The 57,671-nt window shown below is 65.1% G+C and carries 44 protein-coding genes and 1 pseudogene (2 of these 45 only partly in view); 17 read left to right on the top strand and 28 right to left on the bottom strand.

From position 1 onward, the window contains the following. From ACQ4WO_RS06740 to ACQ4WO_RS06720, 5 genes are all read right to left on the bottom strand, one after another. Positions 1-581, bottom strand: partial view of an alpha-E domain-containing protein gene (locus ACQ4WO_RS06740; protein WP_436480734.1) — the 5' portion only. It extends 364 nt beyond the left edge of the window; only the first 581 of its 945 coding nucleotides appear in the window; its start codon is at positions 579-581; its stop codon lies beyond the left edge, outside the window. Beyond that, positions 575-2,029, bottom strand: a complete 1,455-nt coding sequence (locus tag ACQ4WO_RS06735; protein ID WP_331776644.1) for a circularly permuted type 2 ATP-grasp protein — start codon at positions 2,027-2,029, stop codon at positions 575-577. Before ACQ4WO_RS06735 ends, ACQ4WO_RS06740 begins: the two co-directional genes overlap by 7 nt. A gap of 173 nt (positions 2,030-2,202) precedes the next feature. Then, complete coding sequence (locus tag ACQ4WO_RS06730) at positions 2,203-3,330, bottom strand: sensor histidine kinase (RefSeq protein WP_436480733.1); 1,128 nt, start codon at positions 3,328-3,330, stop codon at positions 2,203-2,205. Between the two features lie 84 nt (positions 3,331-3,414). Beyond that, complete coding sequence (locus ACQ4WO_RS06725; protein ID WP_436480732.1) at positions 3,415-4,290, bottom strand: hypothetical protein; 876 nt, start codon at positions 4,288-4,290, stop codon at positions 3,415-3,417. A gap of 99 nt (positions 4,291-4,389) precedes the next feature. Beyond that, entirely contained in the window at positions 4,390-6,597 is a 2,208-nt protein-coding gene (locus ACQ4WO_RS06720; protein ID WP_436480731.1) for a TonB-dependent receptor, read from the bottom strand. Between the two features lie 232 nt (positions 6,598-6,829). Here ACQ4WO_RS06720 and ACQ4WO_RS06715 point away from each other — a divergent pair, with 232 nt between their 5' ends. Next, positions 6,830-7,513, top strand: coding sequence for a hypothetical protein (locus ACQ4WO_RS06715; protein ID WP_436480730.1), 684 nt, complete (start codon positions 6,830-6,832; stop codon positions 7,511-7,513). A 399-nt stretch (positions 7,514-7,912) separates the two neighbouring features. After that, on the top strand, positions 7,913-8,863 hold the full coding sequence (locus ACQ4WO_RS06710; RefSeq protein ID WP_436480729.1) for a 2-hydroxyacid dehydrogenase: 951 nt from the start codon (positions 7,913-7,915) through the stop codon (positions 8,861-8,863). 15 nt (positions 8,864-8,878) lie between these two features. Here ACQ4WO_RS06710 and ACQ4WO_RS06705 read toward each other — a convergent pair whose 3' ends face one another. The 4 genes from ACQ4WO_RS06705 to ACQ4WO_RS06690 form a co-directional block, all read right to left on the bottom strand. After that, positions 8,879-19,399 carry a LysM peptidoglycan-binding domain-containing protein gene (locus ACQ4WO_RS06705; protein WP_436480728.1) on the bottom strand — a complete coding sequence of 3,507 codons (10,521 nt, stop codon included), beginning with the start codon at positions 19,397-19,399 and terminating at the stop codon, positions 8,879-8,881. A gap of 67 nt (positions 19,400-19,466) precedes the next feature. After that, complete coding sequence (locus ACQ4WO_RS06700) at positions 19,467-20,966, bottom strand: endonuclease/exonuclease/phosphatase family protein (protein ID WP_436480727.1); 1,500 nt, start codon at positions 20,964-20,966, stop codon at positions 19,467-19,469. Then, entirely contained in the window at positions 20,963-24,631 is a 3,669-nt protein-coding gene (locus tag ACQ4WO_RS06695) for a hypothetical protein (RefSeq protein WP_436480726.1), read from the bottom strand. Before ACQ4WO_RS06695 ends, ACQ4WO_RS06700 begins: the two co-directional genes overlap by 4 nt. A 181-nt stretch (positions 24,632-24,812) precedes the next feature. Beyond that, a complete protein-coding gene (locus ACQ4WO_RS06690; RefSeq protein WP_436480725.1) occupies positions 24,813-25,190 on the bottom strand; it encodes a hypothetical protein in 378 nt (125 codons plus the stop codon). An 82-nt stretch (positions 25,191-25,272) separates the two neighbouring features. On the opposite strand from ACQ4WO_RS06690, the gene ACQ4WO_RS06685 reads away from it, so the two are divergent. After that, positions 25,273-25,602, top strand: coding sequence for a hypothetical protein (locus ACQ4WO_RS06685; protein WP_436480724.1), 330 nt, complete (start codon positions 25,273-25,275; stop codon positions 25,600-25,602). Positions 25,603-25,648: 46 nt separating this feature from the next. Here ACQ4WO_RS06685 and ACQ4WO_RS06680 read toward each other — a convergent pair whose 3' ends face one another. After that, on the bottom strand, positions 25,649-26,107 hold the full coding sequence (locus ACQ4WO_RS06680) for a hypothetical protein (RefSeq protein WP_436480723.1): 459 nt from the start codon (positions 26,105-26,107) through the stop codon (positions 25,649-25,651). 168 nt (positions 26,108-26,275) lie between these two features. Between ACQ4WO_RS06680 and ACQ4WO_RS06675 the strand changes: the two genes are divergently transcribed. Next, entirely contained in the window at positions 26,276-27,466 is a 1,191-nt protein-coding gene (locus ACQ4WO_RS06675; RefSeq protein ID WP_436480722.1) for a low temperature requirement protein A, read from the top strand. 13 nt (positions 27,467-27,479) lie between these two features. Here the strand turns inward: ACQ4WO_RS06675 and ACQ4WO_RS06670 are convergent, their stop codons facing one another. Next, complete coding sequence (locus ACQ4WO_RS06670; protein WP_436480721.1) at positions 27,480-28,010, bottom strand: GNAT family N-acetyltransferase; 531 nt, start codon at positions 28,008-28,010, stop codon at positions 27,480-27,482. Positions 28,011-28,090: 80 nt separating this feature from the next. On the opposite strand from ACQ4WO_RS06670, the gene ACQ4WO_RS06665 reads away from it, so the two are divergent. Then, entirely contained in the window at positions 28,091-28,660 is a 570-nt protein-coding gene (locus ACQ4WO_RS06665) for a helix-turn-helix domain-containing protein (protein ID WP_436480720.1), read from the top strand. A 13-nt stretch (positions 28,661-28,673) separates the two neighbouring features. Here the strand turns inward: ACQ4WO_RS06665 and ACQ4WO_RS06660 are convergent, their stop codons facing one another. Next, positions 28,674-29,567, bottom strand: coding sequence for a LysR family transcriptional regulator (locus ACQ4WO_RS06660; RefSeq protein WP_436480719.1), 894 nt, complete (start codon positions 29,565-29,567; stop codon positions 28,674-28,676). Between the two features lie 60 nt (positions 29,568-29,627). On the opposite strand from ACQ4WO_RS06660, the pseudogene ACQ4WO_RS06655 reads away from it, so the two are divergent. The 3 genes and pseudogenes from ACQ4WO_RS06655 to ACQ4WO_RS06645 form a co-directional block, all read left to right on the top strand. Next, positions 29,628-31,127: pseudogene (locus ACQ4WO_RS06655) on the top strand (MFS transporter); the annotation flags it as partial. Positions 31,128-31,345: 218 nt separating this feature from the next. After that, the gene (locus tag ACQ4WO_RS06650; RefSeq protein ID WP_436480718.1) at positions 31,346-32,914 is read left to right on the top strand and encodes an EAL domain-containing protein; all 1,569 of its coding nucleotides are present in this window, start codon (positions 31,346-31,348) and stop codon (positions 32,912-32,914) included. Beyond that, positions 32,911-33,264, top strand: coding sequence for a hypothetical protein (locus tag ACQ4WO_RS06645; RefSeq protein WP_436480717.1), 354 nt, complete (start codon positions 32,911-32,913; stop codon positions 33,262-33,264). Before ACQ4WO_RS06650 ends, ACQ4WO_RS06645 begins: the two co-directional genes overlap by 4 nt. Positions 33,265-33,267: 3 nt before the next feature. On the opposite strand, the gene ACQ4WO_RS06640 is transcribed toward ACQ4WO_RS06645, so the two are convergent. Together ACQ4WO_RS06640 and ACQ4WO_RS06635 are read right to left on the bottom strand one after the other, a co-directional pair. Beyond that, the gene (locus ACQ4WO_RS06640; protein ID WP_436480716.1) at positions 33,268-34,620 is read right to left on the bottom strand and encodes a serine hydrolase; all 1,353 of its coding nucleotides are present in this window, start codon (positions 34,618-34,620) and stop codon (positions 33,268-33,270) included. Between the two features lie 102 nt (positions 34,621-34,722). Next, a complete protein-coding gene (locus tag ACQ4WO_RS06635) occupies positions 34,723-35,670 on the bottom strand; it encodes a VirK/YbjX family protein (RefSeq protein ID WP_436480715.1) in 948 nt (315 codons plus the stop codon). A 208-nt stretch (positions 35,671-35,878) separates the two neighbouring features. On the opposite strand from ACQ4WO_RS06635, the gene ACQ4WO_RS06630 reads away from it, so the two are divergent. Further along, positions 35,879-36,430 (top strand): hypothetical protein, encoded by a 552-nt coding sequence (locus ACQ4WO_RS06630; RefSeq protein WP_436480714.1) that lies wholly within the window; start codon positions 35,879-35,881, stop codon positions 36,428-36,430. Positions 36,431-36,433: 3 nt separating this feature from the next. Further along, positions 36,434-36,880 (top strand): GNAT family N-acetyltransferase, encoded by a 447-nt coding sequence (locus tag ACQ4WO_RS06625; RefSeq protein ID WP_436480713.1) that lies wholly within the window; start codon positions 36,434-36,436, stop codon positions 36,878-36,880. Positions 36,881-36,925: 45 nt separating this feature from the next. Here ACQ4WO_RS06625 and ACQ4WO_RS06620 read toward each other — a convergent pair whose 3' ends face one another. Continuing rightward, a complete protein-coding gene (locus ACQ4WO_RS06620; protein ID WP_436480712.1) occupies positions 36,926-37,948 on the bottom strand; it encodes a DNA-binding protein in 1,023 nt (340 codons plus the stop codon). Positions 37,949-38,169: 221 nt separating this feature from the next. On the opposite strand from ACQ4WO_RS06620, the gene ACQ4WO_RS06615 reads away from it, so the two are divergent. Next, a complete protein-coding gene (locus ACQ4WO_RS06615) occupies positions 38,170-39,189 on the top strand; it encodes a tyrosine-type recombinase/integrase (protein ID WP_436480711.1) in 1,020 nt (339 codons plus the stop codon). 610 nt (positions 39,190-39,799) lie between these two features. On the opposite strand, the gene ACQ4WO_RS06610 is transcribed toward ACQ4WO_RS06615, so the two are convergent. Genes ACQ4WO_RS06610 through ACQ4WO_RS06600 form a run of 3 tightly spaced genes read right to left on the bottom strand, consistent with a single transcriptional unit; the run spans position 39,800 to position 41,997 of the window. Further along, positions 39,800-40,252 (bottom strand): PaaI family thioesterase, encoded by a 453-nt coding sequence (locus ACQ4WO_RS06610; RefSeq protein ID WP_034748275.1) that lies wholly within the window; start codon positions 40,250-40,252, stop codon positions 39,800-39,802. 32 nt (positions 40,253-40,284) lie between these two features. Continuing rightward, positions 40,285-40,776: a MarR family winged helix-turn-helix transcriptional regulator gene (locus ACQ4WO_RS06605; protein ID WP_436480710.1), complete on the bottom strand. Its 492-nt coding sequence runs from the start codon at positions 40,774-40,776 to the stop codon at positions 40,285-40,287. 45 nt (positions 40,777-40,821) lie between these two features. After that, positions 40,822-41,997 (bottom strand): citrate synthase family protein, encoded by a 1,176-nt coding sequence (locus tag ACQ4WO_RS06600; protein WP_436480709.1) that lies wholly within the window; start codon positions 41,995-41,997, stop codon positions 40,822-40,824. 91 nt (positions 41,998-42,088) lie between these two features. Between ACQ4WO_RS06600 and ACQ4WO_RS06595 the strand changes: the two genes are divergently transcribed. Further along, entirely contained in the window at positions 42,089-42,631 is a 543-nt protein-coding gene (locus ACQ4WO_RS06595) for a GNAT family N-acetyltransferase (RefSeq protein ID WP_436480708.1), read from the top strand. Between the two features lie 22 nt (positions 42,632-42,653). Continuing rightward, the gene (locus ACQ4WO_RS06590) at positions 42,654-43,709 is read left to right on the top strand and encodes an NAD(P)/FAD-dependent oxidoreductase (RefSeq protein WP_436480707.1); all 1,056 of its coding nucleotides are present in this window, start codon (positions 42,654-42,656) and stop codon (positions 43,707-43,709) included. Here the strand turns inward: ACQ4WO_RS06590 and ACQ4WO_RS06585 are convergent. From ACQ4WO_RS06585 to ACQ4WO_RS06575, 3 genes are all read right to left on the bottom strand, one after another. Continuing rightward, positions 43,665-44,171: a hypothetical protein gene (locus ACQ4WO_RS06585; RefSeq protein WP_436480706.1), complete on the bottom strand. Its 507-nt coding sequence runs from the start codon at positions 44,169-44,171 to the stop codon at positions 43,665-43,667. The two genes, ACQ4WO_RS06590 and ACQ4WO_RS06585, sit on opposite strands and share 45 nt — an antisense overlap. A gap of 4 nt (positions 44,172-44,175) precedes the next feature. Next, on the bottom strand, positions 44,176-44,793 hold the full coding sequence (locus ACQ4WO_RS06580) for a hypothetical protein (RefSeq protein WP_436480705.1): 618 nt from the start codon (positions 44,791-44,793) through the stop codon (positions 44,176-44,178). Positions 44,794-44,964: 171 nt separating this feature from the next. Next, positions 44,965-45,846 (bottom strand): LysR family transcriptional regulator, encoded by an 882-nt coding sequence (locus ACQ4WO_RS06575; protein WP_034748268.1) that lies wholly within the window; start codon positions 45,844-45,846, stop codon positions 44,965-44,967. Between the two features lie 97 nt (positions 45,847-45,943). On the opposite strand from ACQ4WO_RS06575, the gene ACQ4WO_RS06570 reads away from it, so the two are divergent. Beyond that, complete coding sequence (locus ACQ4WO_RS06570; RefSeq protein ID WP_436480704.1) at positions 45,944-46,540, top strand: GNAT family N-acetyltransferase; 597 nt, start codon at positions 45,944-45,946, stop codon at positions 46,538-46,540. Positions 46,541-46,668: 128 nt separating this feature from the next. Beyond that, positions 46,669-48,159, top strand: a complete 1,491-nt coding sequence (locus ACQ4WO_RS06565; RefSeq protein ID WP_436481175.1) for an MFS transporter — start codon at positions 46,669-46,671, stop codon at positions 48,157-48,159. 4 nt (positions 48,160-48,163) lie between these two features. Here ACQ4WO_RS06565 and ACQ4WO_RS06560 read toward each other — a convergent pair whose 3' ends face one another. The 3 genes from ACQ4WO_RS06560 to ACQ4WO_RS06550 all read right to left on the bottom strand — a co-directional run bounded on the left by ACQ4WO_RS06560 (position 48,164) and on the right by ACQ4WO_RS06550 (position 53,079). Then, entirely contained in the window at positions 48,164-49,216 is a 1,053-nt protein-coding gene (locus ACQ4WO_RS06560; protein WP_436480703.1) for an alpha/beta fold hydrolase, read from the bottom strand. A gap of 28 nt (positions 49,217-49,244) precedes the next feature. Then, positions 49,245-50,684 carry an alpha/beta fold hydrolase gene (locus ACQ4WO_RS06555; protein ID WP_436480702.1) on the bottom strand — a complete coding sequence of 480 codons (1,440 nt, stop codon included), beginning with the start codon at positions 50,682-50,684 and terminating at the stop codon, positions 49,245-49,247. Positions 50,685-50,769: 85 nt separating this feature from the next. Further along, a complete protein-coding gene (locus tag ACQ4WO_RS06550; RefSeq protein WP_436480701.1) occupies positions 50,770-53,079 on the bottom strand; it encodes a heavy metal translocating P-type ATPase in 2,310 nt (769 codons plus the stop codon). Between the two features lie 97 nt (positions 53,080-53,176). Here ACQ4WO_RS06550 and cadR point away from each other — a divergent pair, with 97 nt between their 5' ends. Next, complete coding sequence (gene cadR, locus ACQ4WO_RS06545) at positions 53,177-53,608, top strand: Cd(II)/Pb(II)-responsive transcriptional regulator (RefSeq protein WP_034748257.1); 432 nt, start codon at positions 53,177-53,179, stop codon at positions 53,606-53,608. A 12-nt stretch (positions 53,609-53,620) separates the two neighbouring features. Next, complete coding sequence (locus ACQ4WO_RS06540) at positions 53,621-54,703, top strand: hypothetical protein (RefSeq protein ID WP_436480700.1); 1,083 nt, start codon at positions 53,621-53,623, stop codon at positions 54,701-54,703. Here ACQ4WO_RS06540 and ACQ4WO_RS06535 read toward each other — a convergent pair. From ACQ4WO_RS06535 to ACQ4WO_RS06520, 4 genes are all read right to left on the bottom strand, one after another. Further along, positions 54,697-56,250 (bottom strand): methyl-accepting chemotaxis protein, encoded by a 1,554-nt coding sequence (locus ACQ4WO_RS06535; RefSeq protein WP_436480699.1) that lies wholly within the window; start codon positions 56,248-56,250, stop codon positions 54,697-54,699. The genes ACQ4WO_RS06540 and ACQ4WO_RS06535 overlap by 7 nt on opposite strands. Before the next feature lie 96 nt (positions 56,251-56,346). After that, positions 56,347-56,814: a cache domain-containing protein gene (locus ACQ4WO_RS06530; protein WP_128141489.1), complete on the bottom strand. Its 468-nt coding sequence runs from the start codon at positions 56,812-56,814 to the stop codon at positions 56,347-56,349. 239 nt (positions 56,815-57,053) lie between these two features. Continuing rightward, positions 57,054-57,491, bottom strand: a complete 438-nt coding sequence (locus ACQ4WO_RS06525) for a hypothetical protein (RefSeq protein ID WP_436480698.1) — start codon at positions 57,489-57,491, stop codon at positions 57,054-57,056. Positions 57,492-57,498: 7 nt separating this feature from the next. Beyond that, on the bottom strand, positions 57,499-57,671 hold the end of the coding sequence (locus ACQ4WO_RS06520) for a hypothetical protein (RefSeq protein ID WP_139088993.1). It continues 214 nt past the right edge of the window; 173 of the gene's 387 nt are visible here — the last part of the coding sequence; the start codon falls outside the window, past its right edge; its stop codon occupies positions 57,499-57,501.

Here is a 57,671-nt window from a genome sequence, read left to right as displayed (position 1 = left end):
TGGGTGATGTCTTTCGATGTGTCGCGCGCGCCGTGGAACTTCACGTCGAGGATGCGCGCCGTGTTGTCGGCCCGTTCCAGGAAGGTGCCCAGGCGGATGAAATGGATGGCCTCGTCCTTGAGCATGGTGCCCAGGGTCACGCCGCGCGACAGGTGCGATCGGTACTTGACCCATTCGAAGAACTGGCTGGGGTCCGTTTCCAGGAGATTGCTTTTCAATCGCTTCTGCATGTCGAGCCAGGTGGCGTTCTGGATTTCCCACACTTCCGTCGTCAGGGTACCGCGCACGGCGCGGGCGTTTTCGCGTGCACCCGTCAGGCAGGCCAGGATGGACGATGGGTTGTTCGGGTCGCGCACCATGAAGTCGAGCACGTCGCGTGTATGAAAACGGCCATATTTATGGTCGTAGGCGCTTTGCAGCTCGGAAATCCCCAGGGTGGCGCGCCAGCCTTGCTCCGCGTCCTGTTCGGACTGGGGCAGCATCGAGGTCTGCATGTTGACGTCGAGCATGCGCGCCGTGTTTTCCGCCCGCTCCGTGTAGCGGGCCATCCAGAACAAATGATCGGCGGTGCGGCTCAGCATGTTTTCTCTCCTGCAAAAGCGGATGTGGCTTCCAGTACCCAGGTATCCTTGGTGCCGCCCCCTTGCGAAGAGTTGACCACGAGCGAACCTTCACCGAGCGCGACGCGGGTCAGGCCGCCGGGCACCATGGAAATCGTCTTGCCGGACAGCACGAACGGGCGCAAATCGATGTGGCGCGGCGCGATGCCGGCCTCGACATACGTGGGGCAGGCGGACAGGGCCAGGGTCGGCTGGGCGATGTAGCCGCCCGGATTGGCCAGCAGGCGCTGGCGGAAGTCCTCGATCTGCGCGGCGCTGGACGCCGGCCCCACCAGCATGCCGTAGCCGCCCGCGCCATGCACTTCCTTGACGACGAGTTTCGCCAGGTTCGCCAGCACGTAGGACAAGTCGGCGCTCTTGCGGCACTGGTACGTGGGCACGTTGTTGAGTATCGGTTCTTGCGACAGGTAAAACTTGATCATGTCGGGTACGAACGGGTAGATCGACTTGTCGTCGGCCACGCCCGTGCCGATGGCGTTGGCCAGGGTCACCCGGCCTGCGCGGTAGACGGACAGCAGGCCCGGCACGCCCAGCGAGGAATCGGAGCGGAAAGCCAGCGGGTCGAGGAAATCGTCGTCCACGCGGCGGTAGATCACGTCGACTCTCTTGGGGCCGCGCGTCGTGCGCATGTAAACAGAGTTGTCGTTGACAAACAAATCCTTGCCTTCGACCAGTTCGACGCCCATCTGCTGGGCCAGGAACGCGTGTTCGAAATAAGCGGAGTTGTACATGCCTGGCGTCATGACGACGACCGTGGGGTCATCGACGCCCATGGGCGCGACCGAGCGCAAGTTGTCGAGCAGCATGTCCGGGTAATGGTCAACGGGGGCGATGCGGTTGCGCGCGAACAGTTCCGGGAACAGCCGCATCATCATCTTGCGGTCTTCCAGCATGTAAGACACGCCGGAGGGCACGCGCAGGTTGTCTTCCAGCACATAGAATTCGCCCTGTCCGGCCCGTACGATGTCGACGCCGGCGATGTGGGCGTAAATGTCGGAGGCGACGGAAATGCCCTGCATTTCCGGGCGGTACTGGGCATTCTTGTAGATTTGCTCGGCAGGAATGATGCCCGCCTTGATGATGTTTTGCTCATGATAAATATCATGGATGAACATGTTCAATGCTTGCACGCGCTGCACCAGGCCCGTTTGCATCTGCGCCCATTCGGCAGCGGGGATGATGCGCGGGATGGTGTCGAACGGAATCAGGCGTTCCGTGCCGGCATCGTCGCCATAGACGGCGAACGTGATGCCGACCCGGCGGAACGTCAGGTCGGCTTCGGCCCGCTTGCGGGCGATGGTCTCGGGGGATTGCTGCTCCAGCCAGTTGCTGAATTCACGATAGTGTTCACGTACCTTGCTGTCCGTACCCACTTCATTTGCAGTCATTTCATTGAAAAAATTTGCCATGTTGTGATTTCCCTTGAGCCGTGTCTGACTATAGCTCAGCAGAAATCGTGCCAGTGCCGCGCACCTGAAAGTATGTAAAAAATGACCATTTTTGTAGCGTAAAACCGTCATCCGCACCGTATTGGTGCGTTACTGCGCGGAAAATGCCGGTGTTGGGGCAGGTGGCGGCGAGGTCAAGCGTCCGGCGTGACGAAGGGCCGGCAGTCGATGGGAAGGTCGATGGTAAACGTGGTGCCCGTTTCCGGCGCGCTGTCGACCAGCGCGCTGCCGCCATGGCTTTCCGCCACGTTTTGCACGAAGGGCAGGCCGATGCCCCAGCCGGGCGCGCTGCCCTGGTGTTCGCGGCGCAGGTATTCGAAGATGCGCTCGGTCTGCTCCGGGGCGATAGTGCTGCCCGTGTTGTGCACGGTAAGTATCATGAGTTCGCGCAGGGTGTTGATGTGGATGTTGATGGGGCCGTCGTCGCCATACTTGAGGGCGTTGCCGACCAGGTTTTCCAGGGCGCGGCGCAGCGAATTCTCGCACCACCAGCCGGTGACGGACGCGCCCGTGACCTGGCACTTGCCCGGATGGCCCGTGTTCACGCTGTCGGCCACCTGCTGCGCCAGCGGCAGGATATCGAAGCGATGCAAGACCAGCGGCAGCTTTTGCCCCCGGTGGTAGCTGAGCGTGTCGAGCAATTCCTGGATCATGTCGTCGAGGCGCTTGCCGTGTTCGATGATTTTCGACGCCAGGACCGGCACGTCGAGCTGCTGCGCTCGCCGCTGCAGCAGCTGGGCGCTGTTGAGCATGACGGAGAGGGGATTGCGCATGTCGTGCGACAGGCCGGCGGCGATGCGCCGCTGGAAGCTTTCATGCATGGCCGTAAATTCCAGGATGGCTTCGCGGATGCCCGTATCGATCGAGGCATTGAACACCTTCCAGTCGCGGCGCCGCAACGGCACGCCCGCGTCGAGGGCCGCATCGGCGAAACAGTCGCGGAAGATCTGGTATTCCTGGATCACTTGTTCCGGGCCATAACTGGTCATGCGCGCCCGCTCGTTGCCGTGCACGGCAGGGGCATTGGTATTGCTGGTGGCATTGTCGCGCGGATAGCCTGGCGTCAGCGCTTCGGCCAGGTTGTCGAAGAAAGCGGGCAAGGTATTGATCAAGATGGGTGTCAGCAAGGCGTCGGCGCCGCGCACCTTGGCGCGCACCTCGTGTTCCCATTGCGTCAGCACGGCATCGCGCATGCTGAAGATGCGCCGCGTGCGTGCGGGCATGTCCAGTACATGCATTTTCTGGTCAGAGGCATAGGTCATCGCAGCTCCCCATCGACAGCTCGGCATCCGCGCCGTGCAACGGCGGGAGCTAAAGTATCCTCCAAATCGGCGTGCAGGTGGTGTTCAATTTGGCGCGTCGGCGCCTGTCATGACGGCGCTCAAATGACCGAGGGCTGTATCCCATTGCTCCAGCGAAAAGTTCTGCGGATCGTCATGACCATTCGCATAGCCCGTATCGAGCACGGCGTGGAAGGCGGGGATCAGCCACGTGCCCTTGCGCACGCTGGCGGCAATGTACAGCAGGGCAAGGCGCTCGTATTGCGCAGGCGTAAAACCGGGATCGGGCGCCAGCCCGTCGTTGCCCTTGCCGCCGCCGGGCACGGAGTTGCGCGGCTGCACCAGTTCCACGTGCAGGAACAGGCCCGTCAGCGACGGCTTGTCCTTCTCCAGTTTGCTGGCGTAACTGGCCGTGCCGAAGTCGCGCACTTGCAGGGAGCGGCCCAGGCGGTTCACGTACACATGGCCTTTCGGACCGCCGCCCAGCGCCGGATTGCGCAAGGTAAAGTCGTTGAAATCCCAGCTGGCGTCGTTGATGTGGCCGGGAATGGGCTCCAGCAGGAAATTCGGGTAGCTGGTGTCGTGGATGACGAAATAGCGGGCCATGGGCGCGGCCAGCCGGCCCACTGCGCGCGACAGCGGTGCATCGACGGCGCCGCCCACATCCACTTCGGCGATGCCTTGCTCGGCAAGCCAGGTGCGCAGCCTGGTCGGCGCGATGCCCGTGCGCTGGCCGATGCGGACGGCAAGAAACTCGGGCAGCGGCGCGCTCTCGCCCAGGCGCGCATACAGTTTCACAGGACGCAGCAAACACGTGGCTTGCGCCCGCGCATCGCCCTTGAAGCCGCTTTTCCAGGCGGCATACGGGCAGGCCGCCTGCTTTTGGGCAGCGGCAGGCAGGGACAGGCAGAGCAAGAGCAGCAGGGCAGGGAGTCGTTTCATGCGGGCATTGTCGCCGAAGCGGGGCTTGCGGCACAGGCGTACACGCGAAAAAAAAGCTGCCCGAAGGCAGCTTTCGTGACGGCATGGGCTGCCAGCTATTTAAAACGCCACGCTGCCCGACACGACGAAGGTGCGCGGCGCGGCCAGCACCAGGCTGCCGGCGTCGAACGAGGAGACGGCCGAGGCCCAGTAGCTGCGGTCGGCCACGTTGTCGATGCGCGCGCGCAAGGTCACGTCATGACCGGCTACCTGCGTCAGGTAGCGTGCACCGATGTCGACGCGGGTCCACGATGGCAGTTGCTTGCTGTTGGCCAGGTCAGCATATTGCGTCGACGTGTAGACAGTGCGGGCATTCAGGCTCAAGCCGGGCGCACCGGGCAGGTCCCATTCGCCGCCCACGCTGAGCTGTGTTTTTGGCGCGCCGATGGCATGCTTTCCATTGTTGGCCGGCTTGTCCGTCTTGCGCTGTTCCGTATCAAGCCAGGTCAGGCCTCCCAACAGGCGCACGCCCGCCATCGGCGTGCCGAAGACGGAGAGTTCCAGGCCCTGGTTGCGCTGTTCGCCCGACAGGGTGGCGCGCGAGTCGACCACGGCAGGCAAAGGCTTGGCCGTGGAAAACAGGGCGGCGCTCATGCCCAGTTTGCCGCCGTCGTACTTGACGCCGATTTCCTTCTGCTTCGACTTGTATGGCGAGAAGACTTCACCCTTGTTGCTAAGCGGCACGTCGTTCTGGCCATCAAAATAGGTGCCGCTGGCAACGGGACCTTTGACCAGCGCCTCGATGTAGTTGGCGTACAGCGACACGTTCTTGCTGGCCTTGTAGACAATGCCGGCCACGGGCGTCGTGGCGCTCTTGTCATAGCTGGAATACTGGACGGCCGTGCCGTAGGCATATGCCGCGTCGCGGATCTGCTGGCGGCGCAGCCCCACGGTCAACAGCAGCCGGTCGTCGAGGAAGGCCATGGTATCGGCCACGGCGTAGCTGCTGAGGATGGTTTTTTGCGTCAGGCGCGGGTCGCTCATCACGCCGCCCGAGTTGTCGGGCAGGGTGGGCGGCATGGCCACGTCCAGCGGACGGTAGATATTCGTCGGCAAGCCCGCATAGTCGCTGATCGCATACGCATTCTTCGCCTCGTTCCAGTGCCCGGACCAGCTGGCCACCAGGGTGTGCTTGACGGCGCCCGTCGTGAGCTTGCCGCGGATGCCCAGTTCGCCCGTGCGGATTTCCTGCTTGCGCGCATTGTCGAAGCGGTACACGCTGGCATCGCCATTGAGCGAGGTCAACGTCGGTTGGGCCAGGCTGTTCGATTCCTTCGTCGAACGGCTGCCGAACGCGGCCCAGGCCACGACATCCTTGGCCAGGTCCACTTCGGCGCGCGCCGTACCAAACACGTCGTGCTCCTTCGAATAGCTCCACGGCTGGGCAAAGTTCTTCGATGCATCGGGCGCGCCCGGCAAGGCCGTCAGGCTGCCCGTGTTGATGGAAGGGCGCGGCGCCGTCAGATCGAAATTCTGGTAGCCGGCATCGGCCGACAGGCGGTAGCCGCGGCCGCGATAGTCGAGACCGACGGAAAACATGCCCACGTCGTGGTCTTCGCGCTTGATGCTGGTCTCGCCTTGGCGCTTGGCGGCGTTCACGCGCACGCCGAATTCCTTGTTCTCGCCAAAGCGGCGCGCCACGTCGATGGCGGCATAGGCGTGGCCGCCCGATTCCACGCCCACCGTCAATTCCGTCAGCGGCGTGTTGCCGGCGCGCTTGGGCATCAGGTTGATGGCGCCGCCGATGCCGCTGCCGCCCGGCGCCGCGCCGTTGAGGAAGGCGCTGGCGCCACGGAACACTTCCACGCGCTCGAGCAATTCCGGCGATACATATTGACGCGGCAGCACTCCATACAGGCCGTTATACGCCACGTCGTCCGAATCGAGGGCGAAGCCGCGGATTACATATACTTCCTGGAAATTGCCATAGCCGCGCGACATGCGCACGGCCGCATCGCTCTGCAGCAAGTCGCCCACGCTGCGCGCCTGCTGGTCGGCAATGAATTGCTGCGTATAACTGGTGCTGCCGAATGGCGAGTCCATCATGTCCACGGACCCCAGGATGCCCATGCGCCCACCGCGCGCCACCTGGCCACCCGCATACGCCTTCGACAAGCCTTCCGCCGACGCATCGGCCGAGGCATTGACGACGACGGTCGGCATGGTTTGCGCGTCGCCAGCCGGCGTGGTCTGGGCATGGGCGGCGGCGCTGGCCAGCAGGAAGGCGGCCAGGGCGAACGGAGTAGGGAGGAGGTGGAAGGAGCGCATGGTGTTGTCTGGATATTAATGAGAATGATTATCATTATATTCCAGCGTGGCGCATAGCGTGGAAAAGTGTGAGAAAGCGATCGAAAAGTCGTCATTTGTACAACACGCGACAAGTGAGGTGCCGGAATCTGGCGAAAAAAGGCGCGCCAGGCGATACCTTGTGGATTTATTAATTCCTATGGCCAAGTTTCGCTAGAATGGGCCATCGCGCCCGGCGCCCACAGGAAACCGCATGCCATTGCTCCGCCATCTACCGTCCGCTTCCATGCGCCTGCGCATACGGCGGGGCTTGAGCCTGAAAGGCGCGGCCGTCGCGCTGATCCTGGCCATGCATGCGCTGGGCCTGTATTTCCTGCTGTTGCCGGCGCGGCAACTGAAGCAATACACGGAAGTGGCGTTCATGACCCTGCTGCCGCCCCGGCCAGCGCCGCAGGCGCCGCCGCTGGCCTTGCCGTTGCCGTTGCCGGTGCCGGTTCCCATGCCGCGTGCGCGTGCCATAGCGCCGTCCGTCATTGCCGCGCCGCCCGCCGTGGCGGCGGAAATCATCACCGTTCCCGCCGAGGAATTGCCTGCCGCACCCGCCACGGTGCCGTTCGCCGGAGACTTGCGCACGCGCGCCCGGCTGGCTGCAGGCGCCGCCGACAAGGCTTTGCGCGGCGAAACCAGGCAAGACAAGCCCTGGCTGGCCACGGCCGATCTCAAAAGCGACAGCACCTTCCAGAAGCTGGTCGCCTCCGCCTGGCGCGGCGGCCCCGTCATCCGCGTGGAGGAATACCTGACGGCCGACGGCCGCCCCGCCACGCGCGTCGTCAGCGCCGGCGGCGCCACGTGCTTTGGCCTCGATGCGAACCCGGGCGCGGGCGCCGACCCGTTCAAGACGGGTGGCAAGGTGAAAAGAGTGCCTTGCCCGGGTTGAGGCGGATTGAAGGTTGTGCAGGTCAGATGAGCTGCAGGTCAGATTAGCGCAGCGTAATCTGACAGGCTGCGTGGCGGCGCTTGTCGGCTTACGCCCGTTGGGCTAAGCCGACCTACGCATGGCGTACGGGTGATACATGCCAAGAGATCGCGCGCCGGACCGCATTCTAGCTGCGTAGGTCAGATTAGCGCAGCGTAATCTGACATGCTGCGTGGCGGCGCTTGTCGGCTTACGCCCTGCGGGCTAAGCCGACCTACGATTGGATGGGGTAGCCCCACGGGGGAAAAGACCGCGCGGTGGGCAGGGTTTCAGGGGCGGTAATAGAGCAGTCACCCCCGCCATGGCATCAAATATGCTAAGTTGCGTCTGCAAATCTTGTCGACACGACCCAGGACACCCATGCCCCCCGACCTCCTCATCCTCGCTCCCAGCCCTTCGGCTGCCGTCAACGCGCAGCTGGAACAGCAATACGCCTGCCACCACGCCTGGCAAGTGCCGGCGGACGAGCGCGACGCCTGGCTGGCCGAGCGCGCGCCGCACATCCGCGCCGTCGTCACGACGGGCGCGCTGGGCTTGAACGCCGCCGACATGGGCATGCTGCCGAATCTGGAAATCATCGCCGTCAATGGCGTGGGTCTCGACGGCGTGGCGCTCGACGTAGCGCGCGAACGGGGCATCGCCGTCACCACCACGCCGAACGTGCTGACGGACGACGTGGCCGATGTGGCGCTGGCCTTGCTGCTGGCCAGCGCGCGGCACATCGTGGCGCTCGACCGTTTCGTGCGCGACGGCGGCTGGGAACGCCGCGAGGCCATCGCCCCCGCATCTAGCCTGCGCGGCAAGACGGCCGGCATCTTCGGTTTCGGCCAGATCGGCCAGGCCATCGCGCTGCGCCTGGCCGCTTTCGGCGTCCACATCCGCTACTTCCAGCCGCGCGCCATTGCCGGTACCAGCGTGCCGCGCGCGGAATCCCTGCTGGCCCTGGCCCAGGAAAGCGACTATCTGATCGTCTGCGCGCCGGGCACGCCCGCCACGCGCAAGATCATCGACCGCAGCGTGCTCGACGCGCTCGGTCCACAAGGCACCCTGATCAATATCGCCCGTGGCGCGCTGATCGATGAAGACGCGCTGATCGCCGCCTTGCAGGATGGCCACCTGGGCGCGGCCGGCCTCGACGTGTTTGCGGACGAGCCGCGCGTGCCGGCCGCCTTGCGCGCCTTGCCCAACGTCGTGCTCACGCCGCATGTGGGCAGCCTGACCGTGGAAACGCGGCATGCGATGGGCCAGCTGGTGGCCGATAACCTGCAAGCCCACTTTGCCGGCTTGCCGCTGCCCACGCCCGTGTCCTGACCTTGCGCCGCCGCGTCAGGGCCGCACCACCCAGCGCACGTCTTCAAGCGACAGCAGCAGTTGCTCGGGCGCGCCGTCCGTAAAGAAGTTCAGGCGGAAATCCATGGCGGCGCCGCCATCCGTGGTCGGCTGCTGCGTGTCATACCATTGCTGCACCTGGGCCACCAGCGCCATGGGCGCAGCGGGAGGCTGGGCCGCATCGATGGGCGCCAGCACTGCCGGCAGCAGGCTGACCGGCAGCGAGGTGCGGGGAAAGCCCGCCACGGCCGGCATCACGCTGTAGGAATAGCTGCCATCCATGGCGATGCGCACGCTGCCCGAGGCGCCCGTGAAGAGGGCGTTGAAGAAACCTCTCATGTAGGCCGCCACGTCGCTGCCGCCCACCGGTGCGACTTGCCGCAAATCATAGCCTTGCCAGCTCAGGCGCGGCAGGATGGGGTCACTGAACTTGACGACCGGCGTCTGGTACAGGAAGGCCGGCATGGTCGACACCTGCGTCTGGCTGGGCGGGCACAGGTAGCGGTTGCGCTGCACGTACAGCGAGGCCTGGGCGTTCTTGTACACCATCACGTTCAGCCCCGGCATGCGCACCTCGCGGCCGGTATTGGCCAGCGCGGCGGCAAACGACAGGTCGGGCGCGCCGGCGGCGATGGCCGCGTAGCGGTAGGCCAGCAGCGCATCGGGCGGCGTGGGCGTGGCCGGCGTGGCCCGGTACTGTTGCGCGTCGATGTCGAGCACGGGCACGGGCACGCTGACGGCGCCGTTGCTCAGGGTGCCGGCCAGCGGGTCGTAGGTGGCGGGCGCGCCGCCAACGGTGACGTTGAGCAGCGCGTACCAGGCGTCGCCGCCATGGTCTTCCAGGCGCGCGTCGAATTCCACGGCCACGCTGGCCTCGCCTTGCGCCGCCGCCAGCCGCGCCGCGCCGAAATGCTCGCCATAGCTGGCTGCCACCTGGGTCACCAGCTGCTGGAAGGCGGTGGTGGCCAGTGTCGCCTTGGCGATACTATCGGCCGCATCCTGCTTGCCATCGAGGGGCGCGAGGAACTCGTCGAGGTCAGCCGAGATGAGCGGATAGTTGCCGACGAAGGCGGCCAGCGCCGTGAACAGGTCGGGACCGGTCGCCGCCGACAGTCTGGCCGCCTGCTGCGGCACGTTGAGCACGACACTGACATGCACGGCATCCTGCGCCGCCTGGCGATAGGTATAGCTGAAGCTGTAATTCCACTGGGCCAGCTGGGCCGGCTGCAAGCCATCGGCGGCCAGGCGCATGCGGCCGGCCTGCGGCGCGGCGGACGCGGTGGCGGTCTGCCGGTTGACCGTCGGCGGCACGGGCAGGGCGCGGTTCAGCACGGGGATATATTGCGTGCCATTGCCCAGCGCTACCTCGAACGGACCGGTGATGAACAGCAGCCACTGGCTTTGCGCGTAGTTTTCGATGCCGGGCACGAACTGCTGGTCGAATTCCATGTGCGTGATCTGATAGCGCAAGTCCAGCGGCACATAGGCCTGGCCTTCGACATTCTTCGAGATGAAGTTGAATGACAGCCGGCTCTGCTCTGGCACGGCCGTGCCTAGCAAAGGCAGCCGGGTCGGGAACAAGGTGTAGTTCTGGTTGCCGTCGCCGGCCGCGCCGCCGGCTGTGTTCGTGCCGGCGGGCTGGCCGTACAGCGCGGGCGGCCCGGCAGCGTAGATGCCGTCCACGCCCGTGAGCTGGTCCACGCCGTACACGACCACGGCGCCGGCGGCAAAGGCGGGCCCCAGGGTGGTCAGCAGCTGCTGCCGCATGGTGGCGGCCGCGCTGACGCGCGTGGCGTCGTCCGTGGCGCTGCTGCTGAGCACGGGGCTGACCGTGGCGCTGATGGCGTCGGCCAGTGTCTGTTTCGCCTTGAGTACGAGGCCCAACTGGCCGCTCTGCAGCGGATCGGCGATGCCGTTGAGGCGATCGAGGATGTAGGCGGGCGGCGCATAGGTGGCCGAGAGGAACTTGTCGATGGCGTCGAGACAGCTTTGCAGCCACAGGTTCAGGTCGACGCTATTGAGCGTCAGCGCATGCGGCGTATTGGCCGGATAGGCGTCGATGCTGACCGTGCGGCTTTCCAGCGAATTGGCGACGGGCAGCGGCGCGTAGTAGCTGGCCTGCTGGCCCAGGCGGAAATGGATGCCCAGGCCGGGCGTGTCGCTGAAGCGCACGGCGAACAACTGCTGCGTCTGCTGGCCGGCGCTGCCCACGCGCGTCAGCCCCGCGCCCGCGCGCATCGACCATTGCGGCGTCTTCAGGCACGTTTCGAGCGCCTTGGCAAACGTGGTGTAGCTGGATGCGCCGCCATCCGTGTCGGCCTGCGGCAGCACGGTGCTGACCACGCTGGCCCCGTCCGGCAGGGCCGCCAGCACGGGATCGAGCAGGATGGCCTGGCGCGTCAGCACCAGCGCCACGTCGAGCGCGATGCGGTTGGCGCTGGCCAGTTGCGCCAGCGGCACCGGCACCGACAGCGTGGCGGCGGGCGCCGTGGCGCTGCCGCCATCAACCAGTGCCTGCAGGTAGATGGCGCAGGCGGCGACGAAGTCGCGCACCTGCCGCGACCTGACCTCGTCCAGCGGCTGCAGCGGCGTGGCCAGCAGGGAGTTGCTGAGGGCGATGCTCACCGCATTGCCGCTCAGTCCGGGCACGCCCAGGCCCGTATAGTCCTGGTGCAGCTGGAAGTACAGGCGCTGGTAGGCGGGCAAGTCTTGCGCCGCGTCGGCCGGCGTGGCGTAGGCCAGGCCATCCATGCGCAAGGTCAGCAGCAGCGCGGGCGCGCCGTCCGCATCCGTGCCATACAGGTAGCTGGCCTGGACTTTCGGCCAGGCGGACAGGCCCGGCAGGCGATCCGTGTAGCGCAGCGCGGCGGGGGCCTGGTCCAGCGCACCCGTGTAGCCGGCTGGCGGCGCCTCGAACGGCGTGACGGTGGTGTTGCCGAACAGGTCTTGCCAGCGCAGGGCCAACGACGCATGGCCGCCCACGCCCACGTAGGGGTTGTCGGCGGCGGGCGGCAGGCCGGCCGGCGGATTGGCCGGCGCCGCATTGAGCAGGGCGAACGGCAGTCCCTTGCTGTTGTTGCCCAGGTAGCCCAGCGCCTGGCGGTAGTCGTAATCGGCCAGGGCCGCGGCCGCATAGCGCCGGCGGTGGGCTTCGCCATCGTCGCCGCCATCACCGTCGCTGTCGTTCGCATGGTCCTGCGGTCCGAAGGGCAGGCTGTAGGGGCTGGGCAGGAAATACGGGTTGGCGCCCAGGCCGGCCGACAGCGTGTTGTACAGCGCAGACAGGGTCGCTTGCGCATAGAGCTGCCGCTGCTGCGGCGTGGGATCGGGCGGCAGCACGGGCACGCCGTCGTTGCTTCGCTTGAGCTGGAACGACAGGTTGCCCGGTGCCAAGGTCGCTTGCGCATCGAGGGCCAGGCTGTCGACGTCGAGCATGGCGCCATCGGCGTACAGGCTTTCGGTGGCGGCCGCGCCCAGGGCCAGGGCGTCCACCGACAAGCCATAGTAGGCGGCCAGGGCGGCGAAGGTATTGCCGGGAGCGTCAAAAGTGGCTGGCACGCGATAGACGAGCGGCGGAATGCGCATGGTCGCGCCCAGCGCCACCGTCACGCCGGGATTGTAGGCGGCGATCTGCGCCGCGCTCAGCGGGGTGGCGCCGGCCGAGTAATATGCGGCCAGCTGCTCAAGCGCTTGCGCGGGCGCGGCCATGTCTTGCTGGTTCAGCTGGTGCAGGATGCCGGCCACGGGCACGCTGGCGCCGGCGCGCAGCGGCCGCACGGCGTTTTGCCGCGCCAGTTGTCCCACGCCCATGCCATACGTGGCGGCCAGCGCCGTCAGGGTGCTCGTGGCGGCCCGGGCCAACGGCTGGGTCTTGGCCGGCTTGCTCAGCGATTCGAACACCAGCACGTCCTGCTGCGGATCGATCGCTTGCGTCGTCAGCAGGGCGTTGACGAAGTTCGGCACGGTGTCGGCAGCGTCCGCCTGGCGCGCCAGCGGAACCACCAGGGTCAGCGTGGCCGTGCCCGTGGCGTCGAAGACGGATGGGGGCAGGCCGGCGCCCGATACCATGTCTTCGAAATACAGATAGTAGCCGCCGCCGCGCACCACCGATTGCTCCCACAGCAGCTTGATGAATTGCGAGGGGCTGTTGGCTATGCCGCGCGGCAAAGCCGTCTCCGCCGCGTCCAGCAGCATGCGGCTGGCCGGCGGATGGCTTTCCGTGGACAGATTGGTTTGCGTCAGGAAGCACAGGTAGTCGGCATCGGCCTGGCCCGTCAGCGCCACCTGGTCGCTTCCGCCTTCGCTATACAGCAGGAACAGGCCGGCCACCAGGGTTTCGCCCACGGCGGCCATGCCGCTCAGCAGGTATTGCAGGCGCTGGGCATCGGCGGCCGACGGTCCCACAAGCTCGTAGACGTGGGCCAGGGTGGCGGCGCTGGCCAGCGCGGTGCCGCTGGCGTCGTTGGTGGCCACGGTGGCGGCCGGCATGCGCGTGATCTGGAAGTCCACGCGCGTGGCGTAGGCATAGCCGCTCATGTCCTGAAACACCGTGCTGCTGCTGTTGGGCGGCGTGTTGCCGATGCGGGGACGATAGGCGGGCATCAGGGCCAGCATGTCCGCGTATTGCGCCTCGGTGTACAGCGCCTGCAGCGTATCCTGGCGCCGGGCGATGCTGGCCAGCATGGCGTCGGGCAATTGCCACAGATACGGCGCGGGCGTGGCCTGGCTGGCGGTGGCGAACGCCGCTGAAGCGTCGCCTGACGTCACGGCCGTCAGGCGCGCCAGGTCGGCGGTGATCCAGGCGGCGTAGCCTGCCGCAGGGAACTGCCGCGGCTGCAAGGAAGCCAGCGGCAGGATGTGCAGCGCAGGCGACGGCATGAAGCTGCCCGCCTGCGCATATGCCAGCACGCCCGACAGCAAGCCGTACGCGGCGTCCAGGTCGATGGGCAGGCTGGTGCCGGGCGCGCCGGCGAAGGTGATGAAATCGAGGGCGACGCCATGCGAAATGGCATTGCGTCCCAGGCCGATGCGATAGCCGCCGGCGGCGCTGGCGGGCGTGGGGAATTGCTGGCCCGTCAGCTGGTACAGCGCGTAGTCGGTCTGCGTCTTGCTGTACAGGAAGGATGGCGACAGGCTCAGGCCGGGCGCCACCGGCAGGCGCAAGCCATAGGTGATGAAGCGCGCGACCTGGCCGGCGGCCTGGGCCACGGCGCCGCTCGCCTGCACGCCGCTCCACAGCTGCTCCAGCGGCAAGGCGTCGAGGCGGGCGATGGCCAGCCGGCCCGGCGCCGCGGCGAACAGATTGGCGACGCCGGCATTGTCGCGCCCCAGCCCGGCGGCCGTCGCGGCGAAGCGGCTGGCGATGCCGGCCAGGGTATCGCCGGCGGCCGATGCGTAGGCCAGCGGCGGCACGGCGAGGATGGCCGTCGGCAGCAGCAGGTCGGCGCGCGCATACAGCGATGCCTGCTGCGCCAGGGCGGCCAGCGGCACGCCCAGCGCGGCGGCGATGGCGCCGAAGCTGTCGCCGGGCGCGGTGACGTGGCTGACGGCGCCGGCGCCGAAGTCGAAGACCAGTGTCACGCCCGTGCGCAGCGCGCGCGGCGCCGCATTCGCGCCGATCAGCTGGGCCGCGGTGGTTTGCCAGCGCCCGCCGGCGCCGGCCGGATCCGTGTAGCGGGCGGCGATGGCCGCCAGCGTATCGCCGGTCTGGATCACGGCGGACAGGCCGCTGACCTGCAGCGGCAGCGCGCCGTTCAGCGGATACGCGGCATTCGGCAGCGACACGTCGTCCGCGTCGATGGCGTTGCCGGCCCCGTTGAAGGCGGCGACGATGCCGGCGATGCTGTCGCCTGGCAGCAGCGCATAGCTGTAATTATCGAAGGCATCGATGGCCGATTGCAGCAGCGCGCGGCCGATCAGGCTGAAGACGTCGACGAAGATGAAGGCCGCCATCGATTCGGCGCCAGCGTCGTCCTGCGCCAGCAGCGCGGGCTTGGCGGGCGCTTTGCCCACCTTGGCGGCCACCTGGCGCAGCACGCCGGCCACCGTGCTGCGATACTGTTCCGTCGCCGTCGCGTAGGTCTCGAGGTCGATCGCTTGCGTGCCGGCGCCGCCTTGCGGGTCGGGGACGTCGAGCCGCAGCCCGTCGAACAGCGGGAATAGCGTGGCGCCGTCCATATTGGCTCCCGGCGCGCTGATGTTCACGCTGAAGCCGTCGGCGAGAAATTGCAGCAGGTCGCCCATGCCGAATGGCTGCATGGCGGGATCGGCCAGCACCTGGATGCCCGCCACCAGCTGCGCCAGCGTGACGCTGGCAGTCGCGGCGGCAGCCAGGTCCAGCGCCGCGCCGTCGGCCCGCGCCGCCGGCTGCAAGGCGTCGAGCAGCCACGGGAAATACGCCTTGCACAGCAGGTCGAACGAGGTCGTGCCTGTTCCCGCGCCGCCGGCGGCCGGGTCCGGCGCATCCATGGCGAACAGGCAGACGAACGCGCCTTGCTGCGCGCTGCTGGCGGTGGCGCCCTGCGGCGCCAGCACCGTGAATTGCGGCGCCGTCACCAGTTGCAGCACCGGCTTGGCGTCGGTGCGCAGCACGCGCCGCGGCTGGCGGCGCGGCCCGGCGCGCAGCATGGCGGCCTGCAGTTCCATCGGCAAGGTGCGCGCGCGGCCGCGTGCCAGGCTGTCCAGGCGCAGCGCGCCGCCGCCATCCCACGGCGCGCGGCTGTCGCTGCCGATGCGGAATTGCGCGCTGACGGTGGCGGAAAAGCCGACGGAAATGGTGAAGCTGAAGATGCCCAGGTCGATCTTGACGCGCAGGCTGATGCGCACCGAGGCCGTCACCGACAGGGGGATGGCGCGGTAGGATTCGTAGCCGATCTGCACCGACACGGTGATATTGACAAGCAGCGAAGCGCTGATGATCTTCAAGTCCACTTCGCCGTACAGCATGCCGATCACGCCGAACGTGCCCGTCAGCTTGAAGTAGCTGCTTTCCTGTACGCTGCCGGACGCGCCGGCGCTGGCCAGCGCGACGGCGTTGCCGCGGTCGTACGGATGGTAGGTGGCGATCACGCCTTCGATGATGCCGAACACGGTCAGCGCGAAGCCGGCTTTCAGCGGCCCCTTGACGAAGTTGTAGCCCAGGCCCAGCTGCAGGCCCAGGCCGAAGACGATGACGGGATTGAAATACCCGAGATCGGTTTTCGGCACCTGCGTCGCCGTCGCGCTCGACAGCTTGCCGAAATACACGCCGCCCGAGCCCAGCACTGGCACGCCGTAGACGATGGCGCTGAAGCTGAACGAGCGCGTAAAGTCCATATTGTAGGGAAAGCCGATGTCGATCAGGAAATCGCCATTCGTGTAGATCTTGATGCCTATCATCGGCAGCACCACGCTGACAGCGCCGAAGTTCAGGTTGCGTATGCTGTCGGGGAAGGTGAAATCGATCTGGAAGAGGCCCACGTCGTCGCTGATCTTCTTGTACAGGATATCGACCACCAGGCCGGCCAGGCCGCCCATCTTGGGGCTGCCCAGGGTCAGGCGCAAGCCGTACAGGTTGGGATCGTTGAAGACGATCTGTACGTCGACGGCCCACACGCCGGCTGTCTGCAGCACGCCGAAATGCGCGGCGATCAGCCAGTTGCTGTCCGGCTGGTAATGCGGCTGGCCCTGCACGCCGCTGCCCGGGTTGACGGGATTGGTCTTGCCCGTGGTGGGCGGCACGCCGGCCAGCGCGTCGATGACGGCCTTGGTCGAGCTGAAGTCGGACGCGCCGTTGATGGCCACGCGCTGGCCCAGCATCAGCAGGAAGACCTTGAAATAGCTGGAACCGGCGCCCGGCACGCTGGGCATCTCTTCCACGTCCTGTCCCTTGTTCGGGTCCAGCAAGTCGCCCATGCTGCCTTTGAGCAATGGCGGCACGGTGGCGTCCAGCGCCAGGGTCACCTTGCCGTCCGTATTGCGCTTGAAGACGATGCTGCGGATGACGATGAAGCCGAGGTTGAGCGGTGAACTGAGCGTGTAGGTGGCGCTGAGGCGGTTCTTTTCGCCGCTTTTCAGCGACACGTTGATGGACAGGCCGTCCAGCGTGACCTGGTTCAGCACGTCCCACGGCGACGGCAGCACGAAATACGGATCGCCCAGCGTGCGCACGAGCGCCTGGATCAGGCTGCCCAGAGACCAGCCCGCCAGGGTAAAGCTGAGCATCTCGTTGCCGCTGGTATAGGTTGCAGTGAAGCCTTCCCAACTCACGTACAGCGTGTGGTTCGGCCCCTTGTCCGTCGGCTGGAACGCATAGCCGAAGCCCAGTTTCAGATTGATGGCGGTATAGATCCATACGGCATCGGCCTTGCCCGAGAATTGCTGCGCGGCCGGCTTGGCGCCGTCATACTGCACCGAGAGCGTGGCTTTCTGCAAGCCGATCTGTTGCTGGCCAAGCATGAACAGCCAGGTAAAGGTGGTGTCGACCGTGTAGCTGGTGGCCAGGTCCGTGCTGGGCTTGCCGCTGGGAATGACCGCTTCGATGGCGAACGCGGAAATCTTCAGGTTGCCCGGCAAGAAGACCGGGAAATCATACATGCCGCCGGCGGCAAAGAATTGCTTGATCATCTCGCCCACGTCGAGTTCTTGCGCGAGCGAGGCGGAGAGGGTCCAGCGGGGTGGCGTTTCCTGGCTGCTGTAGGCCACGCTGACGGCCGCCTGCAGGCTGGCGCCCACGCCAAGCAAGCCGGAAATGGAACCGGCCCAGGCCGTGCCGGCGCCCGCATTGCCGGCCTCGCCAAGGGCCAGCGCGCCTTCCTGCTTGTCCGCGGCCACCGTGGCGCTGATGCCCGACAGGCTGATCTGGCCTTCCGAAATGCTCAGGATCGGTGCGCCGCCCACCGTCAGGAAGGACAGGCTGATGGCGTAGTCGCTGGAAAACGCGAAGGACTGGGCCGCGCCGTCGATGCTCAGCACGATATTCGAGACCTCGGCATCGATGCTGTCGGGCAGGCTGACGATGCCGTTCGAGACGACGGACAGGAAGTCCGACAGCGTGGCCTTGCCGGGAAAGCTGGCCTGGAACAGCTGCGCCGAGTTGAACTGCACCTCGAATTCGCCGCCCGGCGTGCCGTCGAGGTTGCGAAAGACCGTGGGCAACAGGGTGAAGGTGGTGCCGAACAGGTATTCATAGCGCGACTTTCCGCTGGCCTTGCTCGCCAGCGGCTGGTAAGCCGTCCAGTCGAGGAAGAACGAGGTGATGGTAAAGCTCAGATCGGGCGTGGGCGCCGGGATGGGCTGCCAGCTGAGATCGCGCACGCTGCGCAGCTGCAGCGTGACCTGGTCCACCGTCGGTGCCGCCTCGGGCGGGATGCTGCCGCTGATGGTCATGCCGCCGAGGCCGAACGACGTCAGGAACTCCTGCAGCACGGCCGGCGTGGCGCGGAAATAGCTGGCGCCCCCGCCGATCAGGCTGATGGCGGCGCCGGGACTGAGGGGCTGCCCGTCGCTGCCTGCTTCCAGGCTGACCGCGTAGTTGCCGTCGCCGTTGGCGTTCGATGGCTGCAGCAGCAGTGACAGCGTGTAGTCGGCGGCGCCTGCGCCTTCCACGCTGAGCGTGGCCGTCAGGGCCAGCGTGGCGGCCTGGTCGCCGTCGGCCGCTTCCTCGTCGGCCAGTTCGCCGGCGCCGCGCAGCAGCAGCTGCATGCCGCTGTCGAGCAGCAGGGCGTCGGGCGGCGGCGCATCGACGGGCGGCGGGATCGTCACGGTCAGGCTGGGCGCGGCCACGCGCAGGTAGCCGGCGAACGTGCAGTCGAGCTCGCTGAGCGTGGCCGACAGCACGCCGCTGGGCATCAGGCCGCCCAGTTCGAACGTCTTGCCGTCGTACAGCGCCATGTCCAGGTAGCCGCCGATCCGCAGCTTGCCCGGCGGCGCCGCCAGGTCGGAAAACAGTTCCAGAAATGGCGTCACGAAGGCGGGCAGGGCTACACTGGCGCTGAGGTTCTGCCTGGCGCCGCCCGTGACGGACAGCGCGCCGTCGTCGCCCCATGGATAGACGCCGTCGGCGCTGGAAAACACCAGCAGCGCGTCCGACAGCGGCAACTCGCTGAACGGCCAGCCGCCCATGAAGGGAAAGCTGCTGTCCCAGTTCCAGCCGGCGGGACTGGCGGCCACCTGCACCACCAGCACGGCCGCGTCATCCCCGTCGTCGCCCGGCGTGCGCGCGGCGGCAGGCTGCGTGGAAAACACCAGCGTGGCCGGGGTGTGCAGCAGGCCGCCGATGAAGGGCAGGCTCGCCTTGCTGACCGTAAAGACGCCGTCGCTCACGGCGCCCACGTCGGCTGCCGCGCAGCTGACCAGCAACTGCGCCGCGTCGATCTGGAATGCCTGGCCGATGATGGCGTCGAATTTTTCGGGCGGCGCGACGTCCGGGTCGGCCAGGCCCGCTTCCAGGAAGGCGGCATCGAGGGCGAACGGGCCTTTGCTGGCGGCGTTGACGATGGCTTGCTGCAGGTTTTCCAGCGCGGTATCGGTGGTGGCCATACGGACTTGCTCCTTGAATCAGTCATGATATCCAGGGCGGGCGCTCGCACCCGCCCGGACGCTCTGTCTACAGCACGGCAAACAGCGCCAGGTGGTCGCTGGTGCTGCGCAGGTAGCCGTAATTGGCCCAGCCGTTCAGTGTGCGCGCCTGGCCTACGGCATACACGGCCGCCGGCGATTGCGGCCAGGCCATGCCGGCGGGCACGTTCGTAAATTGCGCTGCCAGCGGGCGCGTGCCGATGGGCACGCCCGCAGGCATGGCGCCCGCCACCGTGAACGGCGTGCCCGACACGGGATTCATCACCGTGAACTGGTAGTTATTCGCCGGCACCAGCGGGTTGACGAGCATATTGTCGATCGAGAAAAAGTTGCTCACCATATCGCTGCCGATATAGTTATAGCCCGGATACGGCGCCGCCAGCAGCGGGCCGCCGGCCGTATTGTCGGACCACAGGAAGCGCGACTGCTGCGTCAGCTGCTTCTTGGTGCGCTTGGGGCGGATATGCGTGGCCAGGTAGCCCTGATACGCGTCCAGCGGCAGATTCGGTGCCACCGGCATGGCAAGCGGAGGGTCCAGCAGCGGTATGTAGTTGATCCCGCGCAACTGGTCGTAGGCCGTGGTCCGCCCGCCCACCCCGGGCGGCAGCGCATGGATGGCGTTCAGGTTGAAGTCGCCGCAGATCAGCTTGATTTCATTGTGCGGCGCGCCGGCGGGCGCCGCCGCCACGTCGAGCAGGCCGCGCAGCAGGATATTGATGAAATTGGTGGCGCCGCCGTGGTTGGGCGGCGCATGCACGGCAAACAGGGTCAGGTTGCGCGTGATGACGTTGGCCTGGTTGGTTTCCACGAAACTGACCATGAAGGGCTGGCGCAAGCCATTGAAATTGACCAGACCGCCAACGACGGGCGGCGCGGCCGGCGGCAGCGCGGGCGCGAAGGCGATGCGCGCCGCCGCCATGCCCTCGGCCAGGCCGCCGTTGTACTGCGCGCCGGCCGGGATAATGCGCGCCGCCTGGCCTGGCGGGTTGAGAAAATCCTGGATGTTGGGCGCGCCGGCGCCCCCGGCAGGGTAGGCGGCGGGCACGGCGCCGGCCGCCACAGCCGACACGCCGCCGCCCGTCCACACGTTCGGCCCCGTGAAATAGCGCCGCACTTCCGTGGGCGTGCCGGCCGTGCCCGATATGCCGCGATACAGCACGGCGACCGATTCCGTGCGCCCGTCCGTGCCCACTTTCAGCGGCGGCACCATGCGCCACGCAGCGCGGTTGGGGTCGGTGGCGTCGTTGCGCAGCTGTTGCAGCAGGAAGATCGCGCCCTGCAGGCCGCCCGTGGCGGGCGCCAGGTCGCCGGCGCCGGCCGCGCTGGCCGACACCTCGATCAGGACGAAAATGTCGGGCTGCGTTGCGCGCAGGATGGTCAGGATGTGGTTGCGGCGCTGCAGCGCGGCCACGGCCGGCAGGTTGCCGCCGCAGCGGCCGCCTTCGCCATAGCGGGGCCGCTTGCGGCTGGGATTGTTGACCTTGTTGATGCCGAAGTTCTCGATATTCCAGTACACGACGTTGGTCATGCTGCGCTCCCCAATGAAATGGCAGGCAATGGCAGCGCGGCCAGTTCCGGCTCCTGCCGGGCGGCCGCATCGGCGATGTACGCGGCATACCAGCCCAGGCTGCCCGTATTCTTCGGGTCGCCAAACAGGAAGAACTGGATGTTCGCGTCGGGCGGCAGCTTGGCGATGCCGAGGAACTTGATGGCGATATTGTCGAGCCGCAGGCAATAATAGTAGGCGTCGCCGCCGGGCACTTTCTGGCGCATCAGCCCGATATTGTCGATGGCCAGCTTGAAGATGCCTTGCAGGCTGATCATCCTGGCGCCCGGCGCCGCGCCGGGCAGCGACAGACCGACGAAGACGGCTTGCTCGTCGTCGCCGGCGGTGCTGGCGGGCGACCAGGCCAGCAGCAGGGTCGAATGGAAGCCGGCGGCCGAGACCAGCGCGCCCGGCCCGCCCATGGTGACGTCGTACACGACGCCGTGCCAGGGCCCGTCGAGCGTGCCCAGGTTCAGCGCCGTGCTGACGGGCAGGAAGCCGAAATCTGCCGGCTTTTGCCCGTCGGCGGCGGCGATAAAGCCCGACAGTTCCAGGCCGAAGCCCTTGAACAGGCTGTCCGGCCTGGCCTGGCTGGCGTCGAGGTCGTAGGCCAGGTTGGTCGTCACCTCGTCGAAGCGCACGGCCGACGGCGTCGTCTGCGGATAGCGCATGTCGATCACCAGGTTGGAAAAGGCCAGGCCTGCGCCGTCCGGCGGCAGGTCCGGCGCCAGCGCGCCGAACGACAGCAGGTCCAGCACGGCGCCCGTGCGGTCGTCCAGGCTGGCGAAGTCCAGCGTGCCCCAGACGGAAAAACGGTTCAGCACGGTCGCGCCCGCGTCGGTGGTGCCCAGGCAGTTGAACTGGATGCGCTGGAAAGCCACGTGGCGCAGCAGGTTGCTGTCGAGGCTGAATATCGACGGCGTGGCTTGCTCGAAGATGTAGATGCCGGTGCCATTTTGGTCGATATAGCTGCCGTCGAGTACCACGCCGTTGTTCGGCATCGCATTGCCGCCGAAGGTGGTGGCCGTCACGCGCGAGCCGAGCAGGCCGTTGACGGCCAGCTGCACGTAGCTCTTGAAGGTCTTGATGACGGCATTGTCGAACAGCACCTGCAATTGCAGCACGCGGAACGCATAGTTGTCGGTGTCGGGCAGGGCGATCGGTGTATCGGGCGGCAAGCCGTTGCGCTGGCCTGCGGCGAAGGCCGGGTCCTGGTAGTCGACCAGGCCGAAGGTGCTGGAATTGCCGTCGAGGGTGATGCTGCCGTCACCATGCACCGTCACGCGGCTGGCCGTGAAGCCGAAATGGTGGGCGACGAAGCGCGTCAGGTCGAGGCCGGCCGCAATGCCCTGCAGGCCGGCGGGCAGACTGGACGGGTCCAGGTCCGCCTGCAGCACCAGCACGCCGGTCCAGGCGGGATCGCTGACCAGTTCCAGGAAATGCCGGTACGGCGATGCGGGATTGTCCGCCGCCAGCACCTCGGCCGCTTCGATGAGGTCCTGCAGCCACTGCGACAGCCCCGTATAGGCGATGCCCTGGACGCTGGGGCCGGCGTCGGCGGCCAGCGAAAAATCGGGCGCGCCCGACCAGGCGTTCGGATTGGCGACGCGTTCCCTGACACTGCCGCTGCAATACTTGAGCAGCATCACGTTGCGGTAGGACGTGGGCGTCACGCCGACGCCCACCTGCGCTTGCATGGTCCAGCCCGCGATGCCCACGGTATTGTCGAAGAGTGCGCCGCCGTCCGACAGGTGGGCCGCGTTGACGGCCACCAGGAACAATTGATTGGTCTGCAGGGCATCCTGCAAGATAGCGTCCGGGAAGCGGAAGCCGAACGGCAAGACCTGGCCGCCGTCGCCCAGGGTCTGGCCCAAGGTCACAGACAGGAAGGCGTCCTGGTCCTGCGCCTGGCTGGACACGGTGGCGACAGCGCCCTGCGGCGTGGTGCGGTAGTGCGGCGCTTCCGCCACCGCCTCGCCGGCGGCCAGTCCGCGCACGCGGCGGCTGGTGGCCGCGCGCGCCTGCCAGGTGGCGCTGGCGCCGCCGGAAATGACGGCCTTGCGCGTGGCGGCCACGATGCTGCTTTCAAAGCTCGACAGCAGGGAGGCGCTGATATCGAGCGGGCCGCCGCTGACGGCGCCGCCATACGGCAACAGGGGAAAGGCGTGCGCGGCGCCCTGCGGCACGGGCAGCGCGGGCGGGGTCGAGGCGAGCACGGTATCGGCGGCCACGGCGCGCAGCAAGGCGGCCGCCCGAGCGGCCGGCGGCAAGCCGTACATGGGACTGCCCGCCGGCTCCGCATGGTATTGCGGCATGGCCGCGCCGCCCTTCAGCACGCTGGCCCAGCAACTGAGGTAATCGGCCGTCAGCGGCGTGGCCACGTTACCGGAATCGGGCAAGTCCAGGGTCGCGGCCTGGAACGGGAAGACGGCCGCGTAGGCGGGCGAGGCGGGCACGAACAGCAGGCTGTCATTCTGCGGCGCGGCACCATCATAGGTGGTCATGCTCAGCTGTTCCGAGCCGAAGATGCCGCATAACAAGTTTGTCGGCGTCCCGGCAGCCTGGCCGCTGGCGTTCAGCCCGAAGCGCCCGGCCGGCGTCAGCAAGGCCTTGCTGGTGGCGGGCTGAGACGGTGATGGCGCGGCGCAGCCAAAGGCCAGGGCGCCCGACTGCAAGCCGATCACGGGCGGCTGCCCGCTGGCGGCGCCCAGCGGCAGCAAGGCCGTCGCATGGCCCAGTGCCGTGCGGTAGGTGGACGGCAAGGCGGGCTGGCCGGCCGGCAGCAAGCCGCAGCGCAATACGCCTTCCAGCCTGGCCTTGGCGGACAGCTTCTGATTGTAGGGATCGAGCGGGTCGACCGTGCCGACCCAGGCCAGGCTGGCCGGCAGCGCGGCGGGCGCGCTCAGCGCCGGGTAGAACAGTTGCTGCAGCTGGCCGCTGGCCGTGTCGCGCGCGCTCAGGGGGAAGCCGACGGCCAGGCCGCGGGGGCCGAAGGTGACGGCAGGGTTGACGGTGGCCGTAAACGTCAGGCAGCCCGCATTCGCGCCCGCCAGCGGCACGAAAGTGCGGATCGTGCTGCCGCTGCCCGTGACCCTTATGCCGATATCGCTGGCGTTGCGCTGGAAGGCCAGCGCCGGCGGCGTCGCCAGCGGCGCGGACAGCCGCAGACTGCCGCTGGCGGCGTCGATGGACAGGCCGACGCCGGACAGCACGTTGAACAGCAGGTCCTGTCCCAGCAGGAAATTGACATTGGTGCTGGTGGCAAAGCCCTTGGTCAGCGGGTTATAGCTGTAGCTGCAGCCGTAGTTCTTGAAGGGATCGGCCGGCGCCGCATCGGCGTCGCGCAGCCATAGCAGCGCGTTCAGGTTCAGTCCCGGCGCCGACGACTGCCCGTCGATATAGGCGGCGAGTGCGGCGATGAAAGGGCCGGGCGCCGCGTCCAGCGCCGCCGGGCGGGCGCTGGCAAACACGTAGCTGCCCATGCGCTGCGGCGACAGGCTGTCGGCATAGCTGATGCTGTCCGGAGGCGTGGCCGGCGGCGCGACGGGCGGCAGCAGGTAGCCGGCCCAGGCATGGTCCGCCTGCGGCGGAGATTCATATAGGCTGACCTTGCTGGCGGGATCGGTGGCGACGAAGCTGAAACCCATGACAACCTCCACTCAAGACGCGACTCGGGCTGCGATGCGGCGGCATGGCGCGCCGCGCGGCATCGCAATCGTTTACAACGGGTGGGCCCGGAAGGGCGTCGGATGGCCTGACTGGCTGCCTGGATGCGTTGGCGGGCGGCCATCCAGGGCGCCCGCCCGCAGGCGGGCGTGAAGTCGCCGCTTACTGCGAGTTGGAGGTAAAGGTGGCCAGCACGAAGCCAGTGTAGGTATACACGGTGCCGCTGTCGACGATGTCGCCGGAGAGCAGCACGTTATACAGCCCCGTGCTTTGCGGCGAGTAGCTGACCGTCAGGCCGGCCTTCCACGTGACGACGCCATTGCCCGTGTCGCTTGCCAGCTTGGCCGTGGTGAAACCGGTGCTGACGCTGGGGTTCCAGTACGTGGTGCGGCCCTGGAACTGGAAGGCGATGCCGGTCTGGTTGTTGCTGTCGCTGCTGGCGATGGACAGCGCGATGGTGTTTGGCGTGGTGTTGGTGGTGACGCTTTGGCCGGCGGCCAGCGTATGGTTGGTGACTTCGACGCGAGGTAAGTTGGACATGACATTCTCCATGAGGTGATATCGGCCTGCACTTGCGGTGGGCGCCCCGTGGCCGACAGGTCCGGGACAGTTGGGTAAGTCGGTGGAAACGGTATTGCAACGGCTTGGCGGCCATGCGATAAAAATATGGCAGGACAATACGCCATTTCAAATAAAGGCAAGACATTTGATATTAATCAATCCGGAATTGATTAATATATCTTTTTATTTTCTTATTCAGAAAATGGTTTCCGGCTATTCGGAATATAACCATGCCGGCTCTTGCGCATCACGAGTAGCGATTCTATGCTTATTTTTTTGCGCGATTCTCTCGAATTGTCGCAAAGGCAGCAATGGTGCGGCATCCGGGCGCGGCGCGGGAATGCGCCGCCGGCAATTTGGCGGCGACAGGCAAACCGGACAGGGAATGTAATTGAATATAAACGGTTTATTGAATTAAATAGATGCCATGCGCGGCTTTATTGCGCGGCCGGCGCGGGCAGGACCGGGCAGCGTTCAAAAACGGCTACCACCTTGCCAGTCAGCATGTACTGCGTGCCGTCATCGAGGATGGGGCCATCGATGAGGATTTGATATTGCTGCGGACCGAGCGCCTGGAAACGCAGGGTCAGCCTTTTCTGGAACGTCACGATGGTATCGCCGCGGTCGGCGTCCAGCTGCAGCAGGATAGTCGCTGTCGACAATAAAACCGTCCAGTATGCGGTGCCGTTGGCGCGCAGCGCCACCAGGGTGTTGTCGTTGATATCGTTGCTGGCCGTGGCGATGGCGTCGCTGTTGACCGTCAGCGCCATGGTTTGCGGCGCCCGGCATGCGGGTGCCGGTTCGTCCAGCTGGCGCGCCAGCACCGGGGCGTCGCCACCGAGCGATAGCAGCAGCACGGCAGCCAGCCAGGGGCCGCGCCAATTCAGCTGATACATGGTGGAGGTGGTGTCCCGCGCATGCGGCCCATCGTAGCGAAATTCGGCCGGAAGAGCAAACGCATGCCGGCCGCAGCGCATCGCCATGGCCGCCATCCCCATCTGCTATCATCGTGCCGTTTTGGCCGGCGCCGCGGGCGCCGCTCCGGTTTTTATGCAAGGAAAAAAATGAATAATCGCATTTCCCTGCTGCGCCAGCGCGGCGTGCAGGACAGCGGCAAGGTGGGCATGATCGAGCTGTTCTTCGATCTCGTGTTCGTGTTTGCCGTCACACAACTGTCGCACGGCTTGCTGGCCCACCTGAGCGCCATGGGCTGGCTGCAGACGGGCTTGCTGCTGATGGCCGTCTGGTGGGTGTGGATCTTCACGTCGTGGATCACCAACTGGCTCGACCCCGAGCGCATTCCCGTGCGCATCAGCCTGTTCGCGCTGATGCTGGGCGGCCTGATCATGTCGGCCTCGATCCCCGAAGCGTTCGGCACGCGGGGCCTGGCCTTTGCTGGCGCCTACGTCGCCATGCAAGTGGGCCGGCCGCTGTTTGCCTGGTGGGCCGTGCGCCATGAAGCGCTGTCGCGCCGCCATAATTTCCAGCGCATCGCCCTGTGGGCCGTGCTGTCCGGCATCTTCTGGATCGCCGGCGGTATCGCGTCGCCCGAACAGCGCATCTTCTGGTGGGTGCTGGCACTGGCGATCGACCTGGCCGGCCCCTGGATGCAGTTCGGCTTGCCTGGCCTGGGCCGCTCGACGACGGCCGACTGGGATGTCGACGGCAGCCACATGGCCGAACGCTGCGGCCTGTTCGTCATCATCGCCCTCGGCGAATCCCTGCTGGTGACGGGCGCCACGTTCGCGGGCCTGGAATGGACGGCCGCCAACTGGCTGGGCTTTATGTCGGCCCTGGTCGGCAGTATCGCCATGTGGTGGATTTATTTCGATACGGGCGCCGAGGCGGGCCACCACCGTATCGCCCACTCGAAAGACCCGGGCCGCATCGCCCGCAAGGCCTACACGTATATCCACGTGCTGATCGTGGGCGGCGTGATCGTCAGCGCCGTGGCCGATGAACTGGCCCTCGTGCATCCGGACGAAGCGAGTTTTGCCGGTATCAGCGCCTTGCTGGGCGGCCCGATTCTGTATTTGCTGGGCAATGCGCTGTTCAAATGGGTCAGCAGCGAGCGCGCCGCGCCGCCGCTGTCGCATCTGCTGGGCATCTTGATCATCCTGGCCCTGATCCCGATGGCGTATGGCCGCCTGTATTCGCCCCTGACCCTGGCCTGCATCACCAGCTGCGTGCTGGTACTGGTGGCCGTGTGGGAGCATATGGCGCTGCGCCGTCCGCCACCGGAGATCGATCCTTGACGCTTGCCTGAGATTAGCCGGGCGGCGCGATGCCGTCCGGATCGCTGCGCGTATCGAGCTGCAGCTGCAGGAATGCCAGGTCCAGCCAGGCGCCGAACTTGGTGCCCACCTGGCGCATCAATCCCACTTCTTCGAAACCCAGCTGCCTGTGCAGGGCGATCGAGCCGGCATTGCCCGCCTCGATGCCCGCCACCATCACGTGCTTGCGCAAGCCGCGCGCCCGCGCTATCAATTCCACCATCAAGGCCTTGCCGACGCCGGCGCCCCGGCGATCGGCGCGCACGTACACGGAATGCTCGACCGTATGCCGGAAACCCTCGAACGGGCGCCAGTCGCCGAACGAGGCGTAGCCGGCCACATTCTGCTCGGCATCGATGGCGACGAGCACCGGATAGCCGGCCCGCTGGCGATCGGCCAGCCAGGCGGCGCGGTTGGCCGCATCGACCGTGCGTTCATTCCAGATGGCCAGGGTGTTGCTGACGGCATCGTTGTAGATGGCCAGTATGGCTTCGATATCGCCCGCATGGGCGTCGCGTATCTGCATGTTGCTCTCCTCGTCAAGCGTCTACTATAATGGACAAATCATAGATTGCCGCTCACTGCTTGTCCAATAAAATCATATAAATGTCCACTAAACCAGACGAATTGAATCAGCGCATCGGCGCCAGGGTGCGCCTCGAGCGGGAAAACCTGGGATGGTCGCTGACGGACCTGGCGGCCCGCTCGGGCGTGTCGCGCGCGATGGTGCACAAGGTGGAGCGGGGCGACTGCAGCCCCACGGCCACCTTGCTGGCCCGGCTGTCGGGCGCCTTCGACCTGAGCATGTCCGAACTGATCGCCCGCGCCGAGATGCGCGCAGGGCGCTTGCTGCGCAAGGCGGAACAACCGGTGTGGACCGACCCGCAGAGCGGCTATGTGCGGCGGCACGTGTCGCCCGCGTCCGACATGCCGCTCGACCTCGTGCATATTACCTTGCCGCCGGGCGCCGTGGTGGCCATGCCGGCCGCCGCCTATGTGTCGCGGCGACAACTGATATGGTCGCTCAGCGGCAGCCTCGTGTTCATCGAAGGAGACACGCGTCACGTGCTGGACGAGGGCGATTGCCTGGAACTGGGTCCGCCGGCCGACTGCGTGTTCCGCAATGAAACGGCCGCCGCGTGCACCTACGCCGTGGCCGTGTTGAAGAATAGTTAAGCTTAAACCAGCGTTACAGCGCTACTGCGCGCAGCTGGCCAATGAAGGCGCGCGCGGCGGGCGCCTGTTCGTGGCGGCGGAAGGCCACGGCGATTTCCGAGCTGATCTGCGGCCCTGCCAGCTCGCGGAACACCACGCCGGGCAATTGCACACTGGCCATTACCGAGTGGGGCACGATGGCGCAGCCGACACCCAGCGATACTTCCGTCAGCACGGCCACCAGGCTGCCGGGGCGCGACACCACCTGCGCCGCAAAGCCGCCGCGCCGGCTCACTTCCAACGTTCCCAATTCCTGTTCCGGCACGATGAACGCCTGCTGCACCAGCGCGGCCGGCGCCGCCACGTCAGACAAAGCCAGCGGGCTGTCCGCCTGCACGGCCAGCACGAAGCGGTCGCGCAGCAAGACCACGCTGTCCAGTCCTTCCGGCAGGTGCAGAGGCGGGCGCACGAACGCCAGGTCGACCCGGCCCTGGTCCAGCAAGCCGGGCAGGGTATCCATCGCGTATTCGCGCGCGCCGATGTGGATGCCCGGGTGGCTGGCGCGAAAGCGGGCAAACTGGTCCTGCAGCACGCCGGAATACGCGGCCGACGCCACGTAGCCGATTTCCAGCCGCCCCAGCTCGCCCCGCCCGGCGCGCCGCGCCACTTCCTGCGCTTGCGCCAGTTGCCCCAGCGCCCGCGCCGCCTCCAGCACGAACAGTTCGCCTGCCGCAGTCAGGGACACGGCGCGCTTGCTGCGCTGGAACAGCCGCGTGCCCAGCAGCTGCTCCGTTTCTTGCACCTGCTTGGTCAACGCGGGCGGAGAAATACCGAGTTCCGCGGCGGCCCGCGCGAAGTGCAGGCTGTGCGCCACGGCCAGCACGCAGCGGAAATGCCGCAGTTCCATCTCTTTATCTGTATTTACCATGGGTAAATTATAAGGCGCCTATCTTATAACAGGAAATAATACAAGCGTGCTTACAATCGGGGCATGAAAAATACCAACTGGACTTTATATACGTGCTCGGGCGTGTGTGCGCTGATCATGCTCGACACCAACGTCGTGGCCGTCTCTTTGCCGTCGATCGCCCGCTCGCTCAACGCCAGCTTCGTCGACGTGGAATGGGTGGTCAGCGCCTACATGCTGGCGTTCGCCTCGTTCCTGCTGCCAGCCGGCGGCATCGCCGACCGCCTGGGGCGGCGCAGGGTCATGCTGTATGGCCTCTCCGTGTTCGCGCTGGCGTCGCTGCTGTGCGGCTTGGCGTGGACGCCGTTCGTGCTCAACGTGGCGCGCGCCGTCAAGGGACTCGGTGCCGCGCTGCTGCTGACCTCCGCCTTGGCCGTCATCGGCCACACGTTTCATGCGGAAAAGGAGCGGGCGCGCGCCTGGTCCGTGTGGGGCGCGGCCATGGGTGTGGCCATGACGGTGGCGCCCTTCTTGGGCGGCCTGATCACGAGCGCCATCAACTGGCGCTGGATTTTCTACCTGAACCTGCCCGTCGTCGCCATGTTGATGTGGCTGGTAGGCAAGCACGTGGACGAGTCGAAGGATGCGTCCAACGCCAGTTTCGACCCGCTCGGCGCGGCATTATTCTCCGCCGGACTGTTCGCCATCATCTGGGGCTTGATCGACGCCAGCGTGGCGGGCTGGTCCAGTCGCGCCACCGTGCTGCGCTTCGTAACCGGCGCGGCGCTGCTGGCCGTGTTCGTGCTGGTGGAACGGCGCCAGCGCGCGCCCATGGTCGATTTGAGTCTGTTCGGCCGCCGCGTATTCGTCGGCACCGTGCTGGGCATGTTCGGCTATGCGATCGCCGCGCAAGTGATGATGACCTTCCTGCCGCTGTACCTGCAGAACGCCTTCGGCTTTTCCGCCGTGCTGGCCGGCTGCGCCATGCTGCCGTTTGCCGTCGCCATGGTGTTACTGTCCCGTCTGGCGCCGCGCGCCATGCGCCATCTGGACGACCGCGGCATTTTAGTGACGGGCTTGCTGATCGTCGCTGTCGGCAACGTGGCCACGGCGCTGGCCGCCGCCAGCCTGCAGTACGGCTGGGTGGCGGCGGGCATGATCGTCACGGGCGCGGGGGCGGGATTGTTGAACGGCACCACGCAGAAGGCCATCCTTGCCTGCATCCCGCGCGAGCGCACGGGCATGGGCTCGGGCATCAGCACGACGACGCGCTTTGTCGGCATCGTGCTGGCCGTGGGCGCCTTGGGCGCCGTGCTGGCCATGCGCACGGGAGCCTCGTTCGACAAGCTGGCGTGGCTGCACGGCTTGAAGGCCTCACCTGAAATGATAGGGCGCATCGTCGCCGGCAACGCGGCCGACGCTTTCGGCCAGCTACCGCCCACCCTGCAGGCCGTGGCGCAGGAAGCGGCGCGCCACGCCTTCATCGACGGTTTTGCCAGCGTGCTGTACCTGGCTGGCGTACTGGCGGCCGTGGTGGCGGCGCTCGTATTCGTGCTGGCGCGGCCGCTGGAAAAAGTGTAACTGTTCAGCAATATCCGCGTGCGCAGCCTGCACTTGTAATATGATGCCATCGAGCAATACATGGCAATCATATAACACGACTAATCAAGAGCGCCGAACAGAACCGTAGCGAGCGGCAGTGAGTTGTGGCTGAGAAGCGGAGCTGTGCGAATGCACAGTGAGCATCGGAAGCCGCAAATCGCGACGCGCAGTAGGTTATGTTCGGTGCGGAGAATTGCATGCGCAGAAAACGCATCATCGTCACCAGCGTGCTGGTGGCAGTCATCGGCGTGGCCGCCCCCCTGAGCCTGGCCTTCTATTTGTCGTCCGTGCGCGCCGAGCAGGGCGAGCAGGAACGCCTGCGCCTGCTGGCCGGCTATGCGCTCGAGCGCGCGCACCGTTCGATCGCCTCGGCCAGCATGGCCTTGCGCAGCGCCGATGCGCTGGACCTGGCGCCGTGTTCGGAAGCGCATGTCCAGCAGCTGCGCCGCATCACGATCACCACGCGCAGCATCGACGATATCGGCTATGTGGAAAACGGCTTGCTCAAATGCACGTCGAACGGCATCGAGGAAGCACGCATCGCCATCACGCCCGCCGACTTTACCCTCGATAATGGCATGGGCCTCGATTTCAACCTGCGCCCCGTCGTCAGCGGCGGCAAGCGCATGGTGGGGCTGTCTTACCGCGCCTATAAGGTGCTGATCGATCCCGTGCGCTTTTCCGACGTCATCGTCGACAACGATATCCAGATGGCCGTGGCCATCGGTAAGGGCGGCGTGCTCGACACCTTGCACCATCCGGACCCGGCCCTGGTCAAGACCCTGCTTGACGGCAAGGGGGCGATAGGCAACCTTGCCCACGAGGACAGCATTCATGCCATGCTGTACCGCGATGGCTTGACGGCCGTCATGATCGAGCCGCGCAGCAAGCTCAGCGAGAGGCTGCGCCGCGAACAGTTGCTGCTCTTGCCGCTGGGCCTGCTGATGGCCGCCTTCATCGTCGGCATCGTCGTGTGGCTGTCGCGCCGCCGGCTGTCGCTGCGCGGCGAACTGGAAACGGCCGTCGAGCGGCGTGAATTCTTTGTCCACTATCAACCGATCATCGCGCTCGACACGGGCGTGTGCGTGGGCGCCGAGGCGCTGATACGCTGGCGCCGCCCCGACGGCAGCATGATACGCCCCGACCTGTTCATTCCCGTGGCCGAAGAGGCCGAACTGATACTGCCCATCACGGACCAGGTCATCGCTTGCGTGATCGCCGACATGCGCGCCGCGCTGCTGGCCGACCGCGAGCTGCATATCGCCATCAACCTGTGCGCCAGCGACATCGAAACGGGGCGGGTGCTCGACGTGCTGGAACGCGCGCTGGCCGGCACGGGCATCGAGGCGCAGCAGATCTGGCTGGAAGCGACGGAGCGGGGCTTCATCAACGTGGAAGCGGCCCGCGCCACCATCGAAAAGGCCAGGGCACGCGGCCACGCCGTGGCCATCGACGACTTCGGCACCGGTTATTCCAGCCTGTCGAGCTTGCAAAACCTGCCGCTCGACGCCTTGAAAATCGACAAATCCTTCGTCGACTCCATCGGCACGGACGCGGCCACCAGCAGTGTCACGCCGCACATCATCGCCATGGCCCGCACCTTGAACATGCTGATCGTGGCCGAAGGCATCGAAACGCAGCAGCAAGCCGATTATTTGTTGGAACGCAAGGTAGAATTCGGCCAGGGCTGGCTGTTTGCGAAAGCGCTGCCGGCCGCGGAATTCCTCACCTTTTACCGGGCGCGCCGCGCGCCATCGTCCACATGAAACAGCCACGCTTTCCCTATCCCTTGCAGCCGCTGCGCGTTCCCGGCGGCTGGCACATCACCGTCAACACTCTGTTCGAAGTCGACCCGGGCCCTGATACCATGCAATGGTTCAGCAGCGCATTGCTGCTGTGGGGCAGCTGCCGCGACACCGGTTACTGCTTCAATTCGCATTTTGAACCTGAGGACGATCCGCAGGGCGAATTCGTGCTGGAGATGGGCAAGGTGGCATACGACCGCCATGGCAAGATCGTCCAGGGCAGCGATGCCTTCCTCGGCGAGTTTCGCACGCGCAGCAAGGCGGCGTTTGTCGCGCGGGTCGAGCAATTCATGCAGGACCCGGCCGCTTGAATGTTACGGCTTGCGCGGCAAGACGACGTCCTGTCCGCCTTGCTTGAGCACGGCGCCGGCGATCTTGCCCGCCGCATCGCGTGTAAATGCCAGTTCCGCCTCGATGGCGCGGAAGAAAAAGCGATCCTTGGCGCTGGCAAACAAGGGGGCTGATCCGAGACCCGTTCCGGCCGCCTCCAGGCCCTGCTTGCCCAAGGCCACGGTCAACGTGAATTCCGCGCCCAGCGGATACTCGCCCACGTATTCGGCCAGTGCCGCGCGCGGCAGCTCGATGGCGGCCTGCGGCTTTTTCAGCGGCGGCAACGGTGTGCCGGGCAGCAGGGCGGCCAAGCCCAGCGCATCGACCTCGCGCACCGTGTTGGTCAGCACTATCACGCCCCGCTTGCCGTCCGTCGTGAACGCCGCATAGCTGGCGTAGCCGCCCGTCTGGCCGTTGTGCCAGGCGTAGTTGCGTCCCTGTTGCTGTTCCAGCAGCCAGGCCAGGCCGATTTTCGAGCCGCTGTCGGGCGCCAGCGGACGCTGCGGCTGGATGGCCAACGCATACGGGCGCAGCGGTTTATACATGTGGGCTTGCAGATAGGCGATCATGTCGCGCGCGCTCGAATACACGCCGCCGGCCGGCGCCACCACGTTCATATTCCATGCTGGCGTCGGCTCGCCCGACAGCAAATGGCCGGGCGCCAGGCGCGCCAGCATGCCGTGCGTGGGCTTGTTCGAAGTGGAACGCATGCCCAGCGGCACGGCGATGCGCTTTTGCAGCAATGCTTCAAAGCTGGTACCGGCCTGTGCCGCCACGGCCGTGCCCAGCACGGCGTAGCCGATATTGGAGTATTCAAGTTTCGTGCCCGGCGCATACGGCAGATGATAGGCGGCAAGAAACTGCCGCTGTTTGGCTTCCGTGTAGTCGGCATACGGATTGGCCGGCTCCTTGGGCGCGAAGTTGTCGGGCAGGCGCGGCAGCGAGGAGTAGTGCGTGGCCAGGTCGAGCAGACTGATCGTCTTGCCCTCGAACGCAGGCACCGTATAGCCGGGCAATAATGCCGCCACCGGCTCATCGAGTTTGACCTTGTTTTGGACGACGGCGTCGGCCAGCAGCAAGCCCGTCATGGTCTTGGTGACGGAACCGATCTGGTAGACGGTATCGGCGCCCGGCTTGGCGTTCTTGCCGGCATGTACGCTGCCAAAGCCGTACACGGCGCTGTCCTTGCCGTCGATGATGGCGATGACGATGCTCGCGTGCATGCCCGTGCGGGTGAGTTCCTCGGCGCGCTGGCGCACTGCGTCGTCCAGCACGGGCGCGGCCAGGGCGGCGCTGCCGAGCAGGCAAAGGGGGAGGAAAGTAAAAGTGGGTGTCATGGGAACCTTGTCCTGGGTGGGTCGAATGCACGCCAGTGCCTCGATAAGATGTCTGGCATGTCAAGTGAAGGATACGGCCGCAACATGAAGGTTGCCTGAGTTTTATGACATGGTTATCGGCTTGGCAATGCTTGTGCCTGCTCCATTGTCAGCCGTCGGCGCTTCCAGAAAATCCGCCAGCTGCGCGCGCATGCCGTCGGCCATGTCTTGCAGCAATTCGCCGCGCCGCCGCGCATCGGCGCGCTTTCTCGATGGCACGCCGGCCAGATCGGGCGCGCGGTAGGGTGCGCAGGGCAAGTGATAATTGCCGTCGCGCATACGCAAGGCGTGCAACTCCTGCCACGCCAGGTCGTAGTCGGCGGCGATATGGCGCCGGCGCCGCGCATTCAGGGCGATGCGGTTGTCATTGCTGATCAAGAACAGGTTATTGCAGGCAAAAAAGTCGCCGAAATCGCGCAAGGCCGCCACCATCAGGTTTTTCGGGCGGCAACCGTGCAGCGCCCGCGTGGCTTCCTTGACGGCCAGCTTGCCCGCTTCCGAGCGCAAGCCTTGCAGCGCGCCCAGCTGCAGCGAGACGCCATCGGCGCGCGGCACGAACAAAAAGCTGGCCAGGTACAGGGGCTGGCCATCGCGCATCAGGCGCAGGCACAGTTCGCCTTCACGGTAGCTGTCGTGGATGGCCGTCAGTTGCAAGCGGTACAGCGCCGCGTCCTTGCCTTCGAACGCGGCCAGCACCACGGGTCTGCGCGCGGCCCGCTCGACCAGGGCGCGGGCGCCTGCTTGCCACAGGAAGCGGTAATGTCCTTCCAGCAAGGCCAGGCGATCCGCGCAACCGAGCTGACGCGAGGCGTAAGGGCGGTAAATCTTGAAGCGCAGGCAAGGATGCAGCTGCGCCAGCGAGTGCAGGCCCGGCATGCTGCCCAGGAAAGCTTGCCAGCGCGAGCGCTGGCGGGGAAAGAAGAGGGCGCCCAGCGCCGCTTTCAGGCGGTGGCCGCTGGCGGGGTGCGGCAAAGCGGCGCCGTGGCGCAGGGTCAAAGCGATGTCATTCATGGTTCTGCCGGTAAAGGGCAGGCGCTGCACAATGAGAGCCTTGCCGACATGAATGCTACGTGGGCCAGGTGAAGTTCATATTAAGAGCCTGTTCCAGCAGATGAATACATCCGCTGCTGACTCCCATCAGCGGGAACGGCAGATATAATTGGGCCCAAGGGCGCCGCCGTAGCCCTGAATACTGCCCCAAACCAAAGCGAACGAACACTTGAGACATTATCTGTATATCTGGCACGACCCGACCGGGCGCATGCTCGTCGCTTCCGGCATCGAATTCAAGGATGTCATCCCCACGCTCGGCGAGGCTGACGGCATCGTGCTGCGCAGGGGCAGCGCCGGCACAATCAAAAAACCTGCCGCCTTCCATACCTTGGCGCGGCAACAACTACCAGCCCTGGTGCTCGAAGACATGCACGCGTGGGGCAGCCATGCCTGGGCCGACTGGCAGGGCGCGTCACCGGCATCCCCGGATGCGGATGTGACCGCGATGCTCGACCACCGTGGCGCGCTCTCGCCACTACCCGCCTTGCGCAGCCGCTTTCTTGCCTTTGCCCATGACGACGGCTGGTATCTGAAACTGTTTTATGGGGAATGGGACGACGTGGCGGCCTTGCTCGCTAGCGTCATCCCGCCAGCCCTGGGCACGCTCGATCTGGCGGCACTGCAGCAGGGAGGTGACGGCTACTGGTTGCAGGACGGCACAGTCCAGGCGGAGCTGAAAACCCATGATATCGACAGCGTGCTGAACCGCCGTCTGTAAGGAATGGATAGCGCGCCAGCCATGTGCCTGATTCGTCCTTTCGCCAATGCGGACACGCAGCCCTGCACCGTCATCCTGGCCCTGGCCGGACGCGACGCCTTCGGCCCCGTCGCCGGCAGCGCTACTTTTACGGCGGCGACGCAGGGTGAAGCCATCCTCGTTGCCGAACGCGGCGGCATCGTCACCGGCTTTGCCGCCGTGTACACGGGCGATGCCCCCGATTACTTCCTGCACCGCCTGTATGTGCACCCGGCGCACAGCGGCTCGGGCATCGGCGGGCAACTGCTGGCGGCCGTCGTGGCGCGCTATGGCCCCCGCCTGAGCCTGAAAACGCAGCTGAGCAATAGGGGCGCGCGGCGCTTTTATGCGCGCGCGGGCTGGGCCGAAGATACGGCAGACAGCGGCGTGGACGCCATCGGCGCGTGGATCCGGGTGCGCTACCGGCAGTAAAGCGTCAGATGCAGCGAGGCGCGCAAGGCAGCCATATAGACAGGTTCAAACATCGCGCTTCTCCTTGCTATCCGAAAGCAGGGCCATGCGCGCCGCCATGCCGGCATTATCGCGCAGCAAGCCGTCGCGCTCCTGCGCCAAGGCCTCCATTTTCTGCTGCGATAGTTGCCCGTTCTCCGCCAGCATGTCGAGCTGCCGGTCTTGCGCCGCCAGGGCTACTTTGGCGTCGTTCAGCGCCAGCAAGGCCGTATCGAGCTTGGCCAGCAGGGCGTCGGCCGACGCGGCCGCCTGCAAGTACTGAAATTCGAACTGGTCGCGTTCGGGACGTACGGTAGCCAGCGCTGCGCGGTCGGCGGCCGCTTCATCAGCCAGGCGCGTATGCTCCGCCTGCAGCTGTACCAGCCGCATGTCTTGCTGCACCAAGGTCGCTTGCTGGCCTTGCAGGCGCTGCCGCAGCTGGGCGTTCTCCTGCTCCAGGCGGCTCTCTCGTTGCTGCGCCTGGGCCCGTTCCTCGTTGCGCTGGGCGGCCGCCGCTTCCTGGTAATGGTCGAACTGCGAGCGCACTTGCGCCAGCTGGCGGTGCAGCGCCGCGATTTCCTCGCCCCGGTCGGCCAGGCGCTGCGTCAGGCCGGCGTTGTCGCTGTGCAGGGTGGCCAGGGTGACGGCGCGAAAATGATGCTCTTCCTTCAGTTGCGCCAGCGCGTGCTGGGTGGCGCGCAATTCCTGGGTGAGGGCGGCGCGCGCCTCCGTCAGTTTCAACCGCTCCGTTTCCGTCTTCTTCAGCTTTTCCAGCGCCGCGTCGAGTTCGGCGCGGTTTTGCTGCATGCCCGTTTCCAGTTGCTGCGCCACGTCGCGCTGCTGCTTCTCATAGACGCCGCGCATCGCTTCCATCAGCTCGGCCGGCAAGCCCGATTCCGTTTTCACGGCGCCCGCGCCCTGGAACTCCTCTTTCCAGCGCTTGAGCAGGGGCGCGATGGTGCTCTTGCTGCCCGTGCTGCCCAGCGCTTCGCGCACGCTGTCGACCGTGGGATTGCGCCCATCGGCAGTGACGATTTGGGCTGCTTTCATAACATCAGAGTACAAAATGCCGGTGCGGGCCATAAAACCACCTATGAGCGAAATTTAGTAACATATTACATGATACGTAATATCGAATAATATTACGATATAAATTTTCGTGATTTTTGAAAAACATAAGTCACGATAAGATCGCTTATCGCGTGTTATGGGGATGCTTTGCATGCTATTCTGCGTGTCTCCCAGTACAAAACCGCGATTTCGCCGCCGCCATGCCCGATCTGCCCCTCTCGAAACACCGTATTGCCGCGTCCAAAAGCACAGCCATCGCCACTGCGCCATTACACGGCGCCCTGATCGATGCGGCGCTGGCCGCGCGCCACCAGGCGTTTCTCGCCGCCGCCACGTCCGATAACACGCGCCGCACCTACCGTTCCGCCATCCGCCACTTCCAGGCCTGGGGCGGGGCGCTGCCCGCCGACGAGTCCACCGTCATCCGCTACCTGATGGCCTATGCGGACAGCCTGAACGCGCGCACCCTGGCCCTGCGCCTGACGGCCCTGTCGCAATGGCATCTGTACCAGGGCTTTGCCGACCCCGCGTCCACACCCACCGTGCGCAAGACCCTGGCCGGCATCGCCCGCCTGCACGGCAAGCCGAAAAAGAAGGCCAAGGCCCTGCCTCTGGAAGACTTGGAAGCGATCGTCGCAAAACTGGCCGCACTGGGAACGAACAAGGCCTTGCGCGACAGCGCCTTGCTGCAGCTGGGATTTTTTGGCGGTTTCCGGCGCAGCGAACTGGTGGGATTGACTGTGGAAGACGTGAGCTGGGAGCCGCAGGGCATGGTGATCACCTTGCCCCGCTCGAAAACGGACCAACTGGGGGAGGGCATCGTCAAGGCGATTCCGTTCGGCGACGGCGTCTGCTGCCCGGCCACGGTCTTGCGCGCCTGGCTGGCTGCGGCGCACATCCGCACGGGGCCGCTCTTGCGCACGGTGAACCAGTGGGGGCACGTGGGAGGAAAGGGATTGCACGCGAGCAGCATCAACACGATACTGGAAGGTTGCGCCAGGCTGGCGGAGCTCGCTTACGTGCCGGAACTATCGAGCCACAGCTTGCGTCGCGGCATGGCCACCAGCGCCCACCGGGCCGGCGCCGATTTCCAGGCCATCAAGCGCCAGGGCGGTTGGCGCCACGACGGCACCGTGCATGGCTATATAGAAGAGGCGGGGCGCTTCGAGGAGAATGCGGCGGGGAGTTTGTTGAAGGGGAAGAGGAAGGCGGCGGGGTGAGGGCGCCCGACAACACCTTGCAGTGGACCGCCAGCAAGGATTTGAACAGTGGGTGCGTTGGTCATTCAGCTGATGACATACCCTAGCAAATACAGTAGCACCGTAAAGACTGCCAGCAGCAAGAGTCTGCTCAGTTTTTTAGATGTGGTAACGCCAGGCCGTGCGCTAAGCCATCCCGTCACCGCAAAAATGAACGATGGACCAAGAATATAGGCTACAAGCGCGCCAGTGACCCACCAGGGCACCGAACACGGCCCTATTTCATAGCAAGCGCTGGAGTCGCGGTGTAGCAGCTTGATATGAAACCTGAACGGCAGGTGACTGCCGGCGAACATTGCAGCCCAGCTTGTTAGCAGTCCAGCAATAAGAAACCCGACCGATAAGCTGATACGTTTCACTTGACCTCCCAAAACAGGATGAGCCTCGCGTTGTTCAAGTCCGAGTAGCCAATCGAGGTGCCGGGGAATAGGTGATGTTGAATTTTTGGCGCCAGCTTGGTTCTCGTCACGAATCCCGATTAGCACGGGCGGAATGGTTCAGTGTATGGCAGTGTTGCTCCCATGGCAAGCCTGCGGCACGTGCCAGGCTTCCGCGAGTGTGCCGGGCCGTATCATGCGGCCGCTTGTTCCCGGGGGCGGATGATCATGCAGGTGGCCGTCGCGTGCGCGTAGACTTTACCGGCTTCGTCGCGGATCGTGCCTTCGGAAATGACCAGGTTGCGTCCCGCATTGATGACTTTGCCTTCCGCGTAGACCGTCACGTTGAAGGGCAGGGGACGGCACATCTTGATGTTCAGGTCCGTCGTGCCGTAGCTTTCGCCGGCCGGCAAGACCGTGTGCGTGGCGCAGCCCGTGACGGTGTCGAGCACGGTGGCCGCGAAACCGCCATGCACGCCGCCCATGGGATTGGTGTGCGTTTCATTTGCCGTCGCCGTGAAAATGACACGGCCGTGCTCGACCGTGTGCGCGTCCATGGGCATGGTCTTGGAAATGCCGGGCCGTGGGAACAGGCCTTGCGCGAAAGCTTGCATCAGTTGCAAGCCGGTCATGTCGTTCGGGTGCATGGGTAACTCCTGTGTGGTGATGTGGGGATGCGTCAGACGTCCTGCGCAAAACGCAGGCGCGAGGCGTGCAGCAGGAAGCGGGCGACAACGGCCAGTTCTTCCTCGCTGAAACCTTGCTTCAGTTGTTCATTCAGGCTGTCGAGCAGGGGCAGGGCGGCGGCCAGTACTTCACCTCCCCTGGGCGACATGTGCAGGGTGCCGGCGCGCGCATCGAGCGCCGACTGGCCGCGCACGATCAGGCCGTTTTCTTCCATGCGCGTCACCAGCCCCGTCACGGCCGAGTTTTTCAATTGCAGCGCCCGCCCCAGATCCTTCAATTGGCAGCCTTCCTCGCCCTTCAGGGCAAACAGGGCGACGACTTGCGTGCCGGAAAATCCCAGTTCGCTGGTGAAGACGGCATCGGCCGAGCGAAACAGGTTCTGGCGCGCCAGATTGAGCAGATTGAACAGCCGCGGCGAGCGCTCGCCCAGCGGGCAGACGGCGGCATCGGGGACGACTGAAGTGGGGGAAATATTGGTACGCATGCGAAGTATACTACTACGTATGCGTAATAAATCAAGTGATGATTTCTAATCTCGCTGGTGGCGCCCGATGTAGCGGGCGCGGGGACGTATCAGGGCCTCGGTGGCGGCTTGCTCGTTGGCATGCGCGATCCAGCCAGCCGAGCGGGCCAGCGCAAACACGCTCATGCCCGCGCCCTCGGGCCAGCCGAACGCCAGCTCCATGGCCGCCAGCGCCAGGTCGGCATTCGGGTGCGCATCGAGCAATTCTCCCGCCGTGGCACAGACGGACAGGATGGCGCCCAGCTGCGGGGACTTGTGCGACAGCGCCGACAGGCGGTCCAGCAAATACGCGGCGCGCGGGTCGCCTTGCGGATACAGCGGGTGGCCAAAGCCGGCGAATTCCGGCGCGACGGTCGTGTAGTATTTGCCGATGGCATCCCTGACGTCCGGCGCGGCCAGCGCCTGCGTCAACATGCACCTGGCCGCCGCGCTGCCGCCGCCGTGCCTGTCTCCGGACAAGGCCGCCAGCCCCGCGCCCAGCGCGGCGGGCAAACTGGCGCCCGTCGACGCGACGCAGCGCACGGCAAAGGTCGACGCATTCAATTCATGGTCGGCCAGCAGCACGAGGGCGGCGCGCAGCAATTCAGTCTGGTCCGTGTCGGTCTGGTACGCCTGGGCCAGCTGCCGGTGCAGCGGCAAGGCGGACGGCGCCGTCTGCAGCAGGGCGGCGGCCAGGATGCGCATCAAGGCGGGGCCCGACTGCAGCATGTCCGCAGGCGCTGGCAGGGACGACAGCATGGCCATGGCCAGCATGGCGCGCGCCAGCGGCGGCGCATCCGGCACGCTGGCCAGGCCCTGCGGCAAGACAGGCGCATCTCGCTGGAAATAGTCGCCCGCACCGTCGTCCCACAGCAGGCTGGCGGCCGCCTCCAGGGTCGCGTTCCGTGCCAGCGCCGTCGCATCGCAGCCCCGATACAGCAGCCGCCCATCGAGAATGTGGGAAATCTTTGTTTCCAGCACGGGCAAGCCCCAGTGCATGGCGGCCACGGCCGTCTGGCCGCCGCGCTTGGCGTCATTCTTGCGCGCCGCCAGGCGCAGCACGTCTTCCTGCGGATAGCGCTTGCGGCGCGATTCTCCATTGCTGACGGAGGTCAGCAGACCCCGGCTTACATAGGAATACAGGGTGGGCAGGCTGACGCCCAGCAGGCGCGCCGCGTCAAGGGCGGATAAGTCGTTTTTCATGGCGGCGATTGTATCTGTATATTGATTCGTGGAATCAAGATTGACGGGCCGCGTGGCGCGTCACTAGACTCATGCCTTTCCAGGAGTCTCCATGAGTACACACACGATTCGCACCCTGCGCCCCGGCGACGCCGCGCCGCTGCTGGCCTTCGAACTAGCCAACCGGGCCTGGTTCGAGCGCCATATCGACCGGCGCCCGGACGCTTTTTACAGCATCGACGGCATCCAGATGCATGTCGCGCAATTCCTGGATGAGCATGCGCAGGGCCGCATGCACCCCTGCGTCATCGTGGACGAGCGCGGCGAGCTGATCGGGCGCGCCAACCTCAAGGATATCGACGGGCAGGCCCGAACCGCCGAAGTCGGCTACCGCATCGGCGAGCAGCAGGCGGGCAAGGGCCTGGCCACGGCCGCGTTGCACCACCTGATCGCCTTGGCGCAAGAGGAATGGCGGCTGGCCAGCCTGTGTGCCTATGCCATCGATGGCAATGCGGCGTCGATCCGCGTGCTGGAACGCTGCGGTTTCGTGCAGGGAATGGCCGTGCCAGATATTGCCATCGTGGCAGGCAATGTTGTCGATGGCCATGCCTATGCGCTGGATTTGCGGGCGGCTGGGGTAGACTCTGCCCTGTGATAAATAAACAAAGTTGTCAGATATGAATAATAAGGCCCCAAAACGCATCGTCGTCATCGGCGCCGGCATCGTGGGCGCGTCGCTCGCGTACCACCTGGCCAGCAAGGGGACGCAAGTCACCGTGGTCGAGGCGGGAGCCATTGCTTCCGGCGTGACGGGCACCTCGTTTGCGTGGATTAACACGTCCTGCGCCGGGACTGACCCCATTGCGGTCCTGCGCGGCGGCGCCATCGCGGCCTATCGCCGGCTGGAAACGCAGGTGCCCGGCTTGACCGTGCGCTGGCATGGCGCCTTGTCGTATGGCACGCAGGATGGGCGGGTGTCGCCCGAATCCATCTTGGTGGGCCGCTCGCGCATCGCCCAGCTTGAACCGCATCTCAGGCAGCCGCCGGAACAGGCCGTCCACGAGCCGGAGCAGGGCGCGCTCGACGCCGTTGCCGCGACGCATGCCTTGCTGGCAGCGGCCCGGGCGCTGGGCGCGACCGTCCGCACGCACACGCCCGTGCTGGGCTTTGCCGTCCGGGACGCAAAGGTGACGGGCGTGGAAACGGCCGCGGGCCTCATCGAAACAGACGTGGTCGTGCTGGCGGCAGGCACAGGTACCGCCAAACTGGCCGAACAGCTGGGCGCCAGCCTGCCCATCCACGCATCGCCCGCGATTTTCATGCGCTACCAGGCGCCACCCGGTCTGGTGCGTGGCATTATTTCCAGCGATGCAATGGAAGTGCGGCAAGACGAAGACGGGACCATGCTGGCAGCGGAAGACTACGTGGACGACGCGCCGGACAATCAGCCCGCCGCCATGGCGCAGCGCACGGCCAGCGCCATCCGCAACGAACTGGAAGGCGCCGAGTCCATCGCGCCGGCATTCGCCTGCGTCGGCCTGCGCCCCATGCCCTTTGACGGCGTGCCCATCATCGGCTATTTGCCGAATATCAAAGGCGCGTACGTGTGCGCCATGCATCCGGGCGTCGTGCTGGCGGCCATCGTGGGCCAGCTTGCCAGCGAGGAAATCGTTACCAGCAAGCCAGTGTCAGCCCTGGAGGCTTGCCGGCCCGCGCGCTTTCTGCGGTGCTGATTCCTGAGGCACAGGCACGACAAATACAGGCAGGACGAACGGCGCGGCCTCCTGCTCATCGCCGTCGTCCGACGGGGTCTGCATATAATGTTCGTTGCGCCAGTCCCCGTTCACCACGAGGTCGGCGATCAGCGCCAGATCCTGCGTTTCGCGCAGCGCGCGGCGAAACGGCAAGCGGCCGTGCGAGCGCGACACTAGGCTGAAGCGCAACTGGCGGCATTGCGCATCGTGCCAGCAATAGAACAGCATCTGCTCGCCAGAAAGCGAGCTGCTGCGGGCCGCGATTAACTCTCCGATGAATTCGACGATATCCGCCGCATGGATCTGCGGCGTTTCCTCGTCCGTGGGCGAAAAGCTCCACATATTGTTTATCGCTTCGTGATTGATATCGTCGGGATCAATGAGCACTTCATCATCTTGCGCCATTTCCAGCCATGCATAGACTGTCTTGCATTTCATCATGTCATTATGCATCCCATGTTTCAAAAGCCGTCCATACCGACCTCCATGCGCCATGCGGAAGTTTGGCCTGCATGGAAAGTGACAGTGCGCCTTCGCCCAAACAATCACCTGGTTGCCATTGTGCATTTTCCAAACTAAGCGCCCGCGCTCTCCCCACGTCGACATTTTTCATTTCAGTTGTGTCATAGCCGATTTCCAGTACTGGATGGAGCACTTTTCCATTGGCTGTCAAATATAAAGTATTGACATGGACCTTGGGTTTGTCAAAACGTTCGTAGAGCCTTGTTGCGGCGGATTTGAAACCCTGGCCAATGGCGATGCTGACGGTCGTTGGGCCATTGCAGCCCAGAAGCGAAGCAAGCGCCCAATAGTCATGATCAGCAGTGACAAGTCTGGTTAAGCAGCGTTCTATCCATGCCGATTCATCAGCTCTGAATTCTTTCCAGTATGGAGAAAATGAATTTTGCAGGTAGCCAACTTCGTGCATCGCCCCAACCAGATTAATCTGCTTGTCCACGCAGGCTATATCTTGTAACAGATGGGCTACGGCTGCGGCGACCGCATACTCGCCTTTGGCCATGGCATTATCTTCGAGTTTTTTCAGTTTGGCGTTAATACTCATTTTTTCCTGGTCATTTAATGCGGTCGTTTTCAATCATTCAAGTTCAAATCATTGTGGATTGTGTCATACCTCGGCCTTTAACTCCGCTTCCTTGTCGTACCGAATCAGCTATCAGGAGCTGGCTTCTTTTGAGCATTAAAACCCCAAGCATTTCCACCTTGACTTGCTACATTACCCCCGCGGCCCATCCGCCAACAACTCCGCCAGCCTGTCCGTCAGCCACAAACTCGTCTCGCTCAGCTTTTTCCCATGTATCGACAGCCGCCGCACAGGCAGGCGCGATAAAGCCAGGGCAGGGCAGGGTACTTCCTGCAAATAGCCCTTGTAGTTGTCGTAATTGGCGATGTTCAGCGGCAAAATCGCCCAGCCCAGCCCGTCCGCGACCATCTCGGCAATACTGTAAAAGCTGTCGGAAAACCAGACGGCGGGGCTGAACGCGTGTTCGCGGTTCAGTTCGGAATCCATGATCAGCTGGCGGTAGCGGGTCAGTTCGTTGCGGCTCACTTCCTGGCCGTGGGCCATGGCGTGGCCCTTTGCCACGAACACGCCTTGCGCCACGCTGCCGATGTGCTGCTGTTCCAGGACGGGGGAGATCGGGCCGCGGTCGAAGTGAAAGGCCACGTCGGCTTGCTGCTGCTCCACGTATTGCGCCACTTCCGACGCCGTGGCGTTGAGCATCACCAGTTCCAGGGCCGGGTAGCGCGCCGCCAGTTCTTTCACCAAAGTGCCGATGGCCAGGTAGGGCAGGGCTTCGTCCAGGGCCAGGGTCAGCTGGGCTTCGGGAGCGGCGCTCAGCAGTTGCGCGCGCAGCTGCAGGCGCTCGGCCTGGCGCAGCAGTTCGCACGCTTCCAGGTGCATGACCTTGCCCGCTTCCGTCAGCACGGCGCTGCGGCGTGAGCGGTCGAACAGTTCCACGCCGAATTCCGCTTCCAGTAAACCAATCGAGGTGCTGACCACCGATTGCGCGCGACCCAGCCGGCGCGCCGCGCCCGAGAAAGAGCCGGCCGCGACGGCCGCTTCAAAGTAGCGCATTTGTTCCAAAGTCCATTGCATGCCATTCACCTATCTGTTTTATAGATGGATTTTAACTTGAATGCCATTCAGGGGCGACATAAAATGTCTTTACATTTTCAACAACACGAGATCCGCCATGAAAAACGCTCAAGCCAATTCACCCGCCATCAGCTTCAGCTGGTGCCACGATGCTACCGCCGAAGACACCTTGTGCAAGCTCTACCTCGACAACGTCAGCGCCGACTATATCTCCCATTCGGAGCTGCAGGGCGAGCGCGCCGATGCGCCCGGCAACTGGCGTGCGGACTTGCCTGAGGTCATCCGTGGCGAAATCCGCGCCGCCCTGTCGCATGACTGGGTGCATGGCGATTCGACCTTGCTGGCTGTCGCCGCGTCGGGCGAGGCCATCGTCGGCATGGCGTTGGTTTCCATCGACACGCGCCAGCGCGCCTCGAAATCGTTCGCCGCGCTCGACGACCTGGTTTTGCTGCCCTCCGTGCGCGGCAGCGGCATCGGCAGCCAGCTGGTGGAATGGGTTGCCGACGAGCTGCACAGTCACGGCGTCGCCCGTCTGTTCCTCGAATGCGGCGCGCACAACTTGACGGCGCAAAAATTCTTCCAGGGCCGTGGTTTCAAGCAAGTATCCGTCGTCATGCTGCGCGAACTTAACGTAGTCGATGCGGCGGTTGCCTTGTCCGCCGCCGTGGATGACAAGGATGCCGATCGTGGCTGACGCCCGCCACCCCCGACCAGCCCAGGCCCGTGGCAGCCTGGAACGCAAATATTTGCGCAGCACCCGCTTTATCCATACCGATAGTTGTTAAAAGTCACACTAAAATCCATGAGTTGTTTATGCATCCAATGAAAAAATGGCTGACGCTGGCCATCGTCTCCAGCGCCTTGTTCCTCATCGTGGTCGACATGACCGTGCTCTACACCGCCTTGCCCGCGCTGACGCGCGACTTGCAGGCCTCTTCCTCGCAAAAACTGTGGATCATCAACGTGTATGCGCTGGTCGTCTCCGGTCTGCTGCCCGGCCTCGGCACCCTCGGTGACCGTTTAAGCCACAAACCCGTTTTCCTTGCCGGCCTGGCCGTGTTCGGCATCGCCTCGCTGTGCGCCGCGTTTTCGCCCGCAGCCGAATGGCTGATCTTTGCCCGCGTGCTGCTGGCCATCGGCGCCGCGCTGATGATGCCGGCCACCTTGTCCATCATCCGCCTGACCTTTACGGACAACCGCGAGCGCTCGTTCGCCATCGGCGTGTGGGCGGCCATCGCCTCGGGCGGCGCCGCGTTTGGCCCCGTGCTCGGCGGTTTCCTGATGGAGCATTTCTGGTGGGGTTCCGTCTTCCTGATCAACGTGCCCATCGTGCTGCTGACCCTGGTGCTGGCCGCCGTCGTCCTGCCGAAACGGGCCGCTAACCGCGACAAACCGTGGGATCTGGTGGGCTCTTTGCAAATCATGATGGGCCTGCTTGGTGGCGTGTATGCGATCAAGGAACTGGGCAAGTCGCAGCCCTCGTATGCGCTGGCTGCCTGTGCATTCGCCGTGGGCGCCTTCTTCATGCTCAAATTCGCGCGCCGCCAGAAGCGGCAAGCCAAGCCGCTGATCGACTTCGCCCTGTTCCGCGAACTGCCGTTTTCCAGCGCCGTGGCCGCCGCCATGGTGGCGTCCGCCGCCCTGATCGGCATGGAACTGGCGCTGAGCCAGCACATGCAGCTGGTGCGGGAATTGTCGCCGCTGGAAGCGGGTCTGCTGCTGTTGCCGTTGCCGCTGGCATCCGTGTTTGCAGGGCCGCTGACGGGCTTCATGCTGCCGCGCGCCGACAAGGCCAAGGTGTTGTGGGGTTCGCTGCTGCTGTCCGGTATCGGCATGGCATCGTATCTGGTGCTGCATGACGCCGCCGTCTCGGCGCAAGTGGCCAGCCTGGTGATCCTGGGCCTGGGCCTGGGCGCCGTCATGACGGCCGCGTCCAGCGCCGTGATGCTGAACGTGGCGCCGCAGCAAGCGGGCATGGCTGCGTCGATCGAGGAAGTGTCGTATGAACTGGGCGCCGTGATCGGTGTGACGGTGCTGGGTACCATCTTGTCGGCCGTCTACAGCGCCACCCTGGTGATACCGGAAAGCGCGGGCCTGTTGCCGAATGCGCATGACACCCTCGATGCGGCACTGCTGGCCGCCGAGCAATTGCCGGCCGAACTGGGCTTGCAAGTGTCGGAACTGGCCCGCTCGGCCTTTGACAAGGCGTTTATCGTTGTGCTGGCCACGGCTTCCGCCATTCTGATGGCGGCCGCAGCCACCATCCGCCACCTGCATCTGCGGGCGCGCCGGGCGATCTCGATCTCGGTCTAATGGATCAGCGCTTCAGCAGCGGCGCCACTTTGTCGCGCAAGACCGTCCATTGGGCGTCGTGCACGGCCTGGTTGGGGTCGTGTCCGGCCCGCTTCACCACGGTAAAATCCTTGGCCGGCGCCGTGATGCTGTCGAAGTAGGTACGCGCGATGACGGGCGAGGTCAGCAAGTCCGCTTCGCCCATGATGAAAAACACGGGCAAGTCAAAGCGCGTACCCAGCGCGGGCAGGTCGACCTTGGCGAACATGCCGTCGCCGCGCATGCCGATGAACTGGATGTACGAGTAGTCGTCGGCTGCCTCGGCCGCCTCCAGGGCTTGCGGCGTGGCATAGAACGGCGCCGGCTGCCACCAGTGTTTCGGTGGCGGATCCGTTGCCAATCCTTCATATTTGCGGTCGAAGCGGCGCAAGATGCCGAAGTTGCACGGATCGCGCCATGGCGGCGCACCGAGCGCCGTCAGCTTGTCCACCGTGGCGGTATCGCCGGCCGCTTGCGCCAGCGCCATCACTTCGCGGTACATGCCGGTCTCATTGTCCCGCGCATTGACCACCTGCGCCGTGCCGATATACGCGTGGAACAGGTCGGGGCGCGCCTTGGCCATGTGCACGCCCAGTATCGATCCCCAGGAACTGCCCATCAAAATGACCTTCCGCTGGCCCAGATGCTGTTCGATATAGCGGGCCACGGCGATGCCGTCATCGCGCATCTGTTCCACCGTCAAGGGCACGTCTTCCGTGGGCCGCTGTTTCGCATACGTCATGCCGGCGCCGCGCTGGTCCCACTGCACCAGGGTGTAGTGGCGCTCCCAGCCGGAGTAGATGGCGTCCGCGTACGGACTGAGCGCATTGCCGGGGCCGCCATGAATGAACAGGATCACGGGATTGCCGCAGGCGGCGCCCGTGACCGTGATCCATTGCTCGATGCCATTGATGGGCACATAGCCTTGTTCGCGGATCGACTGTGCGGGCGAGGCGCAGATGGACGGGGCGGCGGGCGGCGCCGCTTGCGCCACGCCGTAACAAGATAACAGCAGCAATGCCAGGCTCCTGATGCGCATTTCGTCCTCTTCTCACTAGTAGGTGGAACTACAGCGTGCAATCGTGCGCCGGCTTGCCGGCAATAAAGCGGGTGCTGGCTTGTTCAAAACAGGCTGGCGCCGTCCATAAAATGAAATGCGGGGCGTTCTGCACGGTGGACAGGGCCACCTTGCCGGCCTTGCTCTGTATCAAAGCCCGCACTTGCGCCTGCGCGCCCGCGTATGGCGTCTTCGGGTCCAGCGTTCCCTGCAGCACCAAAGTTGGCGGCATTTTCTCCGGCAGGACGCCGAAATAGGCGTCGCGCGGGTAGGTGGGCAAGCCGCCGCCCAGCAGGATGCGGGGCAGGGGACTGGTAAACAGCAAGTCCGCCTCGTCGCGGGCGATGTCGGCGGCCGTCCAGCCGGGGCGCAACGACGGCTGCAGATTGTTTTCCGAATTGCTGATGATACTGACCAGCGGAATCGACAGCGGCGACTGGGGATAGCTGCCCAGGCTGGCGGCCGCGTCCGTCAATGTGGCGCGCACGGACGCCAGCTCCGTCTCGCCGCCCCGGTCCAGGTCTTGCAGCAGATACGGGATGCGGGCGCGCGCGGCTGGCACGTCAAGCATGCCGCCAAGGAAGTTTTTCAGGTTCTTGCCGGGAATCATCGCCAGCAGGGCCGGGTCCGCTTGCGCCTTGTCGAGCACGCGGCGGTAAAGGGTTGCGGCCGGCTCGCCCAGTGCCGCGTGACAAGCCGCATCCGCATCGCAGCGGGCCAGTACCTGCATGCCGACCGTGTTGACCACGTGCGAGCGCTGGCTCAAGTCCCAGCGCGCATCCGTTTGCGGCGGCACCAAGGAGTCGAAGATGACGCCCTGGACGGGCAGCGGCCCCAGCTGCAAGGTGCGCAAGACCAGCTGCGTGCCATACGACACACTGTATACATACACGGGCGGCTTCTTCTTGCCCTGTTCGCCTTCGATCAAGGCTTTCAAGTCGCGCGCCGCCGTGGTGATGGAGAACTGGCCCGCGTATTCCGGCACCAGGTTGATGCCGGCAAAGCAGCTGCCCCATTCGGCCCCGGCCAGGGCGCGGCCGCCGGGACTTTGTTCCGACTCTTCCACCTTGCACAGGCGCGAAGAATGGCCCGTGCCCCGGTGGTCGGGAATCAGGAATTCAAAGCCCGGAAAGCTGCGGCGCAAGGTGGGCAGCAGGCTGTAGAACGCGGCGCCCGATTCGCCGGGACCGCCCGCCACCAGCCACAGAGTGCCTTTGGCCGGCTTGCCGGCAGGCACATCGGCGGCAAATTTGCGCACGAAGACGTGCATGGCCTCCGCGCTGCCGATGGCACGGCCCTGGGCATCGTAAGTGCCGGGCACGTTCAAGCCCGAGCACAGGCTGCCGGGGGCGGCCGTATCGGAGCAGGGGGTGAAAACCAGGGGTTCGGCATGCAGGCAGGTGCTGGCAAGCAAGGTAGACAGCAGGGTCAGGCGGGGCAGGAAGGTCATCGGCTACTTTGGCGGCGTTGGAGATCAAGCGCCAAAGTAGCGTTTTTTACAGCAATTGTCCAGATGGAAATATTTCTGCTAGGGACTATGCTTGCTGGCTCTTGCGCAGCAAGCGCAGGCCGTTCGCCACCACGAGCAGACTGGCGCCCACGTCGGCGAACACGGCCATCCACAGGGTCGCCATGCTGGCCAGGGCCAGGCCGAAGAAGACGGCCTTGATGCCGATGGCAAAGCTGATGTTTTGCACGAGAATGCTGCGCGTGCGCTGGCTCAGGCTGATGAATTCAGGCAATTTGCCCAGTTCGTCATCCATCAGGGCCACGTCCGCCGTTTCGATGGCCGTGTCGCTGCCGGCCGCGCCCATGGCAAAGCCGATGTCGGCCTGCGCCAGGGCCGGGGCGTCGTTGACGCCGTCACCGAGCATGGCCACCACGCCGAACTGCTGCTGCAAGGCCTTGATTTCATCAAGTTTGTTTTCCGGCAGCAACTCTGCCTTGACCAGGCTGACACCGACTTCGGCGCCGATGCGCTGCGCCGTCAGCGCATTGTCTCCCGTCAGCATCACGGTGGTGACGCCCAGCGCATTCAATCTGGCGATGGCGGACGCCGCCGTCGGGCGCAGCACGTCGGCCACGGCGATGACGCCCAGCGCGCCAGCGGAGGTGGCCAGCACCATGGCCGTGTACGCCTGCTGTTCCAGCCCCGCCAGGATGGCTTGCAGTGCCGGCGTCAGTATCTTCAATTCCGTCATCAGGCGCGCATTGCCCAGGTAATACGTCTGGCCAGCGATCGTGCCTTGCACGCCGCGTCCGTGCAGGGCGGCAAACTGTGTCACGGGCAAGTGACTGCCAGCGGGCGGACCGGCCTTGACGATGGCGGCGGCCAGGGGGTGGGCCGAGTTGGCATCGAGGCTGGCAGCCAGCAGCAGGATGGCGTCGCGGTTGCCGCCATCGAGCGCCACCACGTCCGTGACGGCCGGTTTGCCCATGGTCAAGGTACCCGTCTTGTCGACGGCGATGGCCTTGATCCGGTAGCCCGTTTCCAGAAATTGCCCGCCTTTGACCAGGATGCCGCGCCGCGCGGCCGCCGTCAGGCCGCTGACGACGGTCACTGGCGTGGATATGACGAGTGCGCAAGGGCAGGCGATCACCAGCATCACCAGCGCTTTATACACCCAGGCCATGAATGGCTGGCCCAGCAGCACTGGCGGCAGCACGGCCACGAGGATGGCGAAGACGACGACTGCCGGCGTGTAGTAACGGGCGAAATTGTCGACAAAGCGCTGCGTGGGCGCCTGTTTGCCTTGGGTTTCCTCGATCACCTTGACGATTTTCGCCAGGGTGCTGTTGCCGCTGTTGGCCGTCACCGCGACATCGAGCAAGCCGCGTTCATTGATGGTGCCCGCATACACGATGTCGCCCACGGCCTTGTCCACCGGCATGCTTTCACCGGTGATCGGCGCCTGGTTGACGGACGACTCGCCGCTTTGCACGATGCCATCGAGGGCGATGCGCTCGCCCGGCTTGACGCGCATCAGGGCGCCGATGGTCACCGTGGCGACGGATACTTGCTGCCAGGCGCCGCTGGCGTCGGCTACTGTCGCCGTATCGGGCGCCAGCTGCATCAGGCTGTGCACGGCGTTGCGCGCGCGGTTCAGGGACAGGCCTTCGATCAGTTCGGCAATCGCGAACAGGAAGATGACCATGGCCGCTTCCGGCCATTGGCCGATGGCGACGGCGCCGAAAACTGCAAGGCTCATCAGGAAATTGATGTTCAGGGTGAACGTTTTCAGGGCAATCCAGCCCTTTTTCAGGGTCGGCCAACCGCCTGTGGCAATCGACAGCAGGGCCAGGGCGATGACGAGGGGCGAACTGTCTTCATGCGTGGTCCAGGCCAGCGCTTCGGCGGCCGCGGCAGCCAGGCCGGAGACGACCAGCAAGCCTTTTTGCAGGCCGCTCAGGCTGCCTTCGTTCGGATCCCGCGCGACGGCCGCATCCGCTTCCATGGGAATGGCTTGCATGCCGATGCCGTGCAGGGCCGCTTCCACCGTGGCCAGCGAGGGCAGCGTGTGATGCACGTCGAGCACGCGGTTCATCAGGTTGAAATCGAGGCCCACGACGCCGGCCATATTGCTCAGCTTGTTGCGGATCAGCCGTTCTTCCGTGGGGCAATCCATGTTCGCGATGCGGTATTTGGCCGTGTTCGCGCCGGCGATGGCTGTGCTGGGCAGGGCCGGACCAGACGGAGCGGCAGGCGTGGACGAGCACGCATGTTGGCTGGAACAGCAGCTGGCCGCCTTGGGCGCATGGTCATGCTTGTGGTCATGCTGATGGTCGTGCTTGTGCTCATGGTCGTGCGCATGGGTGTGGTCGTGATCGTGGCTATCGTGTGGCATCGCATCGTCCTTCCGGTTTCGTGTATGCTTCCATTAGAAACCCTATAGCCGCTACAGGGTCAAGCGCAATTTGCGCGAAAGAATGAAAGGGGATACCATGCGTATCGGAGAACTGGCCAAACGGACGGATTGTGATGTGGAAACCGTGCGTTATTATGAAAAGGCGGGCTTGCTGCAGGAACCGGGTCGCAACAGCGCCGGCTACCGCGAATACCGCGAAGAACACCAGGAACGGCTGCAATTCATCCGCCATTGCCGCTCCCTGCAGATCGGCTTGACCGATATCCGCGCCTTGCTGGAATTCAAGAATAATCCGGCAGAAGGGTGCCAGAGCGTCAATGAATTGCTCGACCACCATATCTTGCGCATTGCCGAACAAATGGCGAATTTGCAAATATTGCAGCAGCAACTCGTGACCCTGCGCCACCAGTGCGACCAGCCGCAGCCGTCGCAAGACTGCGCTATCCTGCAAAACCTGTCCGAAGCGGCCAGCGGCCACGACTGCGCTTGCCATACCGAACTTCATTGAACTGCTGGCTTCATGCTGAAACTGAAACCTGGAAGAACTTTACTGGCTTTATCCCTGCTGTCGCCGCTCAGCCATGCCGCCGATACGCCTGCGGCAGCCGGCCACTACCTGACCCTGTACGCCGCGCCCGGCGTGCCGCAGGACGATGACCCGTATACGTGGAGCACGGCTGGCGGCAAGCAGCTGACCAAAGGCGTGACGAAGGCCGACGGCCGCGCCTATGTCAAAGGGGAGGAGGGCGAAGACACATATATTCTGAAAACCGTCAGCATGCGCTGGCAGCTGAAGGTGCCCGCCGCATGCTGGCAGGGCGCGCCGGACGCTTTCCAGCAATGCATGCAGCTGGCCAAGACCACCAGCCGCTATGACGAGGAGCAAGAGGCGCGCAAGCTGGCGGAGCAGCAGAAAGAAGTCAAGATGCAGGCCAGGATCGCCGCTTATGCGGTGCAGGCCCGCGCCAACGACGATGATCTGGCCTGGCTGGGACGCTTGCCTTCGAACTGGACCCTGGAAAGCTATGGCAAGCGCCTGCTGGGCATCGGCGACAAGGTGGCCGGGCAGATTAGCAAGGCGCTCAAGGATGGCGGGCCCGATGCGCGCCAGTTCGTCTGCCGCGCGCCCGCTGAGTATGGCCCCGTGCCGGACCAGGCCACAGTCGAGGCGTGGATGGCATTGCCGGGCGATGTGCGCAAGCTGCGTGCCGGCCCCGCCTGGGATGCGCTGGTGGCGGCCGGCGAAAAAGGCAACTGGATGGCTCGATTGGAACTGTATTACACCTTGTCCAGCGTCAATGTTCACGCACTGAGCTTGCTGGAACAGTACCGCATCGTGCAATTGATGGAATGGTTGCACAAGAAACAGGTGGGCGGCCTGTATGGCTACTTCAGCGCCGGCATACCTGTCACCCCCGGCAATCTCCCCAGCGCCACCTGGCGCAAGCAGAATCAGGCCTCGCTGTATGCGGCCATGCTGGGCAGTTACGAGGATCAGAGCAGCCTGGGCAGCACCTTGCAGACGGACCCGGACCCCGCGCTGGCCGACGCGGGCAGGAGAATGCTGGCCTGCGCCAAGGCTGCGATGCCGCAACGTTACTGACGGGGCAGCAACGGCGGGCCGCCATCGCCCAGGCGGAAGGCGTCAACCACGCGCAACAAGTCATGCGCCTGGTCTTGCATGCTTTGCGCGGCGGCGGCCGATTGTTCGACGAGGGCGGCATTGCGCTGGGTCAATTCGTCCATTTCCGTGATGGCATTGTTGACTTCCTCGATGCCCTTGCTCTGGCGCTGGCTGGCCGCCGTGATGTCGTTCATGATTTCCGTCACCTGCTGGACGGAGGCAACAATATCTCCCATGGTGCGCCCGGCGCTGTCGGCCAGCTCGCTGCCCGTTTCTATCCTGGCCACGGAATCCTCGATCAGCTGCTTGATTTCGCGCGCCGCCGTGGCCGAACGCTGGGCCAGGCCCCGCACCTCGGTGGCGACGACGGCAAAGCCGCGCCCCTGTTCGCCCGCGCGCGCCGCTTCCACGGCCGCGTTCAGGGCGAGGATATTCGTCTGGAACGCGATGCCGTCGATAACGGCGATGATGTCGACGATGCGTCCGGAACTGGCCTTGATCGAGCCCATCGTCTCGACCACCTGGCCCACGACGCGGCCGCCCTCGAGCGCCACGTTCGACGTCGACAACACCATCTGGTTGGCCTGGTGCGCGTGGCTGGCATTCTCGCGCACGGTATCCGTCAAGGCATGCATGGACGACGCCGTTTCTTGCAGGGAATGGGCTTGCGACTCGGTACGGGCCGACAAGTCCGCATTGCCCAGCGCGATTTCACTGGCTTCCACCGTGATGGTGGAGCCCGCCTGACGTATGTCGCCCAATAAAGTGTTCCAGTTCTTCAGTACGGTGGCCAGGGCCCGGGTCAGCTTGCCCACCTCGTCGTCGCCCTGGGCTTCAATGCGCGTGGTCAAGTCGCCTGCGGCCAGGCTTTCGGCGGCGCGGCAGGCGTCATCGATGGGCCCCACCACGGAGCGCGCCACCCATGTGGCGATCAGGGCCAGCAAGGCAAAACCGACAGCCATGGTGCCCAGCGACAGCCAGCCGGCGCGTTGGCCCGCATTTTTTGTTTCCTGCAAGGCCACAACCGTGCGCTGGTCGAGGTTGAGCAGTACCTGGCGCAGCTGCCCGCGCACTTGCTGGTAGTGTCCGGCGGCATTTTGCATCGCGGCCACGCCCGTGTTCGGGTCCATGGACGCCAGGTCCAGCGCCTGCGCCACACTGGCACGGTAGCGCTCGACACCGGGCAAGGCCTGGCCCGCTTCCGTGGCGGCGCCCGAGAATTTCTGCAGCTCCCCCAATCCTTGCGCGATGGCGTTCAACTGGCCATCCGTTTGCGCGCCGAATTGCTTGAACTGCTCTTCAGACAGGCTGGCCGCGATGGCGATCTTCGCGTACACGTCGGCATGTACCTGGCCCAGGGCAATAGCTTGCTGGTTCGCAAGCCGTTCGGCCGTCAGGGTGACGTCTTTCAGTTCGCGCATGCGCTGCTCATTCTGCTGCATGGCGAAGTAGGACAAGGCACCCATGGCCAGCAGGCAAGCCAGCGCGACCACCGGGACGATCAACATCTTCTGTGCGATTTTCATTGAGGCCCGTAGCGTTGAAAAGTTCGTTGAGAAATTCGTTGAAAGATTCGTCGAGAGATCGGCGTGCCATCCCGGCGCTGGCCGCGCGGCGACTGGCTACAGGTAGATGCCGCCGCAGACGACGGAATCGGCCAGCTTTTCGCAGTACATCACCTTTGGCTCGATCTTCTTGGTTTCCGGGTTCGTGAATTTGTATTCCTGCCAGAACGTGCCCTTGCTCTTGGCCAGGTCGACTCGTTCCTTGACGAAGGCCTTGCCATCGATATCCTTCAGCTCGATCAAGTTCTTGCCGACCATTTTCGGATTGGCGCCATGGGCGGCGACCGTGCCGTCGAGTTTATAGACGACCAGGTACAGGTCGTGCAGGATGAATTGGGGCGACTTGGCCGTGATCTCGCCATACGCCTTGGCGTCGCCGGCGCTCTTGATGTAGGCCACGCCTTTCTTGACCATGGCTTCGGCATCGGCGCGCGTGGCGCCGCCTTCGGCAGCGCTGGCGATACCGGGCAGCGTCGCGGCGGCAAGCATGGCCGACAGGCAAATGGCAGGGGTGAACTTGGGCATGAGAATCTCCTTCACATTGCGGCAGGGGAAAGCCGGCGGGGAACCGGTGCGGTGCGGCGGCGCCTATCGAAGTGCCGACGTTTCATAGTAGCGCGATGCCAGCAGACATGCGCTGGTGCAACAGTATTTTTTTGAGTGGGGCGTTTTTGCAACGTCGCGTGCAAGTGGCCGCAATCGCGTTGACAGAGGGAAAAGGCGGCCGGAAGCTATCGTATCGATAGTGTGGCGGCCGCGCCGCGCTACCAGCTGGCCGGGTCTTCCGCCGCAGCGCGCGCCAGGTCGTCGCGCCAGTCCTGCTGCACCAGCCGGCAAATGTCGGCGAAAAAGGCGCGCGGATCGTCCATCTCATCCCACAAGGCGGGCAGGGCGTATGTGCTTTCGGGGTCGTGCTCGAGGATGGCCTGGAAATCAAAAGCGGGGTCTTGCAGCGCCTGCGCCAGCACGGCCACCAGCGCATGGCGGTGGCGGTAGCTGAGTTCCTTGTATTGCGACGTGATGTCGCGCCGTATCAGCGCTGCGCGCTGGACCGGGTCGTTCATGTTCCACGTGTCGAGCTCCACGCCCAGGGTTTCTTCGCGGTCGTACACGTCGAAGGGACCAATGAAATGATAGAGCGTGGGCTCATATGGCACGTCGATCCAGGGGCTGCGCAGGCCCTTTTGTCTTTGCGTGCTCATCGCCCGTTCACGCGCATACAGGCAAGGTCCAGCCTTCGTCACCGAGGTCGGTCGGATAGATGGCGCGGGTCTGGTTCTCGCCCCAACGGGCGTGGTCCAGGATGCCGTCTTCATGCATGTCGAGCACCCATTCCGTGCTTTCCAGCAAGGTGCCATCCTTGTGGTACACGCGGAAGAAGG

It is taken from the genome of Janthinobacterium aestuarii, assembly GCF_051380835.1.
GTDB lineage: Bacteria > Pseudomonadota > Gammaproteobacteria > Burkholderiales > Burkholderiaceae_D > Janthinobacterium > Janthinobacterium aestuarii.
The sequence above is the reverse complement of the archived record's forward strand: the minus strand, read 5'-3'. Positions and strand labels throughout refer to the sequence as shown.

Bases quoted from the DNA above. Each gene is read 5' to 3' on its own strand.
- ACQ4WO_RS06735 (WP_331776644.1), bottom strand. From the start codon at position 2,029: ATGGCAAATTTTTTCAATGAAATGACTGCAAATGAAGTGGGTACGGAC.
- ACQ4WO_RS06730 (WP_436480733.1), bottom strand. From the start codon at position 3,330: ATGACCTATGCCTCTGACCAGAAAATGCATGTACTGGACATGCCCGCA.
- ACQ4WO_RS06725 (WP_436480732.1), bottom strand. From the start codon at position 4,290: ATGAAACGACTCCCTGCCCTGCTGCTCTTGCTCTGCCTGTCCCTGCCT.
- ACQ4WO_RS06720 (WP_436480731.1), bottom strand. From the start codon at position 6,597: ATGCGCTCCTTCCACCTCCTCCCTACTCCGTTCGCCCTGGCCGCCTTC.
- ACQ4WO_RS06715 (WP_436480730.1), top strand. From the start codon at position 6,830: ATGCCATTGCTCCGCCATCTACCGTCCGCTTCCATGCGCCTGCGCATA.
- ACQ4WO_RS06710 (WP_436480729.1), top strand. From the start codon at position 7,913: ATGCCCCCCGACCTCCTCATCCTCGCTCCCAGCCCTTCGGCTGCCGTC.
- ACQ4WO_RS06705 (WP_436480728.1), bottom strand. From the start codon at position 19,399: ATGGCCACCACCGATACCGCGCTGGAAAACCTGCAGCAAGCCATCGTC.
- ACQ4WO_RS06700 (WP_436480727.1), bottom strand. From the start codon at position 20,966: ATGACCAACGTCGTGTACTGGAATATCGAGAACTTCGGCATCAACAAG.
- ACQ4WO_RS06695 (WP_436480726.1), bottom strand. From the start codon at position 24,631: ATGGGTTTCAGCTTCGTCGCCACCGATCCCGCCAGCAAGGTCAGCCTA.
- ACQ4WO_RS06690 (WP_436480725.1), bottom strand. From the start codon at position 25,190: ATGTCCAACTTACCTCGCGTCGAAGTCACCAACCATACGCTGGCCGCC.
- ACQ4WO_RS06680 (WP_436480723.1), bottom strand. From the start codon at position 26,107: ATGTATCAGCTGAATTGGCGCGGCCCCTGGCTGGCTGCCGTGCTGCTG.
- ACQ4WO_RS06675 (WP_436480722.1), top strand. From the start codon at position 26,276: ATGAATAATCGCATTTCCCTGCTGCGCCAGCGCGGCGTGCAGGACAGC.
- ACQ4WO_RS06670 (WP_436480721.1), bottom strand. From the start codon at position 28,010: ATGCAGATACGCGACGCCCATGCGGGCGATATCGAAGCCATACTGGCC.
- ACQ4WO_RS06665 (WP_436480720.1), top strand. From the start codon at position 28,091: ATGTCCACTAAACCAGACGAATTGAATCAGCGCATCGGCGCCAGGGTG.
- ACQ4WO_RS06660 (WP_436480719.1), bottom strand. From the start codon at position 29,567: ATGGTAAATACAGATAAAGAGATGGAACTGCGGCATTTCCGCTGCGTG.
- ACQ4WO_RS06650 (WP_436480718.1), top strand. From the start codon at position 31,346: ATGCGCAGAAAACGCATCATCGTCACCAGCGTGCTGGTGGCAGTCATC.
- ACQ4WO_RS06645 (WP_436480717.1), top strand. From the start codon at position 32,911: ATGAAACAGCCACGCTTTCCCTATCCCTTGCAGCCGCTGCGCGTTCCC.
- ACQ4WO_RS06640 (WP_436480716.1), bottom strand. From the start codon at position 34,620: ATGACACCCACTTTTACTTTCCTCCCCCTTTGCCTGCTCGGCAGCGCC.
- ACQ4WO_RS06635 (WP_436480715.1), bottom strand. From the start codon at position 35,670: ATGAATGACATCGCTTTGACCCTGCGCCACGGCGCCGCTTTGCCGCAC.
- ACQ4WO_RS06625 (WP_436480713.1), top strand. From the start codon at position 36,434: ATGGATAGCGCGCCAGCCATGTGCCTGATTCGTCCTTTCGCCAATGCG.
- ACQ4WO_RS06620 (WP_436480712.1), bottom strand. From the start codon at position 37,948: ATGAAAGCAGCCCAAATCGTCACTGCCGATGGGCGCAATCCCACGGTC.
- ACQ4WO_RS06615 (WP_436480711.1), top strand. From the start codon at position 38,170: ATGCCCGATCTGCCCCTCTCGAAACACCGTATTGCCGCGTCCAAAAGC.
- ACQ4WO_RS06610 (WP_034748275.1), bottom strand. From the start codon at position 40,252: ATGCACCCGAACGACATGACCGGCTTGCAACTGATGCAAGCTTTCGCG.
- ACQ4WO_RS06605 (WP_436480710.1), bottom strand. From the start codon at position 40,776: ATGCGTACCAATATTTCCCCCACTTCAGTCGTCCCCGATGCCGCCGTC.
- ACQ4WO_RS06600 (WP_436480709.1), bottom strand. From the start codon at position 41,997: ATGAAAAACGACTTATCCGCCCTTGACGCGGCGCGCCTGCTGGGCGTC.
- ACQ4WO_RS06595 (WP_436480708.1), top strand. From the start codon at position 42,089: ATGAGTACACACACGATTCGCACCCTGCGCCCCGGCGACGCCGCGCCG.
- ACQ4WO_RS06590 (WP_436480707.1), top strand. From the start codon at position 42,654: ATGAATAATAAGGCCCCAAAACGCATCGTCGTCATCGGCGCCGGCATC.
- ACQ4WO_RS06585 (WP_436480706.1), bottom strand. From the start codon at position 44,171: ATGATGAAATGCAAGACAGTCTATGCATGGCTGGAAATGGCGCAAGAT.
- ACQ4WO_RS06580 (WP_436480705.1), bottom strand. From the start codon at position 44,793: ATGAGTATTAACGCCAAACTGAAAAAACTCGAAGATAATGCCATGGCC.
- ACQ4WO_RS06575 (WP_034748268.1), bottom strand. From the start codon at position 45,846: ATGCAATGGACTTTGGAACAAATGCGCTACTTTGAAGCGGCCGTCGCG.
- ACQ4WO_RS06570 (WP_436480704.1), top strand. From the start codon at position 45,944: ATGAAAAACGCTCAAGCCAATTCACCCGCCATCAGCTTCAGCTGGTGC.
- ACQ4WO_RS06565 (WP_436481175.1), top strand. From the start codon at position 46,669: ATGAAAAAATGGCTGACGCTGGCCATCGTCTCCAGCGCCTTGTTCCTC.
- ACQ4WO_RS06560 (WP_436480703.1), bottom strand. From the start codon at position 49,216: ATGCGCATCAGGAGCCTGGCATTGCTGCTGTTATCTTGTTACGGCGTG.
- ACQ4WO_RS06555 (WP_436480702.1), bottom strand. From the start codon at position 50,684: ATGACCTTCCTGCCCCGCCTGACCCTGCTGTCTACCTTGCTTGCCAGC.
- ACQ4WO_RS06550 (WP_436480701.1), bottom strand. From the start codon at position 53,079: ATGCCACACGATAGCCACGATCACGACCACACCCATGCGCACGACCAT.
- cadR (WP_034748257.1), top strand. From the start codon at position 53,177: ATGCGTATCGGAGAACTGGCCAAACGGACGGATTGTGATGTGGAAACC.
- ACQ4WO_RS06540 (WP_436480700.1), top strand. From the start codon at position 53,621: ATGCTGAAACTGAAACCTGGAAGAACTTTACTGGCTTTATCCCTGCTG.
- ACQ4WO_RS06535 (WP_436480699.1), bottom strand. From the start codon at position 56,250: ATGAAAATCGCACAGAAGATGTTGATCGTCCCGGTGGTCGCGCTGGCT.
- ACQ4WO_RS06530 (WP_128141489.1), bottom strand. From the start codon at position 56,814: ATGCCCAAGTTCACCCCTGCCATTTGCCTGTCGGCCATGCTTGCCGCC.
- ACQ4WO_RS06525 (WP_436480698.1), bottom strand. From the start codon at position 57,491: ATGAGCACGCAAAGACAAAAGGGCCTGCGCAGCCCCTGGATCGACGTG.